Genomic DNA, 42692 nt, shown 5'->3' with positions numbered 1-42692 from the left:
CGAAGCCCGGATACGCAGCAGCAACAAATTGTTTGCGAAAGCGGCAGGCAGCGGGTTGTGCCCGAGACAGAACGTGATCGTCAACTCAAGCAAGGAGAAGAGATCGCGGAATTGCGTGCCGAAGTGGCCGAGCTTAAGGGTGCTTTAAAACGTTTCACCATGATCAGTGAGGCACTTCTTCAAACCGGGAGAATCTTCCGTTGATGGTGAGTCTCACACTACAGATCACATCCATTCGGAGTCAAAGCCCTCGAGGATTTGGGGGCTGTATCTTCTCCGGCAAGGTGATCAAGGAGGCAGGGGGCGTGGCCGACGAAGCCGAGCATGTTGTCGTGAGAGCGAATGCCTTGACGCTCGGCGAAGCAATTGTTCAGCCAGGCCAGTGTTGGAACGTCTCTGGTAAGAGATCCAGTCGTCAGCGCGACATCAATGGATACTCGGTGACTGAGATGCAAATCGATGCGACGAGGGCGAACCTTTTGCGCCCCGTTGGTGAGCACATAGTCACCTTCTTGGCCGACAATCCAGCGTTTGCAGGCGTTGGTCGCGTAAAGGCGCACCGTCTCTGGGAGGCCTTGAATAGCCGGCTGTATGAAGTGCTCGAGTCGGGGGACGTAAGCGCTCTTCGAGCCTACACGGGTCCCGAGGTCGCAGCTTTGACAATAGCTGCTTGGGCGCAGTTCGGAGACACCGTGATGCTGCAGTGGCTGCGAGGTCAGAAGCTCGACGCTGGTGTCGCTATGAGGGTCATTCGCTATTTTGGTCGCGAGACGGCGGAGAAGTTGGAGGAAGACCCCTATCGGCTTCTCAGTTTCCGTGCCTCTTGGCGGGAGGTTGACCGACTCGCCCGTGAGTGCTTCGGCGTTGCACTGGACGATCCTCGCCGTCTCGCGGGCGCTATCGAGGAAGCCTGCTACCGCATGTACGCTGCGGGGCACACCTCCGTCCTCGGTTCCAAGCTACTGACTTGCGTGCAGGGTTTCCTAGGGTCGCAGAGCAGTTCACCGCCTTGGCGAGCCTTGGTTTCCAAGGCCTTAGAGACTGGGCTGACCAACGGCGGCTACGTAGTAGGAGCGCACGGCGTGCAGCCTCTGGGGGCGCTGGTAATGGAACGAGCCGTTTCTTCGTCGGTTGCGCTACGGCTTGAGGACCGAATAACCAGGTCGCTGCTTGAGCCCGCGGCCGTTGACGCACTGTTGAGAGAATATGAGGCGACTCAGCAGATTGATTTGAGCCACGAGCAGCGCGCCGCGGTTCACCTGGCAGTGCGCCATCGATTTGCTCTGGTGATTGGCGGCGCCGGAGTAGGAACGACCACGATTCTCAGGGCACTCTATGCGATCTATGACGCTGCCGGGGTGGCCGTCGTCCAGCTGGCACTTGCGAGCCGTGCAGCGATACGGATGCAAGAGTCCACAGGACGCTCCGCATCGACGATCGCCAGCTTCCTGCGGTCGGGGGAGCCCCAACCAGACGCACAAAGCGTCGTGGTGATAGACGAGGCCAGCACGGTCGATCTCTTCACCATGGGTCGGCTGTGTGACCGCTTGGGGCCTGCGCCACGAATCCTTTTGGTCGGTGACACTGCTCAACCCACGCCTGTCGGGCCTGGGCTTGTCCTCCACGCTTTGGCACGAGTCGATTCCGTGCCCTCGGTAAGGTTACTGGCGGTGACGAGGCGCGGTGAATGCATAGCGTCTGCGGCGCAGTCAATTCGGCGCGGCTCTTGGCCCTTGCTTTCAAACAATTCGAGCGATGCGATTGCGTTCATTCGCGCTGGGCGAAATAGTTTAGATCTCAATAGCCGTGACATTGCAGAAGTGGTCATTGAGCTATACGGGGCCGACCCGCAGAGCACACAGATCCTATGCGCAAGACGAAACAGCTTCGACGGTACCAAGGCAATTAACCACCTGTGCCAAGCTCGACGGACGAAAATGGCGGCGCCCGTCATGGTGTGGAGCAACAAGTACGAGTCCTTCATCCACACCGGACTTCACCTCGGTGACCCTGTTCTTTGCACGAGAAACCTATGGGATCGCGGGTTGCAAGACGGCTCGCTTGGGCGGGTGGTGCGGATTGAAAAGGGTGCCAATCTTCAGGCAGCTGCCAATGATAATGCTCCGCACTCCCTGGCATGGATTGAGTGGGATGACGGTGTACGCAGGCCGCTGGTTGAAGAGATGCTTGACGACATTGAACTCGGCTACGCCATCACTGCCCACAAGGCCCAAGGATCGCAGTGGCCACGTGTCATCGTGCCTTTGACATCCCACCGACTGCTCGACCGAACCCTCATCTACACCGCCGTCACACGGGCCCAGCGCCAAGTCCTGTTGGTTGGCGATGAGGTTGCAGCACGGGCTGCTGTGCAGGCCTCACCCCGGGCATCCACCCGGGAAGTGGCCCTGGATTTGACCTTGATGAGCATGTTGAAAAATCGCAGATAGACGGGCGGGCTACAATTGGTTCCGGAGGGCTGGCCGAGCGGTTTAAGGCACCAGTCTTGAAAACTGGCGAGGGTGCAAGCCCTCCATCGGTTCGAATCCGATGCCCTCTTTTTTGTTCTTCACCGATTTCTGGGAAAGGCGGCGCGAATCTTGAGGCAGAAGTCATCGTCATCGTCATCGCGGTTGCCCTGCGCCGCGCGCTTGTTGACGTTGATTATGTTGTTGATGCCCTCGACGAGCTTCGTGCTGAGCGGCCATCGACATAGCGACAGGATGCCGGACAGGTAGCCTTTGAGATTGCGGGCAAAAGCCCTCAGGGGTTCGATGCGGCTGCGCACGGCGCGGGCGTACCAATCCTTCCATTGCTCTGCGTAGCCGCTGTGACGATAGCCCCAAAGCGTCTTCAAGTCGTCCTTCTTCACGCAGACGGTGAGCAGCGCTCGGTTGGCGTCGAGCAACTCTCTCAATCGCACCCGGTCCTCGTCGCGTGCGATGTTATCTGGATTGCGCGCCAACAGCCCAACAGCCAGCGCGCGCCCTTGACCAGTTGACCAGTTTCCTGGCTCGTCGTCGCACAGGCGGTTCGCCTCGTCAACGCGCACGCGGTCAAATGACCCGACGCCCGTACTTCGCCACGATATGTAACAGGGTCGTAGACGATCTTCAGATCTTCACGTTCGGACATTGGGCGCGCACCTCCTCGGCGTAGCCAGCGCTCGTGTCCCGGCGGCGGCCTGGAGCAACTCGCGGTTGGCCCCTTACACTCCACGCAGATCGGCGAAGAATCCTTTTTAGTTGCACACGTGTGCAACGGGACAATGACCCGCTTCACTCAGTCACATCGACGGGCCTAAGCGAAAATCGGTTCAGATAATGGTTCGAATCTCACACTCTCCGCCAGCCATCGATGTCTCTCATCGACGCTCGGCCAGTTCGATATCCTTACCCATCTACGTACCCATCCGTTTGCGGTGCGACTGTGTGATGTCGTCTGAGTCCCTCAGCACCAGTGTCAGGCACAGTACGGGGTGGAGGCATCACGCTCATGGATCATGACTTGAATAATCCGTCGTGGCATCACGTCACGCGAATCGCTTGGCTTAGTGGCGGACTTGTCGCGATCAGCCAGCCCGGTCCACTGGTGAAGATATTCGCGGGGGTCGGCAGTCGTGTCCTTCTCGGCCAATTCAACTTGCGCGCCTACCCGGAACTTGTAGGCGCGTTGCGTCATGTCGGGTACACCGTTGTCGGCATGACATTCATAACGACTGCCGATGAAGCGTCGGGATTGGCTTCCCCGCAGTTCTTTGCCCAGTCGTTTGAAGGCGAGTGGCGGGCCAAGGATGCGCAACAGAACTGGCGGCGAATAGCGTTCCACGCAGGCCAGAAGGACATGATGCTGCTGTCCGATGTCGCTGCCCGAATTGCCTCGGGTTTGAGCTCCGGTCAGACAAGGTTGCAGCACTTGTGCCACGCTTATGCGGTCCAGCTTCGCAGCCAAGTTCGAGCGCTGCCAATAAAGACACATTCCCGCTTCAAAGATACGAACTCGCCGGCTGTGTACCTTGCGATTCATGCCATGTTTTGGGAGCTGGCGGTCTTACGAGATACGTTGGCGGAGTTTGCTGCGCGGTTCGTGTTTGGCCTCGCGGGTATTTCCGCAATGCGCGGCCTCGTAGGAAACCTGAAAAAGCGTGACGTCGCGAACGCGTTACAAGTCGAGTTGCTCGATGCGTCGAACGAAGACAATCGCGGTTGGTTGTCGTTGTTCTCAGCGTATCGAAATCTCTTCACGCACGGGGCGCCGTTGCAGGCCGTAGTAGGAGTGTCCTTCGCGGTATTGGACAACGAGGTCTTGAGGGATGGCACAACGGTGCCGACGATCTACTACCCACTCCCAGCTGACGCGGCGCACCTTTCTCGAAAGAGGTCCGCCGGTCCACTGCACGAGACGTTCGCAGAACTTATCAGTTCGGTCACGAAGGAGCCACCCAACAGGGACGTTGAGCCAGACGCGCTCAGCTACCTTGCCGTAACGTTCGATCGCCTAGTAGGTCTCGCTCAGAAGATGCTGCCTTCATCACCAGTGCCAGCTGACGATATTGTGTTGACAGAGGCGGACATCATTGGGGAAGTCACGGTCTCGGACGGAAGCTAACTTGCGCTACGCGAGCTCTTCGACTAGCTCGGAAGGCGGAACGCCAATAGCCTTGCAGACTGCGACGAACTCGATCACGTCCAGTTGGCGCTCGCCGTTCTCGTACTTCGACACGAACGACTGAGGGCGCTGCACGCGCGTAGCAACTTGAAGCTGCGTCAACCCTGCCTCGGCGCGCGCTTGCGCAAGAAGCCGGCGAAGCTTCTTGTACGGTGGAGATTGCAGGCCGCGCGACACGCGAGCGAACGTACATCCCGTTTTAGAATATCCCAATTTAGGATGTTTGGTCCAGAGCTTTTGGCAATCAACGAGGAGCAAGGAAGAATGGGATCCGCGGCGACAACCATATTCGACATCTATCACTCGGATGAAGGCGACGAGTGGCGCTACACCCTCGGTAAAGCTGGGACGCGCCCGCTGCTGACGGTGGGCCTAAATCCGAGCACCGCGACCCAGGAGAAAGCAGACCAGACGGTACCGCTGCAGCCTCGAAGGCGTTGTCGGTCTGGCGCCAGTTTCCAACGTACGCGGGTGCACCCATGACCGATGCGGCGCAGCCGAGCACCGTCGTCTTGCCGCACGACGATGGGCCAACGAGATTGATGCCGCCGTTCTCCAAGCCTGCGAAGGCCAGTGTCATCGAGGCGAAGGCCATCGAAATTCCCATCATGAGACGCGAATTACCGACGCTCCAAGCGCCTACGGTATCTCGCCACTGCTCGACGGTGCCGGACTCGGAGCGCTTGCTTGCCACCCGTATGTCAGGCGCCAACACGACGGTCTCTGTGCCGCGTCCGACCACTCGATGAGCCTGTACGTAGAAGACGCTCTTCGGTGTCTGAATCCAACCCGGCCTTTCCGCGATGAGGGCTCGCGTCTTCGGCTCGGCTCGGGTCAGATAGGTCAGCAACCATCTCATTGCCTGTGGATTGGGGGCGACGCGAAGACCTTCATCGATCAATGTGGCACATACGTCGAAGCCGAAGCGCATCAACTGCGCCGCGGAAATGATGCGTTCATGTGTCACTCCGTCGCGGTCCAGCATGACGATCTGCTTGCTCCAAGAGCTGCTCTCGGGAGTGCGCGCGAAGGCGAGAACAACTATCGGGTCGCAGACGTAAGTGCGCTGGTCGGCCTCTTCGATGAACAGCCCTTGGCTTGTCAGCCGGAAGCCCGGCACGGGCTCCATATCTCCCGATGCGTTCGAAGTGTCTTGCTCGGAGCGCGGGCCTGCCCCGAACGGATCGTCCGTCAGGCGCAGCAAGTCAAACATCGCCGCCTCCATCCTTCGAATTCGCTTCGAGCAATTCCGCGGTCTCGGCCAGCAAAGGCCCGAACAACTGATGAAACAGGTCCGTGATCTCGTAGAACTCGGGGTCGATGTCTGGATCCCGCGCAATGGGTATCGACATATTCTTCAGCGCCTCGATGACCGCAGAGCGGGTCGTGACCTTGCGAGTGCGTCCTGTCAATTGCGGCACGGGTGCAGTGGCAGTGCTGGGGCGATCGGGTTTCATTTGCCACCCACCTTCTCGCACTCGTCGAGATAATCCTGAATGGACTGGGCACTGAAAAGCGTGACGCGCTTCGAGATCTTCAGCGTGCTGATTTTTCCGGCGGCGGCCAGACGCCAAACAGTGGCCTTTGAGATTTGCAGGTGTCGAATGACCGCCTCAACACGGAGATAAGCGGGCAGCGGCGGTGGCGTCCTCGGCGCGCGTTTCGCTTCCGACAGCGCCGTGTCGGTAGTATTTATGATCGGCATTGATGTGATTCCTCAGGATTGGCTATTGATGGACGCGCGCCGTGGCGCGCAACGCCGGCAGCGAGTTCGGAGATAGCCAACGGCCGTCAATTTCCCCGCGCCTGTAGTCATAGCGCCTGTTACAAATCGAATGAGGCCGTATTGCTGCGCGGAAAGGTGCCAACCAAGGGCCCACAAGGGCGGTCAGGAAGCTGAAGGCAGCGGCAGCTGAAACGCGGCAAGCCGGGACAGGACTCGTGGGCCATCGTCGAAATGTCGGGTGTCAGTAAGACTTGCGCTGCGCGATTGGGGCAGTGGGGCAGTGGGGCAGTGGGGCAGTGGCGCCGCCTGGTGCATGGGCCGCACTTGCTGACGCCCCAACGCCCCAACTCAGGCGCCCAGTCAGACGCCCAGTCAGGCGCTATCGCGATGGGTAGGAAGTTGGGGAGAGGCCGCCTGCTGGCCGTGGCGGCTTGTCGGTGATCGCCAGTTGGCGGCGGGCCCGTCCGCCATGCGTAGGCCGATGGGACGCCGCCGATTTCAGCGAACTGCCGGAATCGGCTACTCTCGGTCAACTCCCACTGCGCCCGACCCCAAAAAGCGGCCATCGATTGCGGCGCACATCTGCCTCGCAGATTGGGTGGCGACCTGTGCGCTAGTCTGTTGGGACGTTCGTCCGTCATTGACAATGCGCGCACGCCCCTGAAACGAAAATGGCAAAGCCACGTAAGACCAAGTCCGCCGAACCCACACCAAATCGCTCAAAGCCTGCAGCTAAGAAGTCTGCAGCGATTGCGAGCACACGTCCACGTCGGTCCCGCTCAGCCGATGACGGACCGCCCATAGCCAGTCCAGCGGCGTCCGGGCCTTCAGGCGCTCTGCTGGAGGGACACATCGGGGCGCAGTACCTCTTGCCGCTGCTGTCGGGTGGAGAAGCGCGTGGCCTGCCGGGCGTTGTGGTCGCGCGCGTTATGTTCCAGCGGGCGGGCTTCGGTCATCCAATGGATGACGTCATCATCACTGGCTACGATAGCCGGGGGTCGCTTGCTACTCTCGAACTGCAGGCGAAGCGCACGATTGCCTTTACAGCAAGCGACTCGGTTTTCGCGGATGTGGTCGTCCTGGCGTGCCGGGCTGTAGCCAAGCCCGAGTTCAGCACGACGCGCTACGAACTCGCGGTGGCGCTTGCCCGTACGTCCACCAAGATTGAGCAGCATGTCCAGGACGTCCTGAGGTGGGCGCGCGAGTATCAGGGAGCGGAAGACTTCTTCCGTCGTCTGAATCAAGCCGGCGCTGCCCATCAGGGGATGCGCGACTTTGTGACGGCGTTCCGGGGGCACATGCAGACGGCAGGGGCGGCGCACGACGACGCTGCTGTGTGGCTGCTGCTGTCGCGCTTTCAAGTTCTGGCATTTGACTTCGAGCAACCCGGTTCCGTTTGTGCGCAACTCGCTCGCGAGCGCTGCGCCCTCCTGCTGGCCTCTCAGGCCATCGGCCGATCAGCTGAGCTGTGGGACTCGCTACAGCAGATCGCGTTGCAGGTGGATGCTGCTGGCGGTGATCTCGATGCAAACGCTCTGCGCGAGCGACTGACCAGCGAGCGCAGTTTCAGCTTGGCAGGCGACAGGCGCTTGCATGCTGCGCGCGAGCGGATTGCCGAAGTCGCGGAGAACGCCCTGACGGCGATCGAAACGCGCGTCCACGGAGCGGTGATTGATCGTCGCGACCTTGTTGCTGCGGCGCTTTCGGCTCTTGAACGCGGCAGATACCTCGAAATCCGTGGTGCCGGCGGCGTCGGCAAGTCGGGCGTGCTGAAGGAATTGGCGCTGCGTGTTGGCGTTGAGTCGCGCATCGTCGTAGTCGTGCCGCACCGCGTACCTGGCGGTGGGTGGGCTGCCCTGGAGGCACAACTCGGCTGTCACGCCTCGGCGCGGGATTTTCTAACTGATTTGGCGGGCGACGGCGGCGGTACTCTGTTCGTCGACGGAATTGACCGCTTCGACGATGCGAGCCAACGGGCCACCGTCGTGGACCTGATCAGCGCAGCGGCGCAAGTCCGCGGCTTCAGCGTAGTTGCGACAGCGCGAACGGACTTTGACGCCGACGCGCGTGCATGGCTGCCGACACGGGCGCTGCAGGAACTCGGCGAGGCGCCGCCGTTGGTCATCGACGAGCTCGGCGACGATGAGGTGAACTGGCTTCGGGACGCAGATCCAGCCCTCGCTGCACTTCTGAGGACGGGGCATCCTGCGCAGAAACTGGTGCGCAATTTGTACCGATTGGACCGATTGGCGCGCAGCGCCATGGGCGAGGCCATGGCGCCTTTCAGCGAAACACAGATGGCATCCCAGTGGTGGACGACAGGCGATTCGGCACAGGCTGCAGGTCGCCTGGAGCGCTTTCGAGTGCTTCACTCGTTGGCGATGCACTCGCTGGCCTCGTCGGCTCCGATGGACTCCAGCGCCGCACCGGCAGAGGCGATCAGTGCATTGGCCGAAAGCGGCACTTTGCATCTGCGCGGCGCCGTTCGCATCGAACTCGCGCACGACGTGCTGCGTGACTGGGCGGTTGGTTGCCTGTTGCGTGAAGAGCCCGAGCACCTCTCGACACTGTCATTGAACGATCCAGTACCGCAACGGCTGGTGCGCGGCGTGGAGATCGCGGCGCGGCTGCATGCTGAGCTCGGCAAAGACGAGACCGCGTGGAAAACGCTGCTTGACGCCATTAGCACACCCCAAGCGCACGGTTCGTGGCGGCGTACCGTCCTGCTCGCTCTCGTGCGTTCAGAGCGGGCTGAAGACGCGTTGACCCGCTGCTTCCCAACACTCGCCTCGAACAATGGAGAGGTGCTGGCCGATCTTGTCCGTGCTGTCATCACAGTCGACTCCCAGCCAGCCGCTCCGCTTTGGGCAGCCCTCGGTGCTGACACGAGCAAGCTCACGAACGACTTTGTCGCACCTGTTGGCGCAGCATGGCTCAACCTGATCGCCTGGTCCCTTTCCCAAGGAGATCGACTGCCGAACGGAGCGGTGCCGCAGCTCGTCAATCTCTACAACCGCTGGTGCACCGTCTTCGCTGGGCAGGACGTGATGTCGCCCCTGCTGGTGGCGCGCCTGTATTCGTGGTTGATTGAGGTTCAAGCGAAGAACCACCCTAGGGTATCTGGCTCCCGTGAGTACATGGCCGCCCGGCGGGCGCCTGGCCTGTCAATGACCACGGCACAAGAGAGCGACCTTAGGACCGCCTTTCTCTCATGGTGCAAGCTCCGCCCCTCAGACATCGAGTCATACTTGCATTTGGTTGCCGATCATCCTTATCGGCACGTTCTCTTTCGCCCATTGCTGACGTTCCTTGGCACGGCGCCACAGGCGGCGCCGCAGGCCGTAGCTGATCTGTTTTTGCGGGCATTGCCCGAAGGAGACGATGATGCCGAGGATCGACGGTCCTCTATTCGGGACACTTTCTCGGCCTGGGACCTGGAATACTTCCCGCCGTCGCCGGCGCGTGCACCATTTCTCGACTTGCTGCTGTCGAACAAGGAGCAGGGACTGCGACTGGTGCATGGTGTCGTTGCCCACGCCATACGGCGGCGAACGCAAGGGCGTGAGCCGGGCCAGGACTCCATCGACGTGCCGTTCCCGAGCGGGAAGCGCTCTTTTCCCTGGCTCAGGTCGTACGTGTGGTCTCGGGCGCACCAGAGCAGCAACATTGTCGCGTCGGCCCTGATGGCCCTGGAAGCGTGGGCGCATCTCCGCATTGAGCGGGGCGAACCTGCGCAGGCAGTGATCGATGACCTTCTGAGGCCCGAAGTTTGCCCGGCAGCCTACTTGCTGGTTGCGGTTGACGTCATGTTGTCGCATTGGCCGAAGACGCGCGGGTGCATTTGGCCGTTTGCGGCATCGGCCGCACTACTGGCCATGGATCGCGAGCGGTACGGTCACGATTTGATAATTTCGGCCGCTCCGTTCACTGCCTGGGTGCATCACGAACCATTCGGTGCTGTTCGGCTGGAAAACCTACTGCAGCGACCCTCGCGAAGCACAGCACTGGATGCCGTACTTTTTGAGTTCGGGTTTAACGGTCCTCCCGACGTGCGTGAAGCGATGCAGCAGGCACTTCGCATCGAGGCGGAGCAAATCGGCCAACCTGATGTCGATAGCCGGGGTATGGCAGACCCGAGATTCGCCGCCATGTGCGCGCTCAATCAGCTTGATCCCACAAATTACGTACAGCGAGGCGATGACGAAGAGGGCCAGACCATCGAGTACGTGCCTCCTGCTGAGGAGGCACGGTTGCTTGGTACCTACCAGACACAGGCGCACCGCGGCAACGCTGAAATCGTGATTCGCACGCGATTCATGCGAGCCCTTGTCGAACCGCCGTGCTCATCGCAGTTGCTTGAAGATGGCGTTCGCTGGGCACAGTCCGATCCCTCGACGTCGTCGGCACAATCGGACGCAGACGATGCACAGTGGATATCCCGAACGCAGCTAATCGTGGCCGCACTACTCATGCGCGATGGCTCACCAGAACAGAAGGTCGCGTACGGCACTTGGGCCCGCGAGAAGTTGGTGGAAGCAGCTGATCGGGAAGGCTTCGATGACGCTGGGTTCGCCAAACAGATGCCGTACAACACGATGGCGATTGCCGCCGTGGGATTGCTGGCCGCGTATCGCGATGATTCGGACCTTGCCGATTTGCCGCGATTGCTTCACTTGGCGGCAAACCGTACGACGGGCATGGTCACGGTACTACATGCTGAGATAGCGGCGCAACGCTCATTGCTCCCGACTCTCGTGCGGTCACTCGTCCGCATTGGCTTGTCGTCTGCCATCTATGCCGTCCCGCAACGAGAGGACGACCCTTTCAAGGGTGTCGATGACTATGTTGCGCGTCAGCGCGAGATGGACGCCGCGCTCAAGGAGGCCGAGCGGACAAGGCTGAAGGCGGCGGTTGCGGCGGAACTTGCGTGGCTGTCCGGAGAAGGCTCCGAGCCGAGCTGGCCCGAACTTCCCAACCCGCGTCCGCCAAAGGGGCGATTCACGATCTCGCTGGGTGCTTCGCGGCCTCGACCGGGGCAACGCCCTACGCCATCGCGCACTTTCGCGTTGGATGACGCAGCTGCAGCGGAATGGCTGTCGCTGGCGGTTGCACTCTGGCGCGCGGCATGTCCCGCTCTCTTGCGTGCGCTGGTCAAGCATTGTTGGCTGTGGACCGCAGGCGCGAACGGCGTCGGCTGTGGGCCTGACGAGGAGCCGAGCGAGCGAGCGTTCGCCTGGAATGACGCCTACTTCGCGGCTGCGCTCGCTGCCGCAGTCGCGATCGATGACGCTAGTGTTGAAGAGTACGTGCTTCAGCCCCTCGCCCAATTGCCAGAGGAGCGCTTCGTTGATGCCGCTGAGGCTGTGCTGCACGCGCTCGACCGCCTGTGGTTGAACGACGGTGCTGTGTCGGACAGTGTGGCCGTGTCGATCCGCGAAGCAATTGCGCGGCGACTCGTCACCACTCGGGGATGGCAGCATTTGGCATCGGAAGTCTCCGACCGCACTGAAATGCATCTCGCCGGAGCAGTCGCCGCGGTGTTCATGGGTGAGCATGCCATGGGGAAAGGGCCCAAGTGCTACGTTCTTCCTCCAGGAGCTAGTCGCGCCGAATTGCTCCTCTCTTTGTTGACGGAACTTACCGAGCATGCCTCGGGCTCCACATTCGTCGCGCTTGCGTTCCTTGGCTTGATGGAAGTTGGGCCGAACGCAAGCAGGCTGGCATTCATGGGGCGTGCAGTAACAGCATGGTGGCGCATGCAGGGTGCGAACGCTGAGTTTTGGATCGACCACGGCGTTGGGCGGCGTGTATGCGAGTGGATCGACACGGTTGTGCTTGCCGGCTCTGCGCCCCCAGCGGTGCTGAACAGTGCGGATCTCATTGGAATCTCGGACGTCCTTGTCCGATGCGGTACGCCCATGGGAGCAGCGCTCGAAGAGCGTCTTGACGCTCGCCGAAAGTATGCTGCCGGGTGAGTTTCATAGTCACTGGGATATACAGCGCTCAACACTGGCTGTGCCCTGTGTGGCGGTACACGTTAGCCATAGGCCCACAGCCGGCTTTCTACTGTCTGCGCTAACTTGCCGTGGTCGCCGCGAACGCCGCCCAGTCCTTCATCAACTGCACCCGCTTCTCCAGCAGGTCGCCCCGCCGGTAGGCGGCCTCGACCTTGTTGCCCACGGCGTGAGCCAGCGCCATCTCGGCCACCTCGTTCGGATACTCGGTCTGCTCAGCCGCCCAGTCCCTGAAGGTCGAGCGAAACCCGTGCGGCACCGCGTCCACCTTCATCCTGCGTAGGACGGCGGTAAGCGTCATGTCGCTCAGGCTACCGCCCTTGGGCGCCGGGAAGGCGAAGCCGCTGTGGCTGATCTTCAATTGGGCGTTCAGTAGTTCCACCGCCCGGTCCGAGAGCGGGACGCGGTGTTCCTTCTTTGCCTTCATCCGTTCGGCCGGCACCACCCACAGCGCGCCGTCCAGGTCGAACTCCGCCCACGTGGCGCCGCGCACTTCGCCCGACCGAGCGGCGGTCAGGATCGTGAACTCCAGCGCACGGGCCCCGGTCCCTTCCTGCTGCCGAAGCTCGGCCATGAAGTCCCCGATCTTCGCGTAGGGCAGGGCGCGGTGGTGGTCGGTCTTCGCGATCTTCCCCGGCGCTGGCAGCATTGTGTCGAGGTGCCCCTTCCATCGCGCCGGGTTCGGCCCCTCCCTGTACCCCCGGGCGATAGCCCAGTCCAGCACGGACTCGATCCGACCGCGAAGGCGCGAGGCCGTCTCGGTCTTCGTCTTCCAGATCGGCTCCAGCACGTCCAACACCTGCGGCACTCCCACGTCCCGCACCTGCAGCGTGCCGATCTTGGGCTTGGCGTAGGTCGTCAGGGTGTTCTCCCACTGTTGGCGGTGCTTGGCGTTCTTCCACGATTCCTCGTGCGCCTCGATGTAGAGGGTCGCCGCCTTGGTGAAGGTGATGGCCGCTGCCCGAGACGCGACGAGCGCACTGCGCATGGCCTTGCCTTCCTCGATCGGGTCGAGACCGAGCCTCATCTGCTGTCGCGCTGCCCGGGCCGACTCGCGGGCCTGAGCCAGCGTCACGTCGGGATAGCCGCCGAGGCCCATGTCGCGGCGCACGCCACCGACCCGTGCCCGCAGCACCCAGCTACGCGAGCCGCCGGAGTTCACGTTCATGCCGAGGCCTGCCACGCCGCCGACGAAGTTCATCCCGCGCCGGGTGATCCGAGACACCTCCAGCGCACCCATCTCCTTAGCCTTACCCATCTTTATCCCCATCAATGAAAATCCCCTTGGATCCAGCGAGTTTCACGAGGTTTCCGGGCGGTGTACAGAGGCAGTCACGTGCGTGACTTGGTATGAGACGGTATGAAATGGTCCGTCGAATTCGACGTGTAGTCTCCAAGCAACGAAGAGATTCTTGTCTATCGGTTCGATGTGCCATGTGCGGATACCACCGATTGCAGCCGTGTATAACAACCGGAGCTTGCATCGTTGCTTGGTATCTTGGCCCGTGACGCTGTTTCGAGATTGCTTGCTGGGAACCCAACCGGGCGGAGTTAATGCATCAGATTGACGTACCTGAAAATCTAGAAGACAAGGGACTGCTGAACTTCTTCAGCGGTTGGCGATGGCAGACCCATCTCTCGCCGCCCGTCCGGATCAACTTTGATACGTGTAACTTCATCGCGCCGTACGCTGTCACTCTTTTCGCGGGGTATGCGCTGTGGCTCCGGGAGGTGAAGGGGTGCCACCTATCATTCCAAGCGTCACCTCACACGACCGCTGGCAACTATCTGAATCAAAGCGGATTCCTTGAGCTGATGGGGGAGCAGGCGCCGGCGGCAACTGTGGGCCCCGCCAGAACAGTGAAGCTCGCGCGTATCTCTAGTAGCTCGGAGATTCCCGGTTTCGCAGCTTCCGTTATGGCCATCCTCCGGATCGAGGACGAAGAATTAGCCGGCGCAGTCAAGTACTCGCTTATTGAACTTCTGCGAAACGTCGTCCAGCACTCCGCGAGTGTGGGGGGCGGCGTTGCGATGGCCCAGTACTTCCCGAGAACTGGCCTCGTTGAAGTTTGTGTTGCGGACATGGGACTTGGCATCAAGTCGACCATTAACGAGGCGTACCCTGAGATCGATACGCATCTCAGAGCGCTAAAGCTTGTCACCCTTCCCCACGTGTCGCGAACTTTCAAGCCGGGTGGCTACACGTCAATGAGCGACAACGCTGGCCTTGGCCTATTTTTCATTAAGCAGATTGCGTCGCTATCTGGCGGCAGTTTTTTCCTCGGCTCCAAGGACGCCATAGTAGACATCTGGGGTGACAAGGAGGGGCAGCAGAAGAAGCTCTATTGGAACGCCAAGGCTGGAGGCTGGCCGGGCACCTTCGCATATCTTCAGTTGCGAAAGGACAAGATTGGAGAGTTCGACTCTCTGCTGTCCGTCTGCCGCCGTTTGGCTGCGGAAGCGCAGAAATACCCGGCGGAACTTTCACTGGACTTTGTCGAGGGGATTCCCGAACTCGGAGGCTTGGACGAGCAGGTGATCGTGAGCGTCAAGCTGTTCGAGGAAGACGTTGAGCAAGCAGCCAAAATCCGCGATGAAGACCTTCTCCCCAGCATGAGGGAGGGAACCATGGTGGTGCTCGATTTTGACGGAGTGAAGTTTGCGACTCAGTCATTCGTGCACGCACTGATGTACAAGGTAATCAGGGACGGACAGAACATTGGCTCAACTCTAAGTATTGCGAACTGTTCAAGGTCCACGCGTGAGGCAGTGATGGCAGTGGCGGCGTACGCCAAGATTGGCGAACGTGAAAGCTAGCCATACTGGAGTTGTTGCCAGGGATGAAACGGCGCCGGCAATCGATCGCTAGACTCCTTCGATGCCCGAACACGCCGAAAACTTGAAGCTCGCGATCTCGCTGGTGGCGCTGGCCATCTCCCTGATCTCGCTGTACTTCACCCGCGTCAATTGGATTCAATCGAATCGTCCAGTAGTGAGCGCGTTTGTCACTGAGCACGCTTCCGGGAGCAACGCGGCGACGTTTAACCTGGTCTTGGCAAATACTGGCAACAGACCCGCCGTTCGCGTCCGATTGGTGGCACCTCACGAAAGCATCAGAAGGCTCGTCGAGCCAAGCATTTCTGAGAAGCGCTTCAAGATGATCGAGCACAACTTTTTGTCTCGGAGCGAAGTTCCTCTTCTCCGAAACGGCGAAGAACTTGTCACGTCTTTTGGCGCGTTTACTCCAGATGACCCTGAAGGCAAGTGGCTAAACTACGGCGCCGAAACGGAGGTCACCATTAGGTACTCGGACCTTGAGGGGCGCGTCTACGTGTCGAAGCAGCCCATCAAGGTCTATGCGCGAGAAGGTTTTGGCGGCGGCGTTTGGGGCTAGTTCAAGCAGTTGAACTTGTTCCCCATCCGCATACCCATCTGGAACGCTGCGATTGGATGAGGTTGACTGAGACTTGATGATTGGCTCGATCAGTCGGCGCCATCGAAAGCTTTGCTCTCCGTGAGCCCGCGTGACACAACTTGGCGCCTACGCCCAGTGGTCACACTCTCCGCCAGCCATCGATGTCTCTCATCGACGCTCGGCCAGTTCGATAACTTTACCCCTCCATGTACTCATCCTTCGGCAGTGCGATTGTGTGATGGCGTCTGAGGGTGAATGACGCGGGTCACCTTCAGCAGTCGGCCAACAGCGGTTTGTAGGTCGGTCGTGGTAGTGCGCTCTTCCCCGTCGAGGCTTCGTGTGCTATAGGTCCGACATGAGGCGTCGCCGGTTTTCCCTACATCTCGGCGGAGCGGCGCTGGCATCGCTCTATGGATTGCGCGCGCTTGCGGAGCCGTCTAGTGGCTGCGGTGTTCCAAGTACGCGATCGGACGGCTGGGGTATCTCGACCAACGGTGACGACAAGCTCATTGACCGCGGCGCCCTGTGCAGGATGGCTGATCAACTCGCGGTCTCGTCGAACATACATTCAGTGCTGGTTGTCCGCAGCGGCAAGCTGGTGTTCGAGCGGTACTTCAGAGGTCCCGACCAGATCCCCGACCTCTTTTTCGGCAGCCGGGTGGAAGATGTCGTATTCGATGCGGACACCCTGCACAATTTGAAGTCGGCTTCCAAGAGCGTCGCGTCGCTCGCCGTCGGGATCGCGATTGATCAGGGGCTCATCCGCAGCATCAACCAGCCGATCTTTGACTTCTTTCCCGAGTGCGCGGACTTGCGTACGCCTGACAAGGATCGCCTTCAGCTGCTGCACGCGCTCACGATGACGATGGGCCTGACGTGGGTGGAGGCAACCCCGGCCACCGGCGAGAACAACGACGAGTCGCGCATGCACAGGGCAGCAGATCCGTCCCGCTACGTCCTCGGTCTCGCGCCGACCGCGCCGCCAGGCCAGGAGTTCTTCTACAACACCGGCGCGCTCACCCTCGTTTCCGCCATCGTCCACAAGGCCACCGGACGCCCTCTCGACGAATTTGCCCGAACAGAGTTGTTCAAGCCTCTGGGCATCACCGACTTCGAGTGGAGCCGGGTCAAGGGGGATTCCGATGCCGGAGGCGGATTGCGCATGCGACCACGCGACATGGCGAAGATCGGCCAACTTGTCCTTGCGGGCGGTCGCTGGAACGATCGCCAAGTCGTTTCCAATGGCTGGGTCGAGGCCTCGACGTCACCGAAGCTCAAGGCGACTGGCGATCAATCTTACGGATATCTCTGGTGGCTCGGCCGCGCCCGTGCCAACGCGCACGTGGTCAAGTGGATTGGCGCACTGGGTCGAGGCGGCCAGTACATTCGCATCGTCCCCAAGCTCGACCTCGTTGTCGTGGTGACCGCAGGCTACTACCAGGATTACAGCCCGCAGGCGTTCAAAACGCAGTTCAGCGTTTTCAGCGACGTCCTGGGAGCGATTCCGCCGCTGGGCTAAGCGCAGGCAGCATGACCGCTTTGGGTTCAAAGCTCCGCCTGACGTCTCCCCCGAATTCCGGACTTTTCAAATCTAGAGCTACGGTTGCTTCCGGTAGCGCCCGAAGGGGCGCAAGGAGAAGCAATGAAAAGGTCGAGGTTCAGCGAGGAGCAGATCGCGTATGCGTTGAGGCTGGCCGCGTCGGGACGCCTGTCGTGGACGTGTGTCGCCAGATCGACGTGTCCGAGGCGACGTACTACACATGGAAGTAGAAGTTCGGTGACCTGGGCGTCACCGAGCTCAAGCGCCTGAAGATGCTACGAGGATGAGAATGCCCGCTTGAAGCGCATCGTGGCCGACCTGACGCTGGACAAGCAGATCCTGCAGGGGGTCGTTCGAAAAAAACTCTGAAAGCTGACAAGCGGATCGAGCAGCCTGGATGCAGAAGCGCTATTCACTCGGCCGTCTGACCCCGAGCGAGTTCGTCAAGAAGAGGTCAGATCAACAAACCGAACGCAGCCCAACCCCAGTTAAAAACTCACCGGATAAGTCGGAGACGTCACAAGCGCAGCGGCGTTGCGCGCCGCGCCTTGAAGGGCGATGCAACCCTAGAATTCGTCAGCCAGCCAGATCTTCCATCGCGAAGGTATCGCCAGCCATTCCATCCTTTGATGCATCACAAGGAGTTCCAATGGTTCATCGGTTCAGCATCCTGGCCATCGCCAGCCTTCTGGCGGCTTGCAGCACGCCGACCGTCAAGACGGATTTCGATCCGGCCGCGCGATTCGCGAGCTATCGCACCTACACCTGGATCGCCAAGCCCACGGGCAGCGATCCCCTCAACCAGCAACGCATCGCCGACGGCATCGATGCCAAGCTGCGGTCCAAGGGCTGGACGCTCGCGGCCGATGGCGACGTGCGGGTCGGCGCCAACGTCGCGACGCAGGAGCGGCGCGACTACACCACCTACTACAGCGGGGTGGGCTACGGCGTGGGCTGGGGCGGATTCGGGCCCGGCGTGGCAACGACCAGTTCGTACACCTATGAAGTGGGGACGCTGGTGGTCGACATGTTCGATGCGAAGACCAAGCGGGCCATCTGGCGCGGCAGTGCGAGCGGCACCTTGCCCGACAACAGCGACAAGCTGCCCGCGCTGTTGCAGACCTCGCTCGACAAGATGTTCGCGGATTTTCCGCCGGGGTCGGCGCCAACCAAGTAGGGCAATCGAGCGCTGCACTGCGAGTGACTCGATCACCGTCGGCTGCACCGGCAGGGACGGCGCAAGGCAACGCAGCGGCCGTGCATGGCGCGTCCGTCCATGGGCATTGGTGGCGTTGGGCAATGCGGCAACGGCCGGCGCCGCCGCCTGCCTGTGTGAACGGCGATCCAGTCGAGCGGCAAATCCGCATGGACTGGGGTGCCGATGCAATATCGAACGACTGGTTGTTTACGCACGACGGTCCCGAGATTGCCCTAGGGGGCAATTGCGCCTGCTAGTCATGGATCGTATGGTGATCCGTCAGTCGTCGAAACGATCACCTGAAGGGAAGTTCCATGATTCGCACTTTCGAGTCCTTGAAGTTGTCGGTCCTGGGCGCCGCGGCCTGCATCGTGCTGGCCTCCTGCGCGCAGCAGCCCACTGCGCCCGTTGCATCGGGCACGACCGCGCCGCCACCGGCGCAGGCGAGTTCTGGCAGCGGCGCGGCAGCCGCGCCAGCCGCGGATGCGGTCGATCCAGAGGTGCTCAAGGCGCTCGACAAGATGGCGGCCTACCTGCGCACGCTGCAGTCCTTCCAGCTCGATACCTATTCGCTGACCGACGACACCCTGGACAACGGCCAGCTGGCCCAGCTGGGCCGCACCGCCAGGCTGAAGGTGCGCCGTCCGGACGGCCTGCAGGTCGACATGCACAACGATCGTGGCGACCGCAACATCCTCTACTACAACGGCAAGACCGCCAGCATCTACAGCCCGCGGACCAAGTACTACGCCACCGTGCAGGCGCCACCGACGTTGAAGGAAGTGGTCACCGTGCTCAACGATACCTATGACATCGACGTGCCGGCGGCCGACCTGTTCTGGTGGGACAGCGGCAAGATGGACCCCTCGGCGATCAAGTCGGCCAGCTACCTCGGCGTGAGCGCCGTCGACGGCGACCTGACCGATCAGTTCGCGCTCCGGCAGGACGATGTCGACTGGCAGATCTGGATCCAGCGCGGGAGCACGCCGCTGCCGCGCAAGCTGTCCATCGTCACCACCTCGGACCCGGCCCGGCCGCAGCACACCGTGGTGATGCGCTGGAAGACGGGGGCGAGCTTCCCGGCCGGCGATTTCGATTTCAAGGCGCCTTCCGGAAGCCATCGCATCGCGATCAAGAAGTCCGATGGAACGGTCGAGAACCCGGGCAAGTAGGCCCGATGGACCCGATCAACATTCAAAGCAAGGACGCGCCATGATTCAACAGCAAGAGTATTCAGCACGCAGGTTCTTCTCGTTCACCGCCGGCAGCGCCATGGCCGTGGCCGTCGCATGCGCCGGCCTGGGTGTCGCGGGCGATGCCGATGCGCGTGGGGGTGGGGGTGGCCATGCCGGCGGCGGCGGCGCCCGGACGTCCGTCAACCACGGTGGCGGCGCCAACATGAACCGCAACGCCAATGCCAACGTGAACCGCAACGCCAATTCCAACGTGAACCGTAACGTCAATGCCAACGTCAATCGCAACGTCAACGTGAACAACAACGTCAACGTGGTCGGCGGTCGCGGCGGCTACTACGACAACTACCACCCGGTCGCGACCGCGGCGGCCGTGACGGCCACGGTCGCGGTGACTGCGGCGGTCGTCGGTTCGGTGGTGTACTCGCTGCCCCCCGCGTGCACGCCGGTCATGATGAACGGCATCACATACCAGCAATGCGGCGGGGCGTACTACCAGCCGCAATACGTGGGTTCCGAAGTCAACTACGTGGTGGTCAATCCATAGCTGGCTGCTGCCCCTGATGCGGCGAGAGCTTCTGTCGCGTGCATCCCGCGGCGCGGGTGCGCCGGGTGGCGCACCCGGCGGCCCGCGGTATCCAGCCTCGTCGATCGGGCCCGGCCGCTGGTGGGCCGGCCCGCCGTTGACTATCTTCAATTGTCAATGAAACGTAGAATTTGGTTCATGCCTGCGCGAGCTCATCCTGTTGGCGTAGACCCGGCCTCCAGGGCGCCGGGCATTGCGAGGCTTCGAGATCGACGGGGTCCGGTGGCGCAAGCCGCCATCAGTGGGGGTACTCGCGCATGAACATGAGACATTTCAAGCCCCGCAGCCAGGCGATGGCGCTGGAGCCCCGGATCATGTTCGACGGTGCGGCCGCCACGGCGGTCGACCAGCATCACACAGACAGCACGCATCCCGCCGACAGCGCCAACGATCATGCGGCATTGGCATCCAGGCCGGCGGTCGAGGCCACGCGCACGCCTGCGCCGCCGCGCACCCTGCTCGTCGTCGACAGCCGGGTCGACCCGCTGGGCCAGCTCAGCGCGCACCCCGACCCGGGCGTGACGGTGCTGGTCGTCAACAGCAACGAGGATGGGCTGGCGGCGATCACGGCCGAGCTCGGCAAGCTGGGCCAGGTCGATTCGATCCAGATCTTCTCGCACGGCGCGGAGGGACAGTTCACGCTGGGCAATCGCACGATTTCCAGCGACAACGTCGACCAACTCGCATCGAAGCTCCAAGCGTGGCAGGGCTCGCTCAAGGCCGGTGCGGACATCCAGCTCTACGGCTGCGACGTCGGCGCGGGCGCGGTCGGGCAGACGCTGGTGAACGAGATCGCGCGCTGGACCGGCGCCGACGTGGCCGCGTCGAAAGACGCCACCGGCAGCCCGTCGGCGGGCGGCAACTGGACGCTGGAGACCAGCGTCGGCGTGATCGACAAGCCCATCGCCATCGACGCCGCCGCGCTGGCCGGCTTCAGCGGACTGCTGGCCGATGCGAGTCCCACCGTGTCCTTGTCCGGGGCAGGCACGGACGTGCTGCTGGGCGGGCAGTTCAGCTTCACCGCGAGCTTCACCAACCCATCGACGCAAGTGGGCTTCGCGCCCTACATCGACCTGTTCCTGCCGGCCACCGGCAAGGACGGCGACGACGGCGTGACCTTCGCCTCGGCCACCTACCTGGGCCAGGCGATCAAGACCTTCACGGTCACCTTTGACGCGAATGGCGATGCCACGCACCCGCTGGCGCGCGATTCGGCCGGCGCGCCGCTCGTGCTGCATGCGGCCGACTACGGCATGCGCGCGGGTGACCAGCTGGTCGTGCTGCAACTGCCCAATGCCAGCATCACGCAGGGGCAACCCGCCGTCGACATCCTGGTCACGATGCAGCTCAGCAACCTGGCCGACACCACCGCGTCGGACCCGGCGCCGGACCTGCTGGTGAAGGCGCGTGGTGGCTTCCAGTTCGGCAACGAGTCGGCCGACGATCCGACCATCGACCCGCCGCTGATCGAGGCGGGCACGCACAACTTCAACGTCCACCCCACCGTGGTCAGCCTGTCGCAGTCGGTGCCGATGACCGACGGGCAAACGGTGACCGGCCCGAACTACCCGCACACCATCGACGTCACGGCCAGCGCGGCCCCGGGCCAGACGGTGACCGATGTCGTCATCAGCCAGGACCTGCCCGGCAACGTCATGGTGACGGGCATCACGCCAGGCGCGGGCGGCGTGCTGAGTTCGGTGACGACGGCGGCCGGCGCCGTGTTGACCGCGCCTGCCGACATCCAGGCCGCGTTCACGGCCGGCAGCTACATCGCCAACTACACGGTCACCTATGCCACGCTGACCGGCACGGCCGTCAGCACGGTCACGTTCTACGTGCCGGAGGTGGATGCGAATGGCGCGCCGGTGATCGACCCTGTGAGCGGCGCGCCCGTGACCATCACGGTGACGCCGCCGGACGCCACCGCCAGCTGGACGCCGCTCGATCCGCGCGATGTCTCGTCGGGCACCATCACGGCCAGCGGAACCGGCGGCACTGCCAGCTTCACTGCGCAGCCCATCGCGGTCTACAAGGACGTCGCGGTCACGACCAACGTCGGCAGCGCCGAACCGTCGCCGGGCGACACGCTCACCTACACGCTGTCGATCCAGATGTCGGACTACTTCGCCTTCGGCGAGAACGTGCTGACACAAGGGCAGATCGCCGGCGTGGACGAGCTGAGCGACGGGCAGACCTTCGTGCCAGGCAGCGGCTTGCTCAGCTACACCGTAGGCGGCGTCACCAAGACCGCCCCGATGGTGGCCACCGTGACCCCGCACGCGGACGGCACCACCACGCTGACGCTGGACATCGGCCAGACGCTGCGCAATGCCGGCGAGGTGACCGGCGCGCTGGCCGGCGACCTGGCCTTCGACCCAGTGCGCGATGGTGCGACGACGATGACGGTCACCTACCGGACCACCATCGGCCAGAACATCACCGTGCCGAACCCCGACCCGATCAATGAAGGCGACTCGGTCAGCAACAACGCCACCATCACGGCCACGCTGCTGGAAGACCGCGTCAATCTCACGGGCGGTACGGCGACCGACAGCGACACTGCCGGCATCCAGGTCACCCCGAGCAAGGTCGACATCGAGATCGTGGACGTGAACGGCAGCACGCCGACGGGCACCGTGGAACTGCATCCCGGCGACATCGTCACCTTCCAGATGAGCTACGACCTGGTGACGGGCGACTACGAGCAGTTCATCCTGACGGGCTACTTGCCGTTGCCCCTGTTCGACCTGTCCGGCGTGACCTGGACGCAGGGCACCGGCGTCAACCAGTTTGTCTTCGGCCCGGGGCACAACACACCCGACACGCTTGCGAGCGTCACCACCGGCGCGGGCAATTCCATCGTCTTCGACTTCGGCGACAACGAGAACCCCGGCATCAACGGCACGCGCATCGAGGTGCAGGTCAAGCTGCAGGTCAGCGATGTCCCGTTCGGCGACCAGCGCTCGGTGACCGCCCAGGCGCAGTCCGACCAGCTCACGTCCATCGACCAGACGCACCTGATCTCGCAGGATGCCGTGGTGATCCAGTCCGTGGCCGAGCCGGTGCTCAGCATCTCGCACGGCGTGGTGTCGAGCACGGGCGGCAGCATCTCAGGCACCACCGGCACCTGGGCCGCGCCCGGCACTACCGGCGCGCCGTTCACCGGCAGCGTGACCTCGCCGCTGGCGGTCAACGGCGACGTCCAGGGCTTCGATGGCGGCGACACGCTGCGCATGGCCACGGCCATCGAGAACACCGGCGGCGGCGGCGCGTTCGACGTCACCACGTCCATCGACCTGCCGGCGGGCCTGAGCTTCGTGGGCGGTGCACTGACCAACACGATCAAGGTCTATCGTGGCGATGGCACGCAGCTCGTGCTCGGCACCGACTACAGCGTCACGGGCACCACCGTGACCTTCCTCGACCCGGTGGGCTTTGCCTCGCTGCTGCCGGGACGTGCCGGCACGGCCAATGACGCCAGCGGCGCCAACGTGGTCGTCATCACCTACGACGTGGTGGCCAATGCCGCCATGCCGGCCAGCAGCACCCTGCAGAGCACGGCCACGCTGAGCAACTACGCGGGCGCAGCCGGCGGCGGCGACTTCACGCCGGCGGACCTCACCGATGTGGCACTGGAACAGGTCGCGGCGCCGGTCGTCACGAAGGTCTTCGCCGGTGGCTCGGTGGACGCGACGGATTCCAGTTCGGCCAGCACCGCCGGCGCCGATGTCGTGGTGGGCGAATCGATGCTCTACGACATCGTCGTCACGCTGCCGGAAGGCACCGCCCAGAACCTGCGCGTGGACGATCTCGTGCCGCCCGGCATGAGCCTGGACCCGAGCTTCAACGGCACCGGGTACCAGCTCATCACCACGGTGGCCGGCAGCGCCGCGCTCACGGCGGACTTCAATGGCACGCTGACCATTGGTTCGGTGACGGGCATCGGCGGCACGGTGGGCGCCGATGGCGTCGATGCGCGCATGACCTTCACGGCCAACTCGACGGCGGCAGACAACGTCACCGGCAACAACAGCTTCGTGATCCGCGTGCGCTTGATCGCCGACAACGTCAGCGGCAACCAGGCCGGCACGACACTTGTCAACAGCGCGCAGGCGGTCTACAGCGACCCCGACGCCGACACGCCGAACGGCGCCACGCCCGTCGACCGGACCATCCCTCGCTCGGGCACGGCGCCCACCGTCACGGTGCGCGAGCCGACGCTTGCCATCACGCAGACGACCAACGCTATCCCGGCCCTCGGCGTCGATCTCGGTGATCCGGTCGAGTACACGATCACCATCAGCAACGGCAGCGGCGGCACCGACTTCGATGCCTACGACATCAGCTTCACCGACACCCTGCCGACCCAGCTGACCGGCCTCACGCTCGCCGGCGTCACCTACGCAGGAGGCGCGTCGAACAACGGCGGCGCCGACTTTGCCATCGTGGGCGGCGTGCTGCAAAGCGCTGCCAGCGCCAACATCGACATTCCCAAGGGCGGCAGCATCGTCCTGCGGGTCACCGGCACCGTCGGGGCGACGGCCGAGAACACACCCAGCATCGACAACACGGCCAGCGTGCGGTGGTCCAGCCTGAACGGAGCCGATAGCATCGCGCAGCCGGGCGAGCGCACCGGCGCGGACGGGCTGCTCAACAGCGGCAGCCTGAACGACTATCGCCGCGAGGCCAGCACGCGCATCGACGTACTCAGTGGCATGGAGACCTCGCGCATCGGCGGCATGGCGGACACGCCGCCACCGACCGGCGGCACCGCAGGTCCGACCGAGCAGGTGGCCGTCGGCGAACTCGTGCGCTATCGCGTCGTGGCGGCGGTCGGCGAAGGCCAGACCAGCGACTACCGTATCCAGGTCACGCTGGACCCGGGCCTGGAGTTCCTGGACGACGGCACCATCAAGCTCGCCTTCATATCGACCGGCGCGGACATCAGCAGCTCCGTGCCCGGCCTGACGCTGGACGGCACGCTCAACGTCGTCGGCAATCGCAGCAGTGCGATCGGCCAGGCCATCACCGCGGACCTGAGCGGCGCCGCGCCCGATGCCACGCTCGACCCTTCGCGCATCACGATCACCACCGATGCGAATGGGCGCACCGTGGTCACCTTCGATCTCGGCACCCTTGTCAACGCGGACCAGGATGCCGACCTCGAGGGCTTGGCGATCGAGTTCTCGGCGCGGGTCGCCAACGTCGCCAGCAACCAGGCGGGAGCCAGCCTCGGCGTCACGTCTTCCAACCTGGTGGGCGACGGCGCCGGCGGGACGATCGTGCGCTCGACCAGCGATACGGTCTTCGAAACCATCGTCGAGCCGAGCTTCAACGGCGTCGTCAAGCATGTCGACAGCTTCACGCCGAACGCGACGGCCACCACGAGCGACGCCAATATTTCGGTGAGCTTCACGCAGAACGGCAGCGCGCCGGCCTACGACGTGCAGTTGGTCGACGCCTTTGCCGGCGCCACGTCATACACGCCCACCAGCGTGTCGATCGGCGGCGTGGTCTACACGCCAGCCACCTTGCCGGCCGGCGTGACCTTCGTGGCGACAGCCGGTGGGGTGACGGTCCATTTCGACCGGCTCGACCCGGGCGTTGCGGTGGTGGTCCTCTACAGCGTCGACGTCAGCGCCAGCGCGGCCTATGCGAACACCGATGCCACGCTGACCTGGAGCAGCCTGCCCGAAACGTTCACCACCTGGGGCGGTTCCACCGTTGGCACCGACGGCACCGACGCGGGCGAGCGCATCGGCACCGGCTCGCCCCCCAACACCTACCTGCTGACCGAGGGCGCGGGGCTCGGCCTGATCACCGGCACGCTGTGGGACGACTCCGGCTCGCCGACGACCAGCACGACGGCGGACGGCCCGGCGCTCGCAGGCCAGACGGTCACGCTGACCTATGGCGGCGCGGATGGAAACCTGGCGACGACGGGCGACAACCTGACTTTCACGACCGTGACCGATGCGGCCGGCGTCTTCAACTTCAGCGCGCTGGCGGCGGGGCCTTTCCGCGTCGATGCGCCTGCCACGATCACGATCGCGCAGCCCACGGGCCTGCTGCGCCCGCGCATCGACACCGACACCGCCACGCCGCTTGGCCAGGTGGTCTCGAACCTCGGCGAGGGCCAGGCGACGCGCGCCGACGTGGGCTACGTGCAGCAGAACGATGCCCCGGTCAACACCGTGCCCGGCACGCAGAACGGCCTGGAAGACGTGCTGCTGCCCATTGCCCCGATCACCATCGCCGACGTGGATGCGGGCAGCGGACTGCTGGACGTCACGCTGACCGTGACCAAGGGCGTGCTCAACTTCTCGCAGGCCACGCCGGGCGTCACCGCGACCGGCACCGGCACGGCCACGGTGACGCTGAGCGGCACGCTCGCGGACCTCAACATTGCGCTCGGCCGCATCACCTACCTCGGGGCGCTCAACTTCAACGGCAACGACACCCTGACGGTGCTGACGAAGGACCGCGGCAACTTCGGCGACGCCGATGGCGACGGCATCCCGGCCGAGCCGGTCGAAGACCAGCTACAGGACAGCGACACGGTGCAGATCGTGCTCGCGCCGGTGAACGACCCACCGCAGAGCTTCCCCGACACTGCCGCCGCAATCGAGGCGGGCGGGCCGTTCAACGGCACGCCGGGCGTGAACCCGACGGGCAACCTGCTGGCCAACGACACCGATGTCGACATCGCGACCAACGCCGACACGCTGCACCTGCTGACGGTGACGAGCGTGGGCACGAGCAACGTCGCCACGCCGACGCCGACCGGCACGGTCGACCTCGTTGGCCTCTACGGCACCCTGTCGTTCGACCGCAATGGCGCCTACCGCTACACCGTCGACAACAGCAACCCGCTGGTGCAGGCGCTGCGCCTGAGCGGGCAGACGCTCACCGAGTCGTTCCGGTACACGATGACCGACCAGGCCGGCGCGACGGACACGGCCACCACGACGCCGACGCTCACCGTGACCATCCAGGGCGCGAACGATACGCCGGTCGCCGTCAACGACGAGGGCGGCGCGGTCGAGGCGGGCGGCGTCAACAACGGCACGCCCGGATCGGCCGCGACCGGCAACGTGCTCGGCAACGACACCGATGTCGACAGCGTGGCGAACGGTGAGACCAAAGCCGTCACCGGCATCCGCAACGTGCCGGAAGGCGAGCGAGGCGACGTCACCACGGTGGCCGCCGGCGGCTCCGCCAGCATCGCCGGCCTGTATGGCACGCTGCAGATGTTCGCGAACGGCAACTACACCTACACGCCTGACGACGCCAACCCGCTGGTGCAAGGGCTGCGGGCAGGCCAGACGCTGGAGGAGACCTTCAGCTACGCCGTCACCGACACCGGCGGCCTGAGCGACCTCGCCAACCTGCACATCGTCATCACGGGCGCCAATGACACGCCGGTCGCCGTCGACGATGCGGCCACGGCGGTCGAGGCGGGCGGCACGCTGAACGCCACGCCCGGCACCGACCCGGCAGGCAACGTGCTGGCCAACGACACCGATTCCGACACCGGCGACACGAAGACGGTGACCGAGTTCAGGACCGGCGCCGAAGCGGCCACTGGCACGGCTGGCATCTTCGGCACCGAGCTGCGCGGCACCTACGGCTGGCTCACGCTGAATGCCGACGGCAGCTACAGCTACCGCGTCGACAACAACCAGGCCGAGGTGCAGGCCCTGCGCACGAGCGCCAACGCGCTGACCGACAACTTCAGCTACACGTTGACCGACGGGAGCGCTGCCTCGGACCGCGCGACGCTCGCGATCACCATCCAGGGCGCCGACGATGCGCCGGTAGCGACGGACGACGCGGGCACGGCCATCGAGGCCGGCGGCGTCAACAACACCACTGCGGGTGCCATCGCGGCGGGCAACGTGCTGCTGAACGACACCGACGTCGACACCCCGGCGAACGGCGAAGTGGACGTGGTCGGCGGCATCCGCACCGGCACCGAGGCCGCAGGCGGCGCGCTCACCGCCGTGGCGGCCACCGGCGTCACGACCATTGCCGGCACCTATGGCTCGCTGCACATCAGCGCGGCGGGGGACTACACCTACACCCCGGACGATACCAACACGGCCGTGCAAGCCCTGCAGGCTGGCCAGACACTCGACGAATTCTTCACCTACCAGGTGAACGACGTGGCCCTGCTGAACGACCAGGCCCAGCTTCACATCGTCATCCAGGGCCGCAACGACAACCCGGTGGCGGTCGACGATGCGGCCAGCGCCACCGAAGCCGGCGGCATTGCCAACGCAACGGCCGGCGTGGATCCGGCCGGCAACGTGCTGGCCAACGACACCGATGTCGACACCGCCGACACCAAGGCCGTCACCGAGTTCAGGACTGGCGCCGAAGCCGGCACCGGCACGGCGGGCATCTTCGGCACCGAGCTGCGCGGAACCTACGGCTGGCTCACGCTCGCCGCCGACGGCACCTACAGCTACCGGGTCGACAACAACCAGGCCGAGGTGCAGGCCCTGCGCCTGCCCACCGACACGCTGGTCGACAGCTTCAGCTACACCACCGCCGACACCTCCGGCGCCACCGACCGCGCCACGCTCGCCGTCACCATCCACGGCGCCAACGACACGCCGGTGGCAGTGAACGACGCGGCGGTTTCCATCGAGGCGGGCGGCATCGCCAACGGCACGGCCGGCACCAACCCGAGCGGCAACGTCATCACCGCCAACGACAGCGACGTGGACAGCGCGGTCAACGGCGAAGTGCTGAGCATCGCCAGCTACACAGAAGGCGCAACCGCCGGCACCGTCGGCACGGCCTTCACGACCACCTATGGCAGCCTGCTGCTCAACGCCGACGGCAGCTACACCTACACGCTGGACAACAACAATGCGGCCGTGCAGGCGCTGCGCACACCGACCGACACGCTCACCGAAGTCTTCACCTACACGCTGCGCGATGCCGTGGGCGCGACCACCACCGCGACGCTCACCATCACCATCCAGGGCACCAACGACACGCCCGTGGCCACCGATGACACGGCCACGGCCGTCGAGGCGGGCGGCATCGCCAACGGCACACCCGGCACCGACCCCACCGGCAACGTGCTCACCAACGACACTGATGTCGACGGCGGCGTGGCCGGGCCGGTCAACTACGGCGAGACTCAGGCCGTGTCCAGCGTTCGCACCGGCACCGAGGCGGGCACCGGCACCGCCGGCGCCGTGGGGACCGCGCTGGCCGGCATCTACGGCACGCTCACGCTCAATGCGGACGGTACCTACACCTACGTGGTCGACAACACGCTGGCCGCGGTGCAGGCGCTGCGCCTGCCCACCGACACGCTGGTCGACAGCTTCAGCTACACCGTCACCGACGCGGCCGGCGCCACCGACCGGGCCACGCTCAACGTGACCATCCAGGGCGCGAACGACACGCCGGTGGCCGTCAATGACACTGCTGATGCAGTCGAGGCCGGCGGCATCGCCAACGGCACGCCGGGCGTCAATCCCACCGGCAACGTGATCACGCCCAACGACACCGACGTCGATGCCAACGGCGAGGTGCTGAGCATCGCAGGCTTCACCGAGGGCGCGACCGTCGGCACCGTGGGCACGGCGTTCACCAGCACCTACGGCAGCCTGCTGCTCAATGCCGATGGCAGCTACGTCTACACGGTGGACAACAGCAATGCCGCGGTGCAGGCGCTGCGCCTGCCCACCGACACGCTCACCGAAGTCTTCACCTACACGCTGCGCGATGCCGTCGGCGCCACCACCACCGCAACCCTGACGGTCACCATCCACGGTGCGGACGACACGCCGACCGCCGTCGACGACACGGCCAGCGCGACCGAGGCGGGCGGCGTCCTCAACGGCACCGCGGGGGTCGATCCCACCGGCAACGTGCTCGCCAACGACGGCGACGTGGATGGCGGGGCCAACGGCGAAACCATCGCGGTCGCCAGCGTGCGCACCGGCACCGAGGCCGCTGGTACCGGAACGGCCGGCATCCTCGGCACCGAGCTGCGCGGCACCTACGGCTGGCTCACGATTGCCGCCGACGGCAGCTACAGCTACCGGGTCGACAACAACCAGGCCGAGGTGCAGGCCCTGCGGCTGACGACCGACACGCTGGTCGACAGCTTCAGCTACACCGTCGCCGATTCGCAGCTCGCCACCGACCGCGCCACGCTCGCCGTCACCATCCACGGCGCCAACGACACGCCGGTGGCGGTGAACGACACGGCGGTTTCCATCGAGGCGGGCGGCATCGCCAACGGCACGGCCGGCACGAACCCGAGCGGCAACGTCGTCACCGCCAACGACAGCGACGTGGACAGCGCGGCCAACGGCGAAGTGCTGAGCATCGCGAGCTACACCGAAGGCGCAACCGCCGGCACCGTCGGCACGGCCTTCACGGCCACCTACGGCAGCCTGCTGCTCAACGCCGACGGCAGCTACACCTACACGCTGGACAACAACAACGCGACCGTGCAGGCGCTGCGCACGCCGACCGACACGCTCACCGAAGTCTTCACCTACACGTTGCGTGATGCCGTGGGCGCAACCACGACCTCGACGCTCACCATCACCATCCACGGCACCAACGACACGCCCGTCGCCATCGACGACACGGCCACGGCCGTCGAGGCCGGCGGCATCGCCAACGGCACGCCCGGCACCAACCCGACCGGCAACGTGCTCACCAACGACACCGATGTGGACGGCGGCGCGGCCGGGCCGGTCAACTACGGCGAGACGCAGGCCGTGTCCAGCGTTCGCACCGGCACCGAGGCCGGCACCGGCACCGCCGGCGCCGTGGGCACCGCGCTGGCCGGCACCTACGGCACGCTCACGCTCAATGCCGACGGCAGCTACAGCTATGTCGTCGACAACGCCAACGCGGCGGTCCAGGCATTGCGTCAGGCCACCGACACGCTGGTCGACAGCTTCAGCTACACCGTCACCGACGCGGCCGGCGCCACCGACCGGGCCACGCTCAACGTGACCATCCAGGGCGCGAACGACACGCCGGTGGCCGTCAATGACACTGCTGATGCGGTCGAGGCCGGCGGCATCGCCAACGGCACGCCGGGCGTCAATCCCACCGGCAACGTGATCACGCCCAACGACACCGACGTCGATGCCAACGGCGAGGCGCTCGGCATCGCGGGCTACACGCTGGGCGCCACCAGCGGCACGCTGGGCGCGCCGCTCGCCACCGCCTACGGCAGCTTCACGCTGGCCGCCGACGGCAGCTACACCTACACGGTGGACAACAACAATGCCGCCGTGCAGGCGCTGCGCACGCCGACCGATACGCTCACCGAAGTCTTCACCTACACGCTGCGGGACGCCTTCGGCGCGACGAGCACGGCCACGCTGACCGTCACCATCCACGGCACCGACGACGTGCCGGTCGCCGCGGATGACGCGGCCACCGCCGTCGAGGCCGGCGGCGTCAACAACGGCACGCCGGGCGTCGACCCGACCGGCAATGTGCTCACCAACGACACAGACGTCGACGGCGGCGCGGCCGGCCCGATCAACTACGGCGAGACGCAATCCGTGTCGACCGTTCGCACCGGCACGGAGGCGGCCGGCACCGGCACACCCGGCACCCTTGGCACCGAACTGCGCGGCAGCTACGGCTGGCTCACGCTCAATGCCGACGGCAGCTACAGCTATCGCCTCGACAACAACCAGGCCGAGGTGCAGGCGCTGCGCACCAGCGGCCAGACGCTCACCGACAACTTCAGCTACACCGTGGCGGACACCGCGGGCCTGAACGATCGCGCGACGCTGACCATCACCATCCGGGGCACCGACGACACCCCTGGCGCGGTCGACGACACCGCCCGGGCCGTCGAGGCGGGCGGCGTCGGCAATGCGGTGCCGGGCGCGAACCCGACCGGCAACGTGCTCGCCAACGACGCCGACGTCGACAGCGGCGGCAACGGCGAGACGCTGGCCGTCGCGGGCTTCCGGCAGGGCCTTGCCATCGGCACGCTCGGCACGCCCTTCGCCGGCGCCTATGGCAGCCTCACGCTCAATGCCGATGGCAGCTACAGCTACGCCGTCGACAACGCCAATCCGGCCGTCGAGGCGCTGCGCATCGAGACTGATACGCTGTCCGATGCCTTCACCTACACCCTTGTCGACGCGAACGGCGCGACCAGCACCGCGACGTTGACGGTCACCATCCACGGCCGCAACGACAACCCCATCGCCATCGACGACCCGCTCATCGCGAAGGAGGCTGGCGGCACGCTCAACCGGACCCCCGGGATCGACCCGTCCGGCAACCTGCTGGCCAACGACACCGACGTCGACGCGAACGACACCAAGACGGTCGACGGCATCCGCAGCGGCACCGAAGCCGCGGGCGGCGCCTTCACCGCGGTCGCCGGCAGCCAGGTCGTCGTCGGCCAGTACGGCACGCTCACGGTCAATGCCGACGGCAGCTACAACTACGTGGTCGACAACAACGCACTCCTCGTGCAGCGCATGCGCGCGGGCGATACGCTCACCGAGTCCTTCACCTACCGCATGCACGACACCCAGGGCGCCAGCGACACGGCGCAGATCACGGTCGTGGTGCAGGGCGCATGGGATGCGCCGGTTGCGACGAACGACATCGCCATCGCCGTGCCCCGCCTGCTCGCTGGCGCCGGCATCGACCCGACCGGCAATGTGCTGGCCAACGACACGGACGTCGACCGCAGCGACGTGGACATCGGCACGGGCATACGCACCGGAGCCGAAATCAACCCCCTCGGCGTGGGTGCTTCCCCGGACTTCACGGCCATCCCGCTCGGCTCGGATCGCGTCACCGGGGCGGTGCTGGAGGGGCTCTACGGCGAGCTTGTCATCGGGGCGAACGGCGACTACGTCTACCACGTCAACTCCTTCTCGCCAGCGGTGCTTGCGCTCCTGCCGGGCCAGACGGTGCTCGATGTCTTCACCTATCGCATCACGGACCTGGGCGCTCTCGATGACACGGCGCAGCTGACCATCGTCGTGCGCGGCCTCAACAACCTGCCGCAGGCCATTCCCGACATGGACACGGCGGTCGAGGCGGGCGGCGTGGGCAACGGCACGCCGGGCGTCAACCCCAGCGGCAACGTGCTGGGCAACGACTTCGACCCCGACAACGACCCGATTCGCGTGAGCGAATTCCGCACCGGCGCCGCGACCGGCACCGGCACCGAAGGCGTGGTCGGGCAGTCCCTGCGCGGCACGTACGGGGACATCGTCATCAACGCCGACGGCAGCTACACCTACACCCTCGACAACACGTTGGCGGCAGTGCAGGCGCTGCGCACCTCGGGCCAGACGCTGACGGACGACTACACCTACACCGTCTCCGATCCGCTCGATGCGTCCAACAAGACGACGCTGCACATCACGATCGAGGGCGCCAACGACACGCCCGTCGCCAACGACGACGCCACCGTCGCGGTGGAAGCCGGCGGCACCTTCAACACCACGCCCGGTCTCAACCCGACCGGCAACGTGCTCGACAACGATACCGATGTCGACAGCGTGGCGAACGGCGAGTCGAAGCATGTCGAGAGCGTGCTGAACGGCGCCGGTGCGCAGTCCGTCGCGGGTCAGTCGCTGGCCGGCCTCTACGGCAGCCTGGTGCTCAATGCCGACGGCAGCTACAGCTACACCGTCGACAACGACAATCCCGCGGTACAGGCCCTGCGCACCAGCGACGAGACGCTCACCGAAGCCTTCACCTACACCATGGCCGACACCGCCGGTGCGCAGTCGACAGCACGCCTCGTCGTCGTCGTGCGGGGCGCCGACGACAACCCGGTCGCGCTCAACGACAGCAACGTCGCGACCGACCAGACACCGGCGCCGCAAGCCGTCGGCAACGTGCTGCCGAACGACGCCGACATCGACGGCGGCGACGCGCTGCACGTCTCGGGCATCCGTCCCGGTGCCGAGACCGGGACCGGCACGGCGGGCGTGGTCGGCCAGTCGCTCCAGGGCCGCTACGGCACGCTGGTCATCAACGCTGACGGCAGCTACACCTACACCATCGACCAGAGCAACCCCGACGTGCTGGCGCAGGCCGGCGCGGGCCAAGTGCTGACGGACGTGTTCACCTACACCGTCTCGGACCGCACTGGCGGCACCGACCAGGCCGAACTCCGCATCGGGCTCGACATTGCGGCGCCCTTCATCCAGGCTGGCCCGACGCCGCACTTCGGCGGCCTCGATCGCGAGCAGCAACCACTGCTGAGGGTCGACGTCCAGCCGGCCATCTTCATCGCGCCCGTGGTCGAGGCGACCTCGCTGGGGGATCGTCTCTCGCGCCTGTCGGTCGACGGTACCGATGTCGCCATGGTGTTCGATGGCGGCATCCGGAGCACGTCGATCGGCGACGGCCTTGGCGATGGCCGCGACCAGGCGCTGGGCGATCGCCTGACCGACGTCGGCGGCCAGTACGTCCACGCCGCGGTGCGCCAGAGCGCCATTGCCAGCCAGATCGACCTGGCCCGCCTGCTCGGGCGCCATGGCCGCGTGGACCTCACGGCGGACGGGTTGCTCAGCGATCCATCCCTGTTCTCGGATACCGATGGCAGTCTCACCTTCGGTCCAGCCCAACGTGTCAGCAGCAACGACAACAACGGAGACCAACCCTATGGCAACAGTACCTTCGGGGAAGGGCAGACCGCCACCGCCTTCACCGAGCAACTCAGGCTGGCTTCAGAGCGGCTCAACCTCTCCTGGTTCCAGTAGCGCCGGCATGGGGTACTGGTCCATCAAGGCGCCCGGCACGGCCATGCTGGCGCTCGCGCTGGCGGCATGCTCGGGTGTCAAGCAACAGCCCTACACGCAGGAAGAAACCGTCGACCGGGCCAAGGCCGACCAGGTCAAGATGTATTCGGACCAGGAGCCCGTCACCGGCCCGATCACCTTCTACGAAGCGGCGGCCCGTGCGCTGAAATACAACCTCGACTACCGCCTCAAGCTCATGGAGAGCGCGCTGGCCACCAACCTGCGCGACGTGTCCAGCTACGAGATGCTGCCGCGCCTGGTGGCGTCGGCCGGCCACCTGGGCCGCAACAACGATTCGGGCGGCACCTCGATCGGCATCGAGGACCGGCAGGTGAGCTTGCGCGCATCGACGTCCGAGGAGCGCTATCGCTACATCGGCAGCCTGGGCCTGAGCTGGAGCACGCTGGACTTCAGCATCGCCTACTACCGCACCGCGCAGAAGGCAGACCAGATCATGATGGCCGAGGAGCGCCGTCGCAAGGTCGCGCAGAACGTGCTGCAGGACGTGCGCAATGCCTACTGGCGCGCACTCGGCGCCCAACGCCTGCTGCCGCAGGTCGACGGCCTGCTGGCGCGCACCAACGACGCGCTGCGCCAGGCGCGCGAGGCGCAGGACAAGGGCCTGCTGCCGCGCCAGGAGATCCTGGCCTACCAGCGCGCATTGCTCGACTCGGTGTCGCTGCTGACCATTCGCCGGCAAGACCTGGAGTTCTCGCAGGCCGAGCTGCGCGCGCTGATGTCGTTGCCGGCCAATGCGCCGATGCAGCTGGTCGACGTGCCCAACCCGGTGTTGCCGACCCTCGGCCCGGACGTCGGGCAACTGGAGGAGCTTGCGCTGGTGCGGCGGCCGGAGATCATGGAGGAGTGGTATCGCAAGCGCGCGAACGAACGTGACATCGACATTGCCAAGGCGCAACTCTGGCCCAACGTCAGCCTCAACGTCGGGCGCAACTACGACTCCAACGCCTACCTCTACAACAACTACTGGAACGCGACCGGCATCGACGTGTCGATCAACCTGCTGAAGCTGCTGGCGCTGCCTTCGCTCAACGCCACGCAGCAGTCGCAGCGCGAGACCGACGACTCGCGGCGCATCGCGCTGTCGATGGCCGTGCTCACGCAGGTGCGCGTGGGCGCGCTGCGCTACCAGCTGACGCTGCAGGAGGTGCAGTTCGCCAACGAGAGCCTGCGGGTCGACGCCAGCCTGCTCGACTATGCGCGCGCCGCCAAGAAGACGACGCTGGGCTCGGACCTCGAGGTGATCCGCGCCGAGGGCCGCTACCTGTTGTCGGGCTACCAGCGCGAGGCTGCCTTTGCGAACGCGGAGGCCGCCTGGGGCCGCCTGTACAACTCGGTCGGCCTCGACGTGTTTCCGCCGGCCATCGAAAGCTACGACATCAAGACGCTCGCTGGCGAGATCCAGCGCGTGACCACCGAGATGGAGCAATCCGCGCTGCTGCGCAACACCACAGGCGGAGGTGCTGGTGCGAATCCTTCCGCGCAGTGAGAAGTGGTTGTCGGTGTTGCTGGTCCTCGGCGCCGGCATCGCCATGCCCGTGTTCGCGCAATCGCCCGCCGCCAAGCCCGTCGTCATCGACCCCTCCGCCATCCGCGTGCTGCTGGTGCCGGAGCTGGAGACCACGCTGTCGGCCCAGATGAACGGGACGCTGGGCGAGATCAACGGCTCGCTCGGCAAGCAGGTGCCCAAGGGTGCGTTGCTGGTGCAGCTGCAATGCGGCGAGCAGGTCGCCCGCGCCAAGGTGGCCGAGGCCGAGCTGGCCCAGGCCCGGCAGAACCTCGATGCCAAGAAGGGCCTGCGCGAACTCAACGCCGTGGGCGACCTCGAGGTGTCCATGGCCAACACCGAAGCCGAGAAGGCCGCCGGCTCGCGCACGCTCGCCGTGACGCAGGCCGGCTATTGCGCGGTGCGCGCGCCGTTCGCGGCACGCATCGCCAAGGTCTATGCCAAGTCCTTCCAGACGGTGAGCGCCGGCACGCCGCTGTTCGACATCGTGAGCGACAGCGCCCTGAAGCTGCGGCTGAACGTGCCGTCGACGCTGTTCAAGGGACTGCAGGCCGGCCAGCCGTTCAAGGTCACCATCGCCGAGACCGGCAAGACCTATCCGGCCCGCATCAGCGCGATCAATGCGCGCGTCGATGCGGTGGCGCAGACCGTCGAGCTCGAAGGCAAGCTCGATGAGAAGTTCCCCGACCTGATCGCCGGGATGAGCGGCATCGCGATCTTCCCGGCCTCTCCGTGAACGACCGCGCCCAAGTACCGTCGCAGCTGCTCCTGAACCTGGACGCGCTGCGCGACAAGGCACTGGCTGCCGATACGCTGAACACGCTGGCCTTCTCGATGGCCAACGACCTGTATCCGCTGCTGCAGTTCCGGCAGGCGCTGGTGCTGGCGCAGCGCGGCGATGCCTTCGAGGTGCTGTGCGTCTCGGGCTTGGCCAAGCCGCAGGAAGACTCGCCCTACCTGGTGTGGTTGCGCCGCGCCTCGCGCTGGCTGGCGAAGCAATTGCGTGGCGACGCGCCGCAGTGGCTTTCGCGCGATGCATTGAATCCGCCGACAGAAGTGGCCGACGGCTGGACGGAATGGTGGCCGGCCGGCGTGTGGTGCGTCCCGCTGCACGGCCGCAACGGCAAGCGCCTGGGCCTGGTGCTGTTCCTCATGGATGCGCCGCCGCTGGAACCCTTGCAGCCGCTGCTGCAGGGCCTGTGGCAGACCTGGGCCTATTGCTGGTCGGCGTTGACCGGGCAGCGGCGTCTCGCGGGCTGGCGCCCGGGCCGACGGCACGCGTTGCTGGCATTGGCGCTGCTGGGCGCGCTGGCCTTGCTGCCGGTGCGGCAGACCGCACTGGCACCCGCGGAAATCGTCTCGCGCGAGGCCAAGATCATCAGCTCGCCCATCGACGGCGTGATCGCGCAGGTGCACGTGCGGCCCAACCAGGCCGTGCAGGAGGGCACGCCGCTGTTCACGCTCGACGAGACCACGCTGCGCAGCCGCGCCGAAGTGCTGGCCAAGGAGGTCGCCGTGGCCGACGCGGAGCTGCTCGCGGCCAGTCAGCGCGCCTTCGACAACCCGCAGAGCAAGAGCGAGCTGACGGTGCTCAACGGCAAGGCGCAACAGCGCCGCTCGGAATGGGCGGCGGTGACGGCGCAACTGGCGCGCACCAACGTGCTGTCGCCGCGCGCGGGCGTGGCGGTGTTCAGCGACCCGAACGACTGGATCGGCAAGCCGGTGGTGACCGGCGAGCGCATCCTGCAGGTGGCCGACCCGGCGCAGCCGGCGATGCTGGTGCAGTTGCCGGTGGCCGACGCGATCGCGCTGGAGGTGGGCGCGCCGGTCACGCTGTACCTCACGGCCTACCCGCTGGAGCCGCTGGAGGGCAAGATCCTCGAGACCAGCTACCAGGCCCGCAGCACGGAAGAAAGCGTGGTGGCCTACCGGCTGCTGGCGAGCATCGAAGGCGAGGGCGAGCATCGCCGCCTGGGCCTGCACGGGACCGCCAAGCTGTACGGCGAGCGCGTCGCGCTGGGCTACTACCTGCTGCGCCGGCCGATCGCGTCGGCGCGCGCCTGGCTGGGCTGGTGATGCCGGCGCCGCTGCAACTGGAAGACCTGCCGCTGCCGCCGTTGCGCGAGGACCTGCGGCTCTCCGAGGCCGCGGCAGACCGCGGCGGCGAGCCGAGCTGGGTCATCCAGGACACGGTCATCAACCGCTTCTACCGCATTGGCTGGCTGGAGTTCGAATGCCTGCTGCGCTGGGGCCAGACGCCGCGCGCCATCAGCGAGCAGATCTCGCGGCAGACCGCGCTCAAGCCCGACGCCGAACAGGTGCTCGACTTCCGCCGCTTCCTCGACCAGAACCAGCTCCTGCGGCCCGGCCCGGACGCCGTCGACCGCCTGCGCGCACAGAGCGAGGGCAACCCGTGGCTGACCTGGAAGGGCTGGCTGCACCACTACCTCTTCTTCCGGATTCCGCTGGTGCGGCCGCAGCGCATGCTTCGGTGGCTATCGAAGTATCTCGGCTGGCTGTTCCATCCGCTGATGGGCTTGCTGGTGCTCGCGTTGAGCCTGCTGGGGCTGGTCCTGGTGGCGCACCAGTGGGACGCGTTTCGCAGCGCCATCGTCGAATCGTTCTCGGCCGAAGGCATCGTCGGCTTCGCGGTCGCAGTGGCCTTCGGCAAGGCCCTGCACGAGATGGGGCATGCGTTGGTGGCCACGCGGCTGGGCTTGAAGGTGGCGCACATGGGCGTGGCCTTCGTGGTGCTGTGGCCGATGCTCTACACCGACACCGGCGAGGCCTGGAAGCTGCGCAGTTCGCGCCAGCGCCTGGCCATCGCGAGCGCCGGCATCCTGACGGAGCTGGCCATCGCCGGGCTCGCCACGCTGGGCTGGGCCGTCTGCGAGCCGGGCGCATTGCGCGACGGGTTCTTCTACCTGGCGACCACCGCCTGGCTGCTCTCGCTCGCGCTGAACGCCAGTCCGTTCATGCGCTTCGATGGCTACTTCATCCTGTCGGACCTGCTGGACTTCCCGAACCTGCACGAGCGCTCGCAACGGCTCGCGCGCACCGCCTTGCGGCGAGGGCTGCTGGGCCTGCCGGACGAATGGCCCGAGTCCTTCAGCACGGCGCGGCGCAACTCGCTCATCGCCTTTGCGATGGTCACCTGGGCGTATCGCCTGGTGCTGTTCGCCGGCATCGCGGTGGCGGTGTACCTGATGTTCTTCAAGCTGCTCGGGATCTTCCTGTTCGCGGTCGAAGTCACATGGTTCATCGTGCGGCCCATCTATCGTGAACTGGGGCACTGGTGGTCCCGAAGGGCAGGCATTCCCATGCGGCGCAAGTTCCTCGTCTTCGCCTTCCTGGCCGGGCTGCTGGCGTTGCTGGCCATGCCGTGGCAGACGCAGATTCATTCGTATGGCGTGGCGCGGGCCGAGCACCAGCTTCGCGTGTTCGCACCTTTCCCCGCGCTGATCCGCGACATCCACGGCATGGGAACGGTGCGTGCCGGCGACGCGCTGGTGATGCTGGAGCAACCCGACATCGCCGAGCGCGTGACGCGCAGCGAAGCGGGCGTGCGCAGCTTCAATGCGCGCCTCACCGGCCTGCTGGCCGAACCGGCAGGACTGAGCGAGGAGGCCGCCACGCGCCAGCGCCTCGACGTGCAGATACAGGAGCAGAGCGCGGCCCGGTCCGAGATCGCCCGCCTCAACCTGCAAGCGCCTTTCGACGGCCAGTGGCGCGACGTCGACCCGAACTGGCAGGCCGGGCAATGGGCCGGCACCAAGGAAGCGCTGGGCGTGCTGGTCGATCCGCGCACCTGGCAGGTCGATGCCTATGTGAGGCCGGACGAGGTGCACCGCATCGAAGGCGGCGCTGGCGTGCGCTTCTATCCGGAGGGGCACTTCACGCCCATCGAAGGCCGCGTCGTCGCCATCGGCAGCACGCGGGTCGCGCAACTCGAACATCGCCAGCTGGCTTCCAGGTTCGGCGGGCCGCTGGCCACCTCGAAGCAGGGCGAGGCGCTGGTGCCGACGCCGGCGCTGTTCCACGTGCTGGTTCAACTCGATGCGCCGCCGCCGGGCATGCAGGAGGTTCGCGGCCACCTGCAGATCGACGGCGCGCGCCGCAGCCTGCTGGGCGAAGGCGCCACGCAACTGCTGGCGGTGGTGCGGCGCGAAAGTGGTTTCTAGAAAGGACTGTCGATGGAAGCTCGTGATGTGGTCATCCTCGCCCTGAAGGCGAGCATCATCGTGACGGTGTTCGGCTTCGGCTTGAGCGCCACCAGGGAAGACGTGTTGTACGTCTTCAAGCGGCCGTCACTGCTGTTGCGCTCATTGCTTGCGATGTTCGTGGTGATCCCGGTGGTGGCCGTGCTGCTGGCGCAGGCCTTCGACTTCCGCCATTCGGTCGAGGCCGCGCTGGTCGCGCTCTCGATCTCGCCGGTGCCGCCGTTGTTGCCCCGCCGGCATGAGAAGGCGGGCGGGCGCGCGTCCTATGGCCTGGGCCTCATGGTCACGATGGCGCTGCTGTCGGTGCTCATCATTCCGCTGGAAGTTCACCTGATCGACGCGTTCTACGACAAGACCTTCACGATCAAGCCCATCGCCATCGCCAAGATCGTCCTCACCGCGGCGGTGCTGCCCTTGCTGGCGGGCATGCTTTGCAATCGCTTCATACCGAAGCTGGCCGCACGCATCGCGACCCCCGCCATCCTGGTGGGCAAGTGGTTGCTGCCCCTCGCGGGCATTGCGATCCTGATCGCGGCGCACCGTGCGCTGGGCGCCTTGCTCGGCGACGGCACGCTGATCGCGATCGTCGTGTTCGTGGCCATCGCGCTGGCCGTCGGTCATTGGCTGGGCGGCCCGGATCCCGAGACACGCGAGGTGCTGGCGCTGTCGTCGGCCTGCCGGCATCCCGGCATTGCCATTGCGCTGGCCACCGCCAACGCGACCAGCGCCGCGGACCACCAGGTGCCCGCCGCGATCATGCTGTACCTGCTGGTGAGCCTCGCTGCCACGGTGCCGTATGTGAAATGGCAGGCGAAGCGGCTGGGGGCCGGGCGGTGAGGGCTTTCCTGCGCCGACGCATCGTGCGGCGTCACTTTGCCTTGTTCCAGGACCCGTCCGGATCGAAGCGCTGCATGCCGGCCGCGACCATGGAGGTCTGCGGCCCCAGGTCGCGCTCGTAGACCACGCCGTCCTGGTTCACGATGAAGCTCATCACGCCGCTGCGGCCATAGTCGACCGGCCAGGCGAGCAGGCCGAAGCCCGCGATCATCCGGTTGCCGATCACATAGGTGCGGGCGCCGTCGCGCGCGTTGGTGCTCTGGCCCGTGAGGATCTTGTAGCGATAGCCGTGATAGCCCTGCCGGCCGTCCTTGGGAAGGTAGTCTTCGCCGAGCGGGCTGTCATCGCCAAGGTCCTGGCTCCAGATCAGGCCATCGCGCCTGCCGGGGCTGCTGATGATCTTCTGCGCGTACTCGAGCAGGCCGTCACCGTTGCGGTCGGTCTCGGCATATTCGCGCTGTGCGTCGAGATACGCCATCGAGGCCTGGATGGCCGAATGCTCGTTGTCGCCGATGCGGCGTTCCAGCAGTGCCTCCCGTGCGCCATGCGTGTCGAAGTGCCAGCGCCCGTTCCAGCCTTGCACCAATGGTATGGGTAGCGCCCAGCCGTCGGACCCGACCACCACCTCGGCGTGGCCGTCCTTGACGTTCGCGGTCGTCGATTGGCGGGCCTTGTCGAGGAAGGCCTGCCTGTCTTCCGGGTCCACGCCCTCGGGGGGAAACAGGGCGTGCCAGTCGCGGCCGAGCACACGGCCGAGTGCGGCGTTGTCGCGGGCCTCGACGGCTGCAACCAGCGCGTCAGCGGCCTGCCTGGGCTCCGGGAAGGGCGCCTGCGCGCGGGCCGGCAGGGTGGCCGTCCACCCGGCTGCCGCCAACGCAGCCGCGCCCAGTGCATGCGAAGCGGTACGGAATGCAAGGACTGTTCGTGCCATGGCATGTACTCCAGATCTGCTTCTTCGACATTCGTCAGCGATGCCGGCCG

General features: G+C 65.3%; 23 protein-coding genes, 1 tRNA gene and 1 pseudogene. 18 read left to right on the top strand and 7 right to left on the bottom strand.

Annotation, left to right across the window (positions count from 1 at the left end; genetic code table 11):
• From HCU76_RS34095 to HCU76_RS34085, 3 genes are all read left to right on the top strand, one after another.
• Window positions 1-204: hypothetical protein (locus tag HCU76_RS34095; protein WP_218511738.1), on the top strand; the 204-nt coding region annotated here is incomplete at its 5' end.
• 101 nt (window positions 205-305) lie between these two features.
• Complete coding sequence (locus HCU76_RS34090; protein WP_218511737.1) at window positions 306-2450, top strand: ATP-dependent RecD-like DNA helicase; 2145 nt, start codon at window positions 306-308, stop codon at window positions 2448-2450.
• A gap of 23 nt (window positions 2451-2473) precedes the next feature.
• Window positions 2474-2560, top strand: a tRNA-Ser gene (locus tag HCU76_RS34085).
• 9 nt (window positions 2561-2569) lie between these two features.
• Here HCU76_RS34085 and HCU76_RS34080 read toward each other — a convergent pair.
• Window positions 2570-3052 (bottom strand): transposase, encoded by a 483-nt coding sequence (locus HCU76_RS34080; protein ID WP_218511736.1) that lies wholly within the window; start codon window positions 3050-3052, stop codon window positions 2570-2572.
• 443 nt (window positions 3053-3495) lie between these two features.
• On the opposite strand from HCU76_RS34080, the gene HCU76_RS34075 reads away from it, so the two are divergent.
• Window positions 3496-4608 (top strand): hypothetical protein, encoded by a 1113-nt coding sequence (locus tag HCU76_RS34075; protein WP_218511735.1) that lies wholly within the window; start codon window positions 3496-3498, stop codon window positions 4606-4608.
• Between the two features lie 6 nt (window positions 4609-4614).
• Here the strand turns inward: HCU76_RS34075 and HCU76_RS34070 are convergent, their stop codons facing one another.
• Genes HCU76_RS34070 through HCU76_RS34055 form a run of 4 tightly spaced genes read right to left on the bottom strand, consistent with a single transcriptional unit; the run spans window position 4615 to window position 6373 of the window.
• Window positions 4615-4926: a helix-turn-helix domain-containing protein gene (locus tag HCU76_RS34070; protein ID WP_256354689.1), complete on the bottom strand. Its 312-nt coding sequence runs from the start codon at window positions 4924-4926 to the stop codon at window positions 4615-4617.
• A complete protein-coding gene (locus HCU76_RS34065) occupies window positions 4913-5881 on the bottom strand; it encodes a DUF927 domain-containing protein (RefSeq protein ID WP_218511734.1) in 969 nt (322 codons plus the stop codon). Before HCU76_RS34065 ends, HCU76_RS34070 begins: the two co-directional genes overlap by 14 nt.
• Window positions 5874-6125: a hypothetical protein gene (locus tag HCU76_RS34060; RefSeq protein ID WP_218511733.1), complete on the bottom strand. Its 252-nt coding sequence runs from the start codon at window positions 6123-6125 to the stop codon at window positions 5874-5876. Before HCU76_RS34060 ends, HCU76_RS34065 begins: the two co-directional genes overlap by 8 nt.
• Entirely contained in the window at window positions 6122-6373 is a 252-nt protein-coding gene (locus HCU76_RS34055; RefSeq protein ID WP_218511732.1) for an AlpA family transcriptional regulator, read from the bottom strand. The genes HCU76_RS34060 and HCU76_RS34055 overlap by 4 nt, the downstream gene beginning before the upstream one ends.
• 890 nt (window positions 6374-7263) lie before the next feature.
• Here HCU76_RS34055 and HCU76_RS34050 point away from each other — a divergent pair.
• Window positions 7264-12369 (top strand): hypothetical protein, encoded by a 5106-nt coding sequence (locus HCU76_RS34050; RefSeq protein ID WP_256354688.1) that lies wholly within the window; start codon window positions 7264-7266, stop codon window positions 12367-12369.
• A gap of 100 nt (window positions 12370-12469) precedes the next feature.
• Here HCU76_RS34050 and HCU76_RS34045 read toward each other — a convergent pair whose 3' ends face one another.
• Window positions 12470-13648, bottom strand: coding sequence for a site-specific integrase (locus HCU76_RS34045; protein WP_256354687.1), 1179 nt, complete (start codon window positions 13646-13648; stop codon window positions 12470-12472).
• Window positions 13649-13962: 314 nt separating this feature from the next.
• Here HCU76_RS34045 and HCU76_RS34040 point away from each other — a divergent pair, with 314 nt between their 5' ends.
• The 13 genes and pseudogenes from HCU76_RS34040 to HCU76_RS33985 all read left to right on the top strand — a co-directional run bounded on the left by HCU76_RS34040 (window position 13963) and on the right by HCU76_RS33985 (window position 41711).
• Entirely contained in the window at window positions 13963-15225 is a 1263-nt protein-coding gene (locus tag HCU76_RS34040) for an STAS-like domain-containing protein (RefSeq protein ID WP_218511729.1), read from the top strand.
• Between the two features lie 61 nt (window positions 15226-15286).
• Window positions 15287-15802, top strand: coding sequence for a hypothetical protein (locus HCU76_RS34035; RefSeq protein WP_218511728.1), 516 nt, complete (start codon window positions 15287-15289; stop codon window positions 15800-15802).
• 553 nt (window positions 15803-16355) lie between these two features.
• Window positions 16356-17342, top strand: coding sequence for a serine hydrolase (locus HCU76_RS34030; protein ID WP_213955078.1), 987 nt, complete (start codon window positions 16356-16358; stop codon window positions 17340-17342).
• A gap of 123 nt (window positions 17343-17465) precedes the next feature.
• Window positions 17466-17729, top strand: a pseudogene (locus tag HCU76_RS36995) (transposase); the annotation flags it as partial.
• A 283-nt stretch (window positions 17730-18012) separates the two neighbouring features.
• On the top strand, window positions 18013-18540 hold the full coding sequence (locus tag HCU76_RS34025; RefSeq protein ID WP_213955077.1) for a DUF4136 domain-containing protein: 528 nt from the start codon (window positions 18013-18015) through the stop codon (window positions 18538-18540).
• Window positions 18541-18875: 335 nt separating this feature from the next.
• The gene (locus tag HCU76_RS34020) at window positions 18876-19733 is read left to right on the top strand and encodes a DUF2092 domain-containing protein (RefSeq protein WP_218511727.1); all 858 of its coding nucleotides are present in this window, start codon (window positions 18876-18878) and stop codon (window positions 19731-19733) included.
• A 40-nt stretch (window positions 19734-19773) separates the two neighbouring features.
• Window positions 19774-20301: a hypothetical protein gene (locus HCU76_RS34015; RefSeq protein WP_256354686.1), complete on the top strand. Its 528-nt coding sequence runs from the start codon at window positions 19774-19776 to the stop codon at window positions 20299-20301.
• A 296-nt stretch (window positions 20302-20597) separates the two neighbouring features.
• Window positions 20598-35090 (top strand): VCBS domain-containing protein, encoded by a 14493-nt coding sequence (locus HCU76_RS34010; protein ID WP_218511726.1) that lies wholly within the window; start codon window positions 20598-20600, stop codon window positions 35088-35090.
• 7 nt (window positions 35091-35097) lie between these two features.
• Window positions 35098-36636, top strand: coding sequence for a TolC family protein (locus HCU76_RS34005; RefSeq protein WP_256354685.1), 1539 nt, complete (start codon window positions 35098-35100; stop codon window positions 36634-36636).
• Entirely contained in the window at window positions 36614-37390 is a 777-nt protein-coding gene (locus HCU76_RS34000; RefSeq protein WP_371319947.1) for an efflux RND transporter periplasmic adaptor subunit, read from the top strand. The genes HCU76_RS34005 and HCU76_RS34000 overlap by 23 nt, the downstream gene beginning before the upstream one ends.
• On the top strand, window positions 37387-38730 hold the full coding sequence (locus HCU76_RS33995; RefSeq protein ID WP_371319946.1) for an efflux RND transporter periplasmic adaptor subunit: 1344 nt from the start codon (window positions 37387-37389) through the stop codon (window positions 38728-38730). The genes HCU76_RS34000 and HCU76_RS33995 overlap by 4 nt, the downstream gene beginning before the upstream one ends.
• Window positions 38730-40835: an HlyD family efflux transporter periplasmic adaptor subunit gene (locus HCU76_RS33990; RefSeq protein ID WP_218511725.1), complete on the top strand. Its 2106-nt coding sequence runs from the start codon at window positions 38730-38732 to the stop codon at window positions 40833-40835. The genes HCU76_RS33995 and HCU76_RS33990 overlap by 1 nt, the downstream gene beginning before the upstream one ends.
• A gap of 12 nt (window positions 40836-40847) precedes the next feature.
• Entirely contained in the window at window positions 40848-41711 is an 864-nt protein-coding gene (locus HCU76_RS33985) for a bile acid:sodium symporter family protein (protein ID WP_218511724.1), read from the top strand.
• A 31-nt stretch (window positions 41712-41742) separates the two neighbouring features.
• Here HCU76_RS33985 and HCU76_RS33980 read toward each other — a convergent pair whose 3' ends face one another.
• The gene (locus HCU76_RS33980; RefSeq protein ID WP_218511723.1) at window positions 41743-42642 is read right to left on the bottom strand and encodes a DUF2950 domain-containing protein; all 900 of its coding nucleotides are present in this window, start codon (window positions 42640-42642) and stop codon (window positions 41743-41745) included.
• Window positions 42643-42692 lie beyond the last annotated feature (50 nt).

It is taken from the genome of Variovorax sp. dw_308, from assembly GCF_019207085.1.
GTDB lineage: Bacteria > Pseudomonadota > Gammaproteobacteria > Burkholderiales > Burkholderiaceae_C > Variovorax.
Note: the sequence above shows the minus strand (reverse complement) of the source record. Positions and strands in the feature narration are given on the sequence as shown.

Bases quoted from the DNA above. Each gene is read 5' to 3' on its own strand.
- HCU76_RS34010 (WP_218511726.1), top strand. From the start codon at position 20,598: ATGAACATGAGACATTTCAAGCCCCGCAGCCAGGCGATGGCGCTGGAG.
- HCU76_RS34035 (WP_218511728.1), top strand. From the start codon at position 15,287: ATGCCCGAACACGCCGAAAACTTGAAGCTCGCGATCTCGCTGGTGGCG.
- HCU76_RS33980 (WP_218511723.1), bottom strand. From the start codon at position 42,642: ATGGCACGAACAGTCCTTGCATTCCGTACCGCTTCGCATGCACTGGGC.
- HCU76_RS34005 (WP_256354685.1), top strand. From the start codon at position 35,098: ATGGGGTACTGGTCCATCAAGGCGCCCGGCACGGCCATGCTGGCGCTC.
- HCU76_RS34045 (WP_256354687.1), bottom strand. From the start codon at position 13,648: ATGGGTGCGCTGGAGGTGTCTCGGATCACCCGGCGCGGGATGAACTTC.
- HCU76_RS34055 (WP_218511732.1), bottom strand. From the start codon at position 6,373: ATGCCGATCATAAATACTACCGACACGGCGCTGTCGGAAGCGAAACGC.
- HCU76_RS34065 (WP_218511734.1), bottom strand. From the start codon at position 5,881: ATGTTTGACTTGCTGCGCCTGACGGACGATCCGTTCGGGGCAGGCCCG.
- HCU76_RS34015 (WP_256354686.1), top strand. From the start codon at position 19,774: ATGATTCAACAGCAAGAGTATTCAGCACGCAGGTTCTTCTCGTTCACC.
- HCU76_RS34025 (WP_213955077.1), top strand. From the start codon at position 18,013: ATGGTTCATCGGTTCAGCATCCTGGCCATCGCCAGCCTTCTGGCGGCT.
- HCU76_RS33990 (WP_218511725.1), top strand. From the start codon at position 38,730: ATGCCGGCGCCGCTGCAACTGGAAGACCTGCCGCTGCCGCCGTTGCGC.
- HCU76_RS34075 (WP_218511735.1), top strand. From the start codon at position 3,496: ATGGATCATGACTTGAATAATCCGTCGTGGCATCACGTCACGCGAATC.
- HCU76_RS33985 (WP_218511724.1), top strand. From the start codon at position 40,848: ATGGAAGCTCGTGATGTGGTCATCCTCGCCCTGAAGGCGAGCATCATC.
- HCU76_RS34060 (WP_218511733.1), bottom strand. From the start codon at position 6,125: ATGAAACCCGATCGCCCCAGCACTGCCACTGCACCCGTGCCGCAATTG.
- HCU76_RS34040 (WP_218511729.1), top strand. From the start codon at position 13,963: ATGCATCAGATTGACGTACCTGAAAATCTAGAAGACAAGGGACTGCTG.
- HCU76_RS34020 (WP_218511727.1), top strand. From the start codon at position 18,876: ATGATTCGCACTTTCGAGTCCTTGAAGTTGTCGGTCCTGGGCGCCGCG.
- HCU76_RS34030 (WP_213955078.1), top strand. From the start codon at position 16,356: ATGGCTGATCAACTCGCGGTCTCGTCGAACATACATTCAGTGCTGGTT.